The organism is Cognatiyoonia sp. (assembly GCF_965661665.1).
Taxonomy (GTDB): Bacteria; Pseudomonadota; Alphaproteobacteria; order Rhodobacterales; family Rhodobacteraceae; genus Cognatiyoonia.
In genome coordinates this window covers 92,818-145,191 of the sequence record NZ_CBFIEO010000005.1, presented here as the reverse complement: position 1 = coordinate 145,191, position 52,374 = coordinate 92,818, and the positions used below count along the sequence as shown (strand labels likewise).

Annotated in this window: 56 protein-coding genes, 1 tRNA gene and 3 pseudogenes; 28 read left to right on the top strand and 32 right to left on the bottom strand. The window is 56.8% G+C overall.

Annotation, left to right across the window (positions count from 1 at the left end):
* Positions 1-380, bottom strand: a pseudogene (locus ACTF5F_RS05050) (MBL fold metallo-hydrolase); the annotation flags it as partial.
* Between the two features lie 60 nt (positions 381-440).
* A complete protein-coding gene (locus ACTF5F_RS05045; RefSeq protein WP_438955789.1) occupies positions 441-686 on the bottom strand; it encodes a hypothetical protein in 246 nt (81 codons plus the stop codon).
* A gap of 325 nt (positions 687-1,011) precedes the next feature.
* Between ACTF5F_RS05045 and ACTF5F_RS05040 the strand changes: the two genes are divergently transcribed.
* From ACTF5F_RS05040 to ACTF5F_RS05025, 4 genes are all read left to right on the top strand, one after another.
* On the top strand, positions 1,012-2,349 hold the full coding sequence (locus tag ACTF5F_RS05040) for an MFS transporter (protein ID WP_438955788.1): 1,338 nt from the start codon (positions 1,012-1,014) through the stop codon (positions 2,347-2,349).
* Positions 2,342-3,199 carry an alpha/beta hydrolase gene (locus ACTF5F_RS05035; RefSeq protein WP_438955787.1) on the top strand — a complete coding sequence of 286 codons (858 nt, stop codon included), beginning with the start codon at positions 2,342-2,344 and terminating at the stop codon, positions 3,197-3,199. Before ACTF5F_RS05040 ends, ACTF5F_RS05035 begins: the two co-directional genes overlap by 8 nt.
* Before the next feature lie 101 nt (positions 3,200-3,300).
* Complete coding sequence (locus ACTF5F_RS05030; RefSeq protein WP_438955786.1) at positions 3,301-3,981, top strand: alpha/beta fold hydrolase; 681 nt, start codon at positions 3,301-3,303, stop codon at positions 3,979-3,981.
* A 157-nt stretch (positions 3,982-4,138) separates the two neighbouring features.
* Positions 4,139-4,693, top strand: coding sequence for a glyoxalase superfamily protein (locus ACTF5F_RS05025; RefSeq protein WP_438955785.1), 555 nt, complete (start codon positions 4,139-4,141; stop codon positions 4,691-4,693).
* 159 nt (positions 4,694-4,852) lie between these two features.
* Here the strand turns inward: ACTF5F_RS05025 and phaZ are convergent, their stop codons facing one another.
* Positions 4,853-6,127 (bottom strand): polyhydroxyalkanoate depolymerase, encoded by a 1,275-nt coding sequence (gene phaZ / locus ACTF5F_RS05020; RefSeq protein WP_438955784.1) that lies wholly within the window; start codon positions 6,125-6,127, stop codon positions 4,853-4,855.
* An 80-nt stretch (positions 6,128-6,207) separates the two neighbouring features.
* On the opposite strand from phaZ, the gene ACTF5F_RS05015 reads away from it, so the two are divergent.
* On the top strand, positions 6,208-8,004 hold the full coding sequence (locus tag ACTF5F_RS05015; protein WP_438955783.1) for a PHA/PHB synthase family protein: 1,797 nt from the start codon (positions 6,208-6,210) through the stop codon (positions 8,002-8,004).
* 159 nt (positions 8,005-8,163) lie between these two features.
* Positions 8,164-8,613: a Phasin gene (locus ACTF5F_RS05010; protein ID WP_438955782.1), complete on the top strand. Its 450-nt coding sequence runs from the start codon at positions 8,164-8,166 to the stop codon at positions 8,611-8,613.
* 85 nt (positions 8,614-8,698) lie between these two features.
* Here ACTF5F_RS05010 and ACTF5F_RS05005 read toward each other — a convergent pair whose 3' ends face one another.
* Complete coding sequence (locus ACTF5F_RS05005) at positions 8,699-9,304, bottom strand: M20/M25/M40 family metallo-hydrolase (RefSeq protein WP_438955781.1); 606 nt, start codon at positions 9,302-9,304, stop codon at positions 8,699-8,701.
* A 362-nt stretch (positions 9,305-9,666) separates the two neighbouring features.
* A complete protein-coding gene (locus ACTF5F_RS05000; RefSeq protein ID WP_438955780.1) occupies positions 9,667-9,957 on the bottom strand; it encodes a M20/M25/M40 family metallo-hydrolase in 291 nt (96 codons plus the stop codon).
* A gap of 372 nt (positions 9,958-10,329) precedes the next feature.
* Between ACTF5F_RS05000 and ACTF5F_RS04995 the strand changes: the two genes are divergently transcribed.
* Both ACTF5F_RS04995 and phaR read left to right on the top strand, forming a co-directional pair.
* Positions 10,330-11,205: an alpha/beta fold hydrolase gene (locus tag ACTF5F_RS04995; RefSeq protein WP_438955779.1), complete on the top strand. Its 876-nt coding sequence runs from the start codon at positions 10,330-10,332 to the stop codon at positions 11,203-11,205.
* An 81-nt stretch (positions 11,206-11,286) separates the two neighbouring features.
* On the top strand, positions 11,287-11,832 hold the full coding sequence (gene phaR / locus ACTF5F_RS04990; RefSeq protein WP_438955778.1) for a polyhydroxyalkanoate synthesis repressor PhaR: 546 nt from the start codon (positions 11,287-11,289) through the stop codon (positions 11,830-11,832).
* A gap of 331 nt (positions 11,833-12,163) precedes the next feature.
* Here phaR and ACTF5F_RS04985 read toward each other — a convergent pair whose 3' ends face one another.
* Together ACTF5F_RS04985 and ACTF5F_RS04980 are read right to left on the bottom strand one after the other, a co-directional pair.
* The gene (locus ACTF5F_RS04985; protein ID WP_438955777.1) at positions 12,164-12,664 is read right to left on the bottom strand and encodes a LysE family translocator; all 501 of its coding nucleotides are present in this window, start codon (positions 12,662-12,664) and stop codon (positions 12,164-12,166) included.
* A gap of 38 nt (positions 12,665-12,702) precedes the next feature.
* Positions 12,703-14,070: an aminotransferase gene (locus ACTF5F_RS04980; RefSeq protein ID WP_438955776.1), complete on the bottom strand. Its 1,368-nt coding sequence runs from the start codon at positions 14,068-14,070 to the stop codon at positions 12,703-12,705.
* A gap of 103 nt (positions 14,071-14,173) precedes the next feature.
* Between ACTF5F_RS04980 and ACTF5F_RS04975 the strand changes: the two genes are divergently transcribed.
* A complete protein-coding gene (locus ACTF5F_RS04975; protein ID WP_438955775.1) occupies positions 14,174-15,133 on the top strand; it encodes a LysR family transcriptional regulator in 960 nt (319 codons plus the stop codon).
* An 82-nt stretch (positions 15,134-15,215) separates the two neighbouring features.
* Here the strand turns inward: ACTF5F_RS04975 and ACTF5F_RS04970 are convergent, their stop codons facing one another.
* Positions 15,216-15,596, bottom strand: coding sequence for a hypothetical protein (locus ACTF5F_RS04970; protein WP_438955774.1), 381 nt, complete (start codon positions 15,594-15,596; stop codon positions 15,216-15,218).
* 149 nt (positions 15,597-15,745) lie between these two features.
* Here ACTF5F_RS04970 and ACTF5F_RS04965 point away from each other — a divergent pair, with 149 nt between their 5' ends.
* Positions 15,746-16,159: a MarR family winged helix-turn-helix transcriptional regulator gene (locus tag ACTF5F_RS04965; RefSeq protein ID WP_438955773.1), complete on the top strand. Its 414-nt coding sequence runs from the start codon at positions 15,746-15,748 to the stop codon at positions 16,157-16,159.
* A gap of 24 nt (positions 16,160-16,183) precedes the next feature.
* Here ACTF5F_RS04965 and ACTF5F_RS04960 read toward each other — a convergent pair whose 3' ends face one another.
* Genes ACTF5F_RS04960 through ACTF5F_RS04935 form a run of 6 tightly spaced genes read right to left on the bottom strand, consistent with a single transcriptional unit; the run spans position 16,184 to position 22,538 of the window.
* Positions 16,184-17,488, bottom strand: coding sequence for an NAD(P)/FAD-dependent oxidoreductase (locus tag ACTF5F_RS04960; protein WP_438955772.1), 1,305 nt, complete (start codon positions 17,486-17,488; stop codon positions 16,184-16,186).
* Entirely contained in the window at positions 17,485-18,837 is a 1,353-nt protein-coding gene (locus tag ACTF5F_RS04955; protein ID WP_438955771.1) for a glutamine synthetase family protein, read from the bottom strand. The genes ACTF5F_RS04960 and ACTF5F_RS04955 overlap by 4 nt, the downstream gene beginning before the upstream one ends.
* Positions 18,834-19,517: a type 1 glutamine amidotransferase gene (locus ACTF5F_RS04950; protein WP_438955770.1), complete on the bottom strand. Its 684-nt coding sequence runs from the start codon at positions 19,515-19,517 to the stop codon at positions 18,834-18,836. The genes ACTF5F_RS04955 and ACTF5F_RS04950 overlap by 4 nt, the downstream gene beginning before the upstream one ends.
* Positions 19,518-19,561: 44 nt before the next feature.
* Entirely contained in the window at positions 19,562-20,854 is a 1,293-nt protein-coding gene (locus ACTF5F_RS04945) for a glutamine synthetase family protein (RefSeq protein ID WP_438955769.1), read from the bottom strand.
* Complete coding sequence (locus ACTF5F_RS04940; protein WP_438955768.1) at positions 20,851-21,657, bottom strand: ABC transporter permease; 807 nt, start codon at positions 21,655-21,657, stop codon at positions 20,851-20,853. Before ACTF5F_RS04940 ends, ACTF5F_RS04945 begins: the two co-directional genes overlap by 4 nt.
* Positions 21,654-22,538 (bottom strand): ABC transporter permease, encoded by an 885-nt coding sequence (locus ACTF5F_RS04935; protein ID WP_438955767.1) that lies wholly within the window; start codon positions 22,536-22,538, stop codon positions 21,654-21,656. Before ACTF5F_RS04935 ends, ACTF5F_RS04940 begins: the two co-directional genes overlap by 4 nt.
* A 92-nt stretch (positions 22,539-22,630) precedes the next feature.
* On the opposite strand from ACTF5F_RS04935, the gene ACTF5F_RS04930 reads away from it, so the two are divergent.
* Positions 22,631-23,698 carry an NAD(P)/FAD-dependent oxidoreductase gene (locus ACTF5F_RS04930; RefSeq protein ID WP_438955766.1) on the top strand — a complete coding sequence of 356 codons (1,068 nt, stop codon included), beginning with the start codon at positions 22,631-22,633 and terminating at the stop codon, positions 23,696-23,698.
* Positions 23,699-23,750: 52 nt separating this feature from the next.
* Here the strand turns inward: ACTF5F_RS04930 and ACTF5F_RS04925 are convergent, their stop codons facing one another.
* The 7 genes and pseudogenes from ACTF5F_RS04925 to ACTF5F_RS04895 all read right to left on the bottom strand — a co-directional run bounded on the left by ACTF5F_RS04925 (position 23,751) and on the right by ACTF5F_RS04895 (position 29,291).
* Positions 23,751-24,476, bottom strand: coding sequence for a transporter substrate-binding domain-containing protein (locus ACTF5F_RS04925; protein ID WP_438955765.1), 726 nt, complete (start codon positions 24,474-24,476; stop codon positions 23,751-23,753).
* A 26-nt stretch (positions 24,477-24,502) separates the two neighbouring features.
* Positions 24,503-25,273 carry an ABC transporter ATP-binding protein gene (locus ACTF5F_RS04920; RefSeq protein WP_438955764.1) on the bottom strand — a complete coding sequence of 257 codons (771 nt, stop codon included), beginning with the start codon at positions 25,271-25,273 and terminating at the stop codon, positions 24,503-24,505.
* An 80-nt stretch (positions 25,274-25,353) separates the two neighbouring features.
* On the bottom strand, positions 25,354-26,094 hold the full coding sequence (locus ACTF5F_RS04915) for a phosphate/phosphite/phosphonate ABC transporter substrate-binding protein (protein WP_438955763.1): 741 nt from the start codon (positions 26,092-26,094) through the stop codon (positions 25,354-25,356).
* Positions 26,094-26,525, bottom strand: a complete 432-nt coding sequence (locus tag ACTF5F_RS04910; RefSeq protein ID WP_438955762.1) for a TerB family tellurite resistance protein — start codon at positions 26,523-26,525, stop codon at positions 26,094-26,096. Before ACTF5F_RS04910 ends, ACTF5F_RS04915 begins: the two co-directional genes overlap by 1 nt.
* Before the next feature lie 101 nt (positions 26,526-26,626).
* The gene (locus ACTF5F_RS04905; RefSeq protein ID WP_438955761.1) at positions 26,627-28,270 is read right to left on the bottom strand and encodes a CTP synthase; all 1,644 of its coding nucleotides are present in this window, start codon (positions 28,268-28,270) and stop codon (positions 26,627-26,629) included.
* A 168-nt stretch (positions 28,271-28,438) separates the two neighbouring features.
* On the bottom strand, positions 28,439-28,795 hold the full coding sequence (gene secG, locus ACTF5F_RS04900; protein WP_438955760.1) for a preprotein translocase subunit SecG: 357 nt from the start codon (positions 28,793-28,795) through the stop codon (positions 28,439-28,441).
* Positions 28,796-28,940: 145 nt separating this feature from the next.
* Positions 28,941-29,291, bottom strand: a pseudogene (locus ACTF5F_RS04895) (DUF6524 family protein).
* Between the two features lie 143 nt (positions 29,292-29,434).
* Between ACTF5F_RS04895 and ACTF5F_RS04890 the strand changes: the two are divergent.
* Both ACTF5F_RS04890 and ACTF5F_RS04885 read left to right on the top strand, forming a co-directional pair.
* Entirely contained in the window at positions 29,435-30,727 is a 1,293-nt protein-coding gene (locus ACTF5F_RS04890) for an adenylosuccinate synthase (RefSeq protein ID WP_438955759.1), read from the top strand.
* Between the two features lie 2 nt (positions 30,728-30,729).
* On the top strand, positions 30,730-30,945 hold the full coding sequence (locus ACTF5F_RS04885) for a DUF2842 domain-containing protein (protein WP_438955758.1): 216 nt from the start codon (positions 30,730-30,732) through the stop codon (positions 30,943-30,945).
* 48 nt (positions 30,946-30,993) lie between these two features.
* Here the strand turns inward: ACTF5F_RS04885 and ACTF5F_RS04880 are convergent, their stop codons facing one another.
* From ACTF5F_RS04880 to ACTF5F_RS04870, 3 genes are all read right to left on the bottom strand, one after another.
* Entirely contained in the window at positions 30,994-31,233 is a 240-nt protein-coding gene (locus ACTF5F_RS04880) for a hypothetical protein (protein WP_438955757.1), read from the bottom strand.
* Positions 31,234-31,257: 24 nt separating this feature from the next.
* Positions 31,258-31,620, bottom strand: a complete 363-nt coding sequence (locus tag ACTF5F_RS04875) for a hypothetical protein (RefSeq protein ID WP_438955756.1) — start codon at positions 31,618-31,620, stop codon at positions 31,258-31,260.
* A gap of 141 nt (positions 31,621-31,761) precedes the next feature.
* Positions 31,762-32,394 carry a hypothetical protein gene (locus tag ACTF5F_RS04870; protein WP_438955755.1) on the bottom strand — a complete coding sequence of 211 codons (633 nt, stop codon included), beginning with the start codon at positions 32,392-32,394 and terminating at the stop codon, positions 31,762-31,764.
* A gap of 132 nt (positions 32,395-32,526) precedes the next feature.
* Between ACTF5F_RS04870 and ACTF5F_RS04865 the strand changes: the two genes are divergently transcribed.
* On the top strand, positions 32,527-32,907 hold the full coding sequence (locus ACTF5F_RS04865; protein WP_438955754.1) for a hypothetical protein: 381 nt from the start codon (positions 32,527-32,529) through the stop codon (positions 32,905-32,907).
* On the opposite strand, the gene ACTF5F_RS04860 is transcribed toward ACTF5F_RS04865, so the two are convergent.
* A complete protein-coding gene (locus ACTF5F_RS04860) occupies positions 32,878-33,225 on the bottom strand; it encodes a hypothetical protein (protein ID WP_438955753.1) in 348 nt (115 codons plus the stop codon). The two genes, ACTF5F_RS04865 and ACTF5F_RS04860, sit on opposite strands and share 30 nt — an antisense overlap.
* Positions 33,226-33,375: 150 nt before the next feature.
* On the opposite strand from ACTF5F_RS04860, the gene ACTF5F_RS04855 reads away from it, so the two are divergent.
* Positions 33,376-34,029, top strand: coding sequence for a thiamine diphosphokinase (locus ACTF5F_RS04855; protein ID WP_438955752.1), 654 nt, complete (start codon positions 33,376-33,378; stop codon positions 34,027-34,029).
* Here the strand turns inward: ACTF5F_RS04855 and ACTF5F_RS04850 are convergent.
* Positions 33,974-34,885, bottom strand: a complete 912-nt coding sequence (locus ACTF5F_RS04850) for a DMT family transporter (protein ID WP_438955751.1) — start codon at positions 34,883-34,885, stop codon at positions 33,974-33,976. The genes ACTF5F_RS04855 and ACTF5F_RS04850 overlap by 56 nt on opposite strands.
* Positions 34,885-36,258 (bottom strand): L-serine ammonia-lyase, encoded by a 1,374-nt coding sequence (locus tag ACTF5F_RS04845; protein ID WP_438955750.1) that lies wholly within the window; start codon positions 36,256-36,258, stop codon positions 34,885-34,887. Before ACTF5F_RS04845 ends, ACTF5F_RS04850 begins: the two co-directional genes overlap by 1 nt.
* A 198-nt stretch (positions 36,259-36,456) precedes the next feature.
* On the opposite strand from ACTF5F_RS04845, the gene ACTF5F_RS04840 reads away from it, so the two are divergent.
* The 6 genes from ACTF5F_RS04840 (at position 36,457) to ACTF5F_RS04815 (ending at position 41,914) form a co-directional block, all read left to right on the top strand.
* Positions 36,457-36,600, top strand: a complete 144-nt coding sequence (locus ACTF5F_RS04840) for a hypothetical protein (protein WP_438955793.1) — start codon at positions 36,457-36,459, stop codon at positions 36,598-36,600.
* Complete coding sequence (gor, locus tag ACTF5F_RS04835) at positions 36,587-37,945, top strand: glutathione-disulfide reductase (RefSeq protein ID WP_438955749.1); 1,359 nt, start codon at positions 36,587-36,589, stop codon at positions 37,943-37,945. The genes ACTF5F_RS04840 and gor overlap by 14 nt, the downstream gene beginning before the upstream one ends.
* A gap of 73 nt (positions 37,946-38,018) precedes the next feature.
* Positions 38,019-39,176, top strand: a complete 1,158-nt coding sequence (hflK, locus tag ACTF5F_RS04830) for an FtsH protease activity modulator HflK (RefSeq protein ID WP_438955748.1) — start codon at positions 38,019-38,021, stop codon at positions 39,174-39,176.
* Positions 39,176-40,054, top strand: coding sequence for a protease modulator HflC (hflC, locus tag ACTF5F_RS04825; protein ID WP_438955747.1), 879 nt, complete (start codon positions 39,176-39,178; stop codon positions 40,052-40,054). The genes hflK and hflC overlap by 1 nt, the downstream gene beginning before the upstream one ends.
* Positions 40,051-40,248 (top strand): DUF2065 family protein, encoded by a 198-nt coding sequence (locus tag ACTF5F_RS04820; protein ID WP_438955746.1) that lies wholly within the window; start codon positions 40,051-40,053, stop codon positions 40,246-40,248. The genes hflC and ACTF5F_RS04820 overlap by 4 nt, the downstream gene beginning before the upstream one ends.
* Positions 40,249-40,492: 244 nt before the next feature.
* A complete protein-coding gene (locus tag ACTF5F_RS04815) occupies positions 40,493-41,914 on the top strand; it encodes a Do family serine endopeptidase (protein WP_438955792.1) in 1,422 nt (473 codons plus the stop codon).
* 45 nt (positions 41,915-41,959) lie between these two features.
* On the opposite strand, the gene ACTF5F_RS04810 is transcribed toward ACTF5F_RS04815, so the two are convergent.
* On the bottom strand, positions 41,960-42,283 hold the full coding sequence (locus tag ACTF5F_RS04810) for a peptidoglycan-binding domain-containing protein (protein ID WP_438955745.1): 324 nt from the start codon (positions 42,281-42,283) through the stop codon (positions 41,960-41,962).
* A gap of 351 nt (positions 42,284-42,634) precedes the next feature.
* Between ACTF5F_RS04810 and ACTF5F_RS04805 the strand changes: the two genes are divergently transcribed.
* Entirely contained in the window at positions 42,635-42,958 is a 324-nt protein-coding gene (locus ACTF5F_RS04805; protein WP_438955744.1) for a 2Fe-2S iron-sulfur cluster-binding protein, read from the top strand.
* A 248-nt stretch (positions 42,959-43,206) separates the two neighbouring features.
* Positions 43,207-43,653 (top strand): hypothetical protein, encoded by a 447-nt coding sequence (locus ACTF5F_RS04800; RefSeq protein WP_438955743.1) that lies wholly within the window; start codon positions 43,207-43,209, stop codon positions 43,651-43,653.
* Here ACTF5F_RS04800 and cobS read toward each other — a convergent pair.
* Entirely contained in the window at positions 43,650-44,450 is an 801-nt protein-coding gene (gene cobS / locus ACTF5F_RS04795) for an adenosylcobinamide-GDP ribazoletransferase (protein WP_438955742.1), read from the bottom strand. The genes ACTF5F_RS04800 and cobS overlap by 4 nt on opposite strands.
* A gap of 50 nt (positions 44,451-44,500) precedes the next feature.
* Here cobS and cobT point away from each other — a divergent pair, with 50 nt between their 5' ends.
* Entirely contained in the window at positions 44,501-45,517 is a 1,017-nt protein-coding gene (gene cobT, locus ACTF5F_RS04790; protein WP_438955741.1) for a nicotinate-nucleotide--dimethylbenzimidazole phosphoribosyltransferase, read from the top strand.
* Here the strand turns inward: cobT and ACTF5F_RS04785 are convergent, their stop codons facing one another.
* Complete coding sequence (locus tag ACTF5F_RS04785; protein ID WP_438955740.1) at positions 45,518-48,361, bottom strand: hypothetical protein; 2,844 nt, start codon at positions 48,359-48,361, stop codon at positions 45,518-45,520. It abuts the gene before it with no gap.
* Between the two features lie 172 nt (positions 48,362-48,533).
* Here ACTF5F_RS04785 and ACTF5F_RS04780 point away from each other — a divergent pair, with 172 nt between their 5' ends.
* Together ACTF5F_RS04780 and ACTF5F_RS04775 are read left to right on the top strand one after the other, a co-directional pair.
* The gene (locus tag ACTF5F_RS04780; RefSeq protein ID WP_438955739.1) at positions 48,534-48,665 is read left to right on the top strand and encodes a hypothetical protein; all 132 of its coding nucleotides are present in this window, start codon (positions 48,534-48,536) and stop codon (positions 48,663-48,665) included.
* A gap of 45 nt (positions 48,666-48,710) precedes the next feature.
* Positions 48,711-49,231, top strand: a pseudogene (locus ACTF5F_RS04775) (SIMPL domain-containing protein).
* Here the strand turns inward: ACTF5F_RS04775 and ACTF5F_RS04770 are convergent.
* Entirely contained in the window at positions 49,228-50,520 is a 1,293-nt protein-coding gene (locus ACTF5F_RS04770; protein WP_438955738.1) for an O-acetylhomoserine aminocarboxypropyltransferase/cysteine synthase family protein, read from the bottom strand. The pseudogene ACTF5F_RS04775 and the gene ACTF5F_RS04770 overlap by 4 nt on opposite strands.
* 84 nt (positions 50,521-50,604) lie before the next feature.
* On the opposite strand from ACTF5F_RS04770, the gene ACTF5F_RS04765 reads away from it, so the two are divergent.
* Complete coding sequence (locus ACTF5F_RS04765; protein WP_438955737.1) at positions 50,605-51,018, top strand: VOC family protein; 414 nt, start codon at positions 50,605-50,607, stop codon at positions 51,016-51,018.
* A 389-nt stretch (positions 51,019-51,407) separates the two neighbouring features.
* On the opposite strand, the gene ACTF5F_RS04760 is transcribed toward ACTF5F_RS04765, so the two are convergent.
* Positions 51,408-51,491, bottom strand: a tRNA-Tyr gene (locus ACTF5F_RS04760).
* Positions 51,492-51,598: 107 nt separating this feature from the next.
* Between ACTF5F_RS04760 and rlmB the strand changes: the two genes are divergently transcribed.
* Positions 51,599-52,374, top strand: a 776-nt coding sequence (gene rlmB, locus ACTF5F_RS04755) for a 23S rRNA (guanosine(2251)-2'-O)-methyltransferase RlmB (protein WP_438955736.1), incomplete at its 3' end; no start/stop codon positions are given.

Genomic DNA, 52,374 nt, shown 5'->3' with positions numbered 1-52,374 from the left:
GGCATGTTAGAGCCCACCATAGGCACCTTATCCGTGGCTAGCATGCCCACTCCGCGACGGCGGGTCTGGGCTGCGGCGGACTTGTCCATGTCAAAGCGTACTTCCCAATCAGGATAGGCGAGCGACCAGACATAGTGGTTGGTCATATCCGCAGCGAGCACGAGCTGTTCGCCGCCGCTCTCGAGCATGTAGACCATGTGACCGAAGGCTGCCATGGACGTGACACCAGCACCGTCGCCGATGAACGTCATCTTCTCCACCAGTGGTTTGACCTTTTGATCGAAGCGGTCATTATCTGCCTGCGCCCAGTGATCATATTCGATCTGACCTGTCACATAGGCCGCGTTCTGGAACGTCGCCGCACCGGTGTCATCGGTCAAACCACCAATGTGGTCGCCATGCATGCGAGTAAGGACGACATGAGTGACATCATCAGCAGTCTAGCTCGTAGCCACCAAGGCCGAGGTTATCCCTCCAGAATTGAGACCCGTGTCAAAGAGGATGACCTCTGATCTGGCGTTCACCACGGTTGATGTGAAGTAAAATTGTGTCGCATCCGTCGGGATAAAGTTTTCGGTGCTGACGGCTTCAAAAGTGTCTTCATCCACGTTCAGGCCGAAGATGCATTGTGGTTCCTCGACTGCGCGTGATCCGGCGAGCAATGTCGTCACACGGAAGTCGAGCAAGTTGAAATCGCTGTGTACCGGTTTAGGGGCCGCAGATGCGTGTCCGTACGCTGAAACGCTGGATGCAAGAGTGGCTATGAGAGGAAGAGCGGCACCAGCAAGTAAAGCTTGTCGCCGAGAAACGGTCATGGGGAACTTATGTGTTTTCGTGAAGTTATGAATAGTGAAGTGCGATGCAGTAGGGCCAAGTCAAGAAATCTGCCTGTGCGAAAACACACACGCTTCCCTGAATATTTGTGATCTGAGCTGCTGCTACGTAACGTTTCGATTGGTTGCGTGGGTTGGTCCCATTAGGTTTCTGAGAATCGCGTTTTGGGAGGATCGCATGGCATTATCCGTTGGGCAGAAGGCTGGTTGGGGACTGGCCGATATGGGCATTGTTGTTTTTGTTATTGTAAAACAGCTGCTTATTCTAAATTTTTTGACAGCTTTCCTTGGGGTTCCGGTGGGAGTCGCAGGCCTTGTGACGACTGCCGTTTTGATCATCGATATGATCACGGACCCGCTGATCGGATACTTAAGCGACAGGACGAATGGACGGTGGGGGCGCCGCGCGCCTTGGATTTTCTGGGGCGCTTTGGTCATGGCGGCGGGCATGGTTGGCATGTTCGCGGTGCCGGAGGGCTTGGGCAGCACTGGCAATCTCACATGGGTCATCGCGTTCTTTATCGTGGCCACGATCGGGTTCACGATGGTGGCGATCCCATATAGCGCGCAAGCGGGGGAGATCACGACGGACCCGAAAGAGCGGTCTTCGATGACGGGCTTCCGCATGGCGTTCGCCAGCATCGGCATTTTGATCGGGGGTGCGTTGATCCCTGGTTTGGCCAGTGGCTTTGGCTATGCCACGGCGGCCTTGCTGGTTTGTCCGCTGGTGATCGGCGCAATTTGGCTGTCGATCTTCGCGACACGCAATGCCCCGCGTGGAGAAGCGCCTGAGGACATCAGCGTCGCCCGCGCCTTTGGCATGGTGATGAGCAACAAGCCCTTTATTGTGCTGGTGATGATTTATGGCATCATGACGCTCGCTGTCGCGTTGATTACGGCGGGGCTGCCGTTTGGGGCCTTGTATCTGATCCTTGATAATGGGGAGACGGCGCTGTCTGGAGCCGCGCAGGCGCTGACCGTGTTGAGCCTGATGTTTGCGGCCTTCGTGGTCGGGTCGATTTTGAGCCAAGCGGTTTGGGTGCTCTTGTCGCACCGGATGGGCAAGGTGATGGCTTTGGCGCTGGGCCTCGTCCTTTATATGGTGCTGCTCTACGTGCTGTATCGCGCTCTGCCTTCGGTCAACGTGACGGCGATTGCAGGACTCTTTGTCATCGCGGGGTTCACCAATGGGTCTTATCAGCAAATCCCTTGGGCGATTTATCCTGACCTGATGGACATCACCCGGCGCGAGAGCGGGATCGCGATTGAAGGAGCGTTTTCGGCAATCTGGCTCTTTGGTCAGAAGCTGGCCAATGCGGTGGCTCCTGCGGTGCTGGGCTTGATCCTTGCCAGTGCAGGTTGGCAAGAGACGACGGAAGGCGCTGTTGAGCAGACGCAAGGCGCGCTTGAGACGTTGCAGTTGTCGATCACGTTGATCCCTGCGGGCATCTTGGGCGTTGCGTGTTTAGCGCTGGTGTTTGTCTATCTGCCGATGCAGAGGCGCGCCCTTGGTTGAGCTGGTTGGCATAAGCGCGTGGCTGGCTCAGCGCGAAGCGACTGTGCCCGCCCTGCGCCCCGGATGCGAGAAGCGCATCCAGTGGGCCGCGAAGGAGGACCGGCAGACGCAGTGGTCTGTCGTGTTCATCCACGGCTTTTCGGCTTCACCTGGGGAGTTGTCGCCAATGCCGCAGATGATTGCATTGAACTTGCGCGCCAACCTGTTTCTGACGCGGTTGACGGGGCATGGGCAGGACGGCGCGGCCTTTGGTGCGTCGACCTATGAGGCGTGGCAGAAGGATGCCAACGAAGCATTTGAGATTGGGGCGGCGATTGGCGAGCGGGTCATCGTCATGGCCTGTTCCACCGGCTGCACTTTGGCCTCATTGGCGCTGGCATCGGGCTTGAAGGCCGCTGGGGTTGTCTATGTCTCCCCCAACTTTGGACTGCATAACAAGGTTGCCCAGTTCACTTTGGATCTGCCATTCATCAGGTACTGTGGGCATTTGCTGGCCGGGCGCGAACAGAGCTTTGAGGTGGAGAATGATCTGCACGCGCAGTATTGGACGACACGCTACCCCACCTCCGCCGTTTATCCGATGGGCGAAGCCGTGCGCCGCGCCCGCCGGATTGACTATGGAGCGCTCAAGATGCCCGCGTTTTTTGCGCTGAACGACAAGGATCAGGTGATCAACGCGTCTAAGGCCAAGAAGGTCATGGCGGCTTGGGGCGGGTCTGTGACGCATTTGCCGCTTGTCCAAGGGCCGGAGGACGACAAGATGGGGCATGTGATGGCAGGCGACGCCTTTAGCCCCAACCAGACGGAGACGCTGGCTGAGCTAATTTTGGACTGGGCACACTGTATCTGATCACATCGGCTTGTAGCCTGTCACCGGATTTGTCACATAAGCGACGGTATTGATTTAGGGTGGCTGTGATGGTTGCGGAGCCGATTTTATGCGTTCCTCCCATGATGTGTGATGTGCGGGTGTTTGGCCCGCAGCTTGGCGCGTTGTCTGCCGACCATGCGGTGATGTTTGCACCAACCACGCAAGGCGAACGGATGGAAGAAATCGCCAGCCAAATCCTAGGCTGGGCGCCATCGAAGTTTGCTTTGATCGGTGCGGGCATGGGCGGTGCTGTGGCTTTGGAGATCATGCGCCGTGCACCGGAACGTGTGACGCGGCTGGCGTTGATCTCAACCTCGCCTTTGGCAGAGACGCCGCAGCAAGCCTCTGCCCGCGAGCCGCATATCGTTGCGGCGCGGTCGGGGCGGTTTGCAGATGTGATTGGTAAGGAGATGCCATCGTCGTGGCTGGCGGATACGCCGCATCGGTTGGTGGTGTCCGATCTGGTACGCGATATGGCGTTGCATCTTGGGCCGGAGGCTTATGTCCGGCAAGCACGGGCGATGCAGAGGCGACGGGATCAACAATCCAACCTGCGCAAATTCAACATTCCATGTATGATCTTATGTGGGGATGAGGACGGACATGTTCCTTTTGGAAAACAAGAGCTTCTGGCCGAAATGATCCCCAACGCGCGGTGTGAGGTTGTGGTGGGCGCAGGGCATTTGCCAATGCTGGAACGGCCCGAAGCGGTGAACGAACATTTGGCATCATGGATGCGCATGGCGTTGGTGCTGCGGTAAGGTAAACTTGACAGATTGAGATGTCACTCCTGCATTTCGAGTGGGTTCGATGACACGCCGCGCGTGCCTTTGGGTATGGTGAATATAGCATTTTCTTTCTTCTGACTGGGATGAACCCGTCAGCAATACGCGCCCTGATGTCTTGCTGGTTCATCCTATGATGAAGGAGAACGGACATGCAGATTCGCGTGATCCAAAGACTATGGCCAAAACGCTGCGCAGCCTTTTGGTGGACGACAATGTCACCAAGAGCCATAGCGAGTGTTTGGAGATTGTTGCCAAACAACTTGGGTTTGCCGATTGGAACACGGCCAGCGCTGTCACCAACGGGCCAAAGACATCAACCGCGCTTGTTGTGCCTGAAGGCTGGCGGGTTGGCGGTGAGCAGGCGCAAGACTACCGCGTTGGGATTGATCCTGATGCCGCTGGTCCCCCAACCACTATCCGGAGTGTGCGGGACAGTGGTGAACAGAGCGGTTGGGCGACGTTGATGCAGAGCATTGATGGGGCGGCGTATCGCGGGAAGCGCGTGCAATTGACCGCTGATCTTAAGTGCGATGAGTGCTTGGGGGCTGCGACGCTTTGGCTGCGGGCTAACAGTGCGGATGGCCGTGTTCTGATGCTCAACAACATGGAAGCACAGACGGCGGATGGCTTCCTGACTGGCACCGTTGATTGGGCGCTGCGACAGATTGTGTTCGACGTACGCTAAGAAGCGGAGAGCTTGCACTACGGGTTCTATTTGCGGGCATTGGCAAATGCTAGGAGAAAGCGCTCAAGCTGAACGCAGTTTTAAGCGATCTGCCAGTGACGGTCGCGCCGGAGCGTTTGCAGGCAGAGCCTACAAACCTAAAGATGTTGTTGGCTGAACCTACTTGAGAGTGACAACTTTGGCGGACTTGCGGGGTTTCGCAGGTCCGCTGTTGGCTTCGATGAACTCTTTCACCAGTGGGCGGATATTGTTGCGCCAGCTTTTTCCCGCGAAGATGCCGTAGTGACCCGCACCTGGTTCGACGTGGGAGGCTTTTTTGCTGTCATCGAGGCCAGTAAGAAGGTCGAGCGCTGCGAGGCACTGACCAGGAGCGGAGATGTCGTCTTCTTCCCCTTCCACGATTTTGACAGCGACGTCGGTGATTTTACCAAAATCAACCTTGCGGCCAGCGACCACAAATTCGTTCTTCGCAATCTCGCGGTTCTTGAAGATACGCTCGACAGTAGAAAGGTAAAACTCCGCGGTCATGTCCATGACGGCCAGATATTCATCGTAGAAATTGTTGTGGCGGTCGTGATCGGCGGCTTCGCCTTTGGCGGCGCGGATGATTTGGTCGCGGAAGGCATTTGCGTGCATTTCGCCGTTCATGGAGATGAAGGACGCCAATTGTAGCAAGCCGGGGTACACCATGCGGCCGACACCATCGTATTTGAAACCGACGCGCTGGATCATGGTCTGCTCAAGCTGGCCCATGGTGACGGTGCGGCCAAAGTCAGTGACTTCGGTCGGATTCGCTTCTGGATCGACGGGACCGCCGACGAGGGTGAGGGAGCGCGGCTGAGATTTTGGATCTTCTTCCGCCAAATAAGCTGTAGCGGCGAGCGCAAGGGGCACGGGCTGACATACCGCCATCACGTGGGTGTCTGGCCCAAGCTCTTTCATGAAGTCGACGAGGTAGAGGGTGTAATCCTCAACATCGAATTTTCCGGCGCTGACAGGTATGTCGCGCGCGTTATGCCAATCTGTCATGTAGACTTCATAATCTGGGACCAGGCTGGTGACAGTTTTGCGCAGCAGCGTGGCGTAATGGCCAGACATCGGCGCAACGAGGAGGATGGTGGGTTTGATCTTTTCGCGGTTCTTCACACGGAAATGGATCAGATCGCCGAAGGGGCGCTCAATGATCTTATCGACGTGGACGCGGCGGTCTTTGCCCTGTTCGTTGGTGAAATCTGGGATGTTCCAATCAGGTTTGACAACCATGCGGGCAAATGTACGCTCCGTCACTTCGCCCCAAGCTTTGAGCCAATCCATTGCAGGGTTGGGCCTCATTGACATAAAAGGATAAGAAGCGAAGGCGTGTGCCGTGGCCCCAAGCCATTGGTTTGTATTGCGCGCCGACTCCATCAGGTCATACGTCATCATGTATTTCATATTCTTATCTTTCCTGATTGAGACACAGGCTCATTACACACGCAGATGCTGCAGCTGCAAACTAGGGCGGGGTTGGCCGTATGACAACTGAAGATATCAGTGAAACCGCAACATCTGGTAAAAATATCGACCGTTTAGAGGCAAATCTTGCGCGGGCGGAAGAGCTGACCCAACGGCTTTTGAGCGTTATGGGCAAGGGTCGTGCTGTGCCTGCAGCATTGCAAGGACCGGCGCCTGATTTTTATGCAAAAGCGATGGGTGCATATTGGGCGGAGATGGCTCAAAACCCTGCCAAGATACTAGAGCATCAGCTCGAATATTGGTCGAAATCGGTAAAACATTACGTCGAAGCGCAGCATTTGATGATGCAGGGCAAATTCGAAGCGCCCAGGGATGAAACGCCAAAGGATCGGCGGTTCGCCCACGAAATGTGGGAAACCAACCCCTATTTCAACTTCATTAAGCAGCAGTATCTGAGGAGTTCGCAGGCGATCCAACAGGCCGTGGATGACATTGACGACTTGGAAGAGGGCGAGAAGTCGCGGCTTGAATACTTCAGCCAGCAAATCATCGATATGCTGAGCCCGACGAATTTCCTACCTACCAACCCTGAGGCGCTGGAGCTTGCCGCTCAGACAGAGGGTGAGAGCCTTGTGAAAGGTCTTGAAAACCTCATCAAAGACTTAGAGGCGAATGACGGCGATCTTGTTGTGACGCTCGCAGATAAGGATGCGTTCCGGATTGGGGAGAATTTGGCGACGACTGAAGGCTCCGTCGTGTTCCGCAACCGGATGTTCGAGCTGATCCAGTACAAGCCGACGACAGATCAGGTGCATGAGACGCCTTTGGTGATCTTCCCGCCGTGGATCAACAAGTTCTACGTGATGGACCTGAAACCGCAGAACAGCTTGATCAAATGGATCGTGGATCAGGGCTTCACGCTGTTTGTGGTGTCTTGGGTCAACCCGGATGAGAGTTATGCCGATGTGGGCATGACGGATTATGTGGAAGAGGGGTATCTGACGGCAATCGATCAGGTAAAAACGATCTGTGACGTCAAAAAGGTCAATGCCGTGGGCTATTGCATCGCGGGCACCACGCTGTCGATCACTTTGGCGTTGATGAAGCAGCGCAAGGACACGTCGGTCAATTCTGCGACCTTCTTTACAACGCTGACGGATTTTTCCGACAGGGGGGAGGTCGGGGTCTTCCTTGACGATGATTTTGTCGACGGGATTGAGGTGGAAGTGAACGGGTCTGGCGTTCTTGATCATTTCTATATGTCGCGGACGTTCTCATTCTTGCGGTCAAATGACCTGATCTATGGCCCTGCGATCAAAAGTTACATGATGGGTAAAGCGCCGCCTGCGTTTGACCTGCTGTATTGGAATGGCGATGGGACGAACCTTCCTGCGAAGATGTCGGTCGAATATCTGCGGGGGCTTTGCCAAGCCGATAAGCTGGCGACCGACGGATTTGACTTGGCGGGTACGACCGTTCGGTTGAAAGATGTGACAATCCCTGTCTGTGCAATAGCCTGTGAGACCGATCATATTGCAGCGTGGAAGAGCAGCTATCGCGGCGTTCAAAAGATGGGATCGAAGGAAAAAACCTTTATCTTGTCTGAATCAGGCCATATCGCGGGGATCATCAATCCACCCAGCAAAAAGAAATATGGTCATTATACCAATCCGAAGATGGGTCTGACGCCTGAGGATTGGCAATCGTCAGCGGACAAACATGAGGGATCATGGTGGCCGCGGTGGGGCGCTTGGTTGGCGAAAAAGTCTGGCAAAAAAGTCGCGGCACGGATGCCAGGAGCAGGTGATCGGCCGATTTTGGCCGCAGCACCAGGAACCTATGTTATTGAAGAATAGATATTTATTTTTAATTCTGCAGTTGCATAAAATTTTTTGCTGCGATGCAGAAAATCTCTTGAAATGCTGCGATGCAGCAATTATCTCTGGGTCATCTAATTAAAGCGGGTCCTCCCAGGAACTCTCCAGCCCGCTCCGAATCACAAAGGTTAAAAGACAATGGCTAAGACACAAGACTTCACAGCTGCTTTCAAAGACATCATGGGTGCATTCCCAATTGACACGAAAGCAATGGAACAGTCCTTTAAATCTCAGGCGACATTGGCTGAGAAGATGTCCGCTGTGAACATCGAAGCCGCTCAGACATCAACAGAGCTTTCTGCAAAGTGGGCAAACGACACATTCACAAAGCTGTCCGCGCTGACAACTGCAAAGGCAGAGCCTGCTGACTATGCAAAGTCTGTCACAGACTTCGCATCTGCATCTGCTGAAGCTGCTGCGGAGCACATGGCTGCTTTTGCTGAAATCGCGAAGAAGGTTCAGACACAGACTGCAGAACTGCTGATGGCTGCTGGCAAAGAAGCTTCTGAGGAGGTTCAAGCTGCTACAAAGAAAGCAACTGCTGATGTGACAGCTGCTGCGAAGAAAGCAACTGCTTCCGTAAAGTAAGCAATTCTGCTGCACGGTAACGAGTGTTGATTAACGGGTTCGTGCAGCAATTGAATAGGTGACCGTCTCCTCCCTTTAGGTCACCTTATTTGGAAAACGGTCCGCACCTCCTCCCGCGGACCGTTTTTTTTCGGTTTTGGAGACCTTGGATGAGAAGTTCGTAATACTGCACGGCCTTGCCGAGGTTTTCGACCGAGATGCGCTCATCTTTGCCAAGCAGCAGCGCGATGTCTTCGTTCATGAAAACTAACGGCAGGAAGCGATAGTGGTCCTTGGCGTATTGGTGGTAGTGCGATGAATCCGTACCCGCGATTGTGGGGCCAGCAACAACGACGTCGCCAAAGACCTGTCGCGCTGTGGTGGCAAGATGTCCGAAGGCATCATTTTCGTGGGAGGCAACGGGACTTGCCGAACGCGCATTCAGCACATCCACGTCGATATGCGAGTCAGAGATTTTGCTATCGATATGCGCCAAGACGGTTGCTTTGTTGTCCTGCGGATGTAGGGGGAAATTGATGAAAAAGCTGGCCTCTTGTTGCAGAATATTCTCCGCCTCTGCGCCTTCCAACATGGTCGGGGCTTTAGTTGTCCGGAGCATCGCATCCGTTGTGTTGGCACTGGATAGGGTGCTTTCGATAAAAGGGGCAAAGAGCCGTGTGTTTGCAAACAGCACGCGTTCCGTGAGCCCCATATGTTGCCCAAGTTCGTCAAAAATTCCGCACTGACATCGGTAAGGCCCCCGGGCACCGGATCGGCCTGAAGCTCGGTTATGGCTGTTGCCAGTTTGGAGACGGCGGTTTGCCGATGCGGGAGCGGGCTGTGCCCGCCCAACCCTTGCGTCGTGATTTTGACGGTCATGTAGCCCTTGTCGGCCAAGTTAATGGAGGCGATATCCGTATGGATCGCGCTGATCACATCGGGGAGGACAAAGGAACCTTCATCAAGGCTCCAACCGATGTCGATGCCATTTTCCTCAAATTAAGCGACAACGGATTGTGCTCCACCAGCGCCGCCAATCTCTTCATCCTGTGTCGGCGCGATTTAGATAGAGTTTTATGGCTGGAAACCGTTGGCGGCCAGTCGATCCACTGCCTCCATCAAGCTGACAACGCCGCCTTTCATATCCAGCACGCCGCGTCCCCAGACGAACCCATCTGAAATTTCACCGGCCCAAGGATACCGTGACCAGTCGCCTTCGATCGGGACGACATCATAGTGACCGCTGATCAGGATCGCCTCCGCTGAGGGATCTTGGCCTTGCCAATGGTAGAGTGGGGTGTGGCCACCAACGAGGGTTTGATCGAGCGCAATCGTCGCATTTGGGAAGGTGGTTGCCAGCCACACGATAAAATTTTCATAGGCTTACTGCCTGTCTGGGGCGCCAAACGGGTGAGAAATTGTTTTGATCTGGATGGCTTGGCTCAGCTTTTCAGCCACGACATTGGCATCGACCATCGGGAGGTCTTCAAATGTTTGCGTGATTGTCGCGGGAGTGTAGCGTCATGTGTTGAATACCAAGATGCAAATCAGGACCAAAAGGCTAAATCCGCGCCATTTGAGAATGCGTTTTATCATGAAATCTTCCCTATTTCGGCAACGCTAGCGGCCCGTCATCGAGCGGAGAATGGCGACATATTGTTAAGGTGTGGACGTGTGTGGACGGCGCGAGGGTGTTTTTCGGTGGCGGGCGTGGCGTGTATTGGCCATGCTGCGCGTATGTTTGAAGGATTTACTGAGCAGACCATCACGGTCGATGGCGTCGACATCTTTGCCCGTATCGGAGGGGAGGGGCCACCGCTGTTGCTGTTACATGGCTATCCGCAAACGCATGTGATGTGGCACAAGGTTGTGCCTGAGCTGTCGAAACGGTTCACCTGTGTCTGTGCGGATTTGCGGGGCTATGGAGCTTCTGCGAAGCCGCCGACGGTTGAGGATCACGCGACCTATTCGAAACGCGCGATGGCGGCGGATATGCTCGGCGTCATGGAGCAGCTGGGGTTTCGGAGCTTTCGTATCTTGGCTCATGACCGCGGGGCGCGGGTGGCCCACCGGATGGCGATGGATTGGCCGGATCGGGTAGAGCGGATGGTTTTGCTCGATATTGCACCGACGCGGGAAATGTATGCCAACACGACAGATGCGTTCGCACGGACTTATTGGCATTGGTTCTTTCTCATCCAACCCAGTCCTTTGCCCGAAGAGGCGATCCTTGCTGATCCAGAAGCCTTTGTGCGCCGCAAGTGCGGCAGTTGGGGCAGCGGGGGTGAGGCGCTGAGCGAGGAAGCGCTGCAAGCCTACATCGATGGGTTTTCTGACCCAGAGACGATCCGCGCGGCGTGTGAAGACTACCGCGCGGCGGCCACGATCGACATCGCTCACGATGATGCGGACGGGGACCGAAAAGTGACCTGCCCCGTGCATGTCCTTTGGGGTGCCAAGGGCGCAATTGAGGCGCATTTTGAGTGTTTGGCTCTTTGGAAGCAACGGGTGGAGCGTGTCACCGGTGAGACGATTGACTGCGGGCATTACCTTGCGGAGGAGCGGCCTGATGATGTTTTGGCGCAGTCTATCCCGTTTTTATGCGCTGATTGAACATCAGAAGTTTAGCTTGGATTTTTCGCGGTCGCGGCATAGCATTCTCTGCACTGCAACATGTCTTGGGAGGGACGCCACGTGGCCGCAGCCGAAAAACCGCTTCTTATCAAACGCTACGCCAGCCGCCGTTTGTACAATACGGAGACTAGCGATTACGTCACTTTGGACGATATTGCGGCCTTTATTCGGGAGGGGCGGGAGGTTCAGATCGTGGACCTCAAGTCAGGCGATGACCTGACACGGCAGTATCTTTTGCAGATCATTGCAGAGCATGAGAGCCGCGGCGAAAGCGTGTTGCCTGTCGACGTGCTGACCGACCTCGTGCGCAGCTACACCAGCCAAGCCGCCTCCGTCGTGCCGGAGTTTTTGCAGGCGAGTTTTGAAATGCTGCGTGAAGGGCAATCCAAAGCGATGGAGAATATGACCAGCATGAACCCAATGACCTCCATGCCCGGGTTCGAGGCGATGCGGGCGCAGCAAGAGGCGTTCTTCAAGGCCATGACCGGCGGGATGATGGCGCCCACCAAATCCGAGGATAAACCTGCCGAGAAGGGCGATGATCTGAGCGACATCAAAGATCAATTGGCATCGCTACAGGAAAAGCTGTCGAAGATGGGGAAGTAGAGACGGGACCAATTGTCTGTATTGCTGGCGAGCCAACGTTTGGTTTGCGGACTTTACTGCCATTCGAGCAGTGTCTGCTTATAGCTCCTGCAGCGCTAGCCGAACGCCCAGAGCGCAGTAGATGCTACCAACAACCTTGCCCCGCTGCTTGAAAACCGTCGGATTGCGACGAAGGAAGTTGCCAAGGCCGCCCTGTACCACCGAGTAGACAATGGTGCTAAAAAAGCCAATCAGAGCGAATACGATTCCGAGAATGGTAAGTTGTGCGATGACGAAGCCTTCTTCTGGGGCAGGAACGCAAGGAAAAACAGAGCGGTCTAGGATTCAGCTCTTAGGCCAGGATCGCCTGTCTGAAGGCTTGGGGTGCGGTGATGGGAACACGACATTGCTCCAGATTAACCGAAGCCTTTTTGAGTGTCGCCCTCAAACCTAGATAGACCAGATAAGCGGCGCCAAGGTATTTCACGATAGTGAAGAGCGTGGCCGATGCCGCAATGATCGCCGAGATGCCAACGACTGCCATGATCGTCTGGAGTAAGTTGCCTGCTGTGATACCAGCGCCGGTCGCGATACCAACTTTAGCTCCAGAAGTTGTCGCCCGCCCAACGGTCAAGAGGGTCGCAGGTGCGGAAATGAAAATAAAACCAAGAACGATCAACGAATAGGTTATTAGCGCGGTAGGGTCGATCATAATGTTCTCTCGATGAATTATAGTACTTACAAAAATCCACATGCGGAAATGAATAGAAAGCTCCAGAACCGGGCGTTCATCGCACCCTGACGGATGAGTAATTTGGGCTCCAAAGCGGTCGTTCGCTGCACGTGCGCCCATCCTATGGATCTGCGGGTTTAGATCGAATTTGGTTGTCGCTAACCGACTTCCGCAAACACCCCGTCCAGTGCCTTCTCCAACTTTCCAAACATTTCATCCATCTGCGCAGGCGTCAGGATGAACGCGGGGCAGAGGACGATGGCTTGGCCCAAGGGGCGGCAGATCAGACCCTGATCGGTGCAGGCGTTGGCGATGCGTTCTGAGACGGAGAGGGCGCCGTCGAAGGGTGTCTTCGTCTCTTTGTCGGCCACGGCTTCCAGCGCGCCCATCAGGCCTTTGCCGCGCCATTCGCCGATGTTCTTGTGCTCCGCGATGCGAGCCATGCCATCTTCAAAGAGCGGGGTCAGCATGCGGACGTTGTCGATCAGGCCTTCGTTCATAATGACGTCGATGGCTTTCAAGGCAATCGCGCAGCCGACGGGGTGGCCGGAGGCGGTGAAGCCATGCGGGAATTCATCGAATTTCTCCGACGCAGCCTGCATCCGGTCGGTCATTTCTGGCCCAAGGATCACGGCGCCCATTGGGAAGTAGCCAGCAGTCAGGTTTTTGGAGCTGATGATCACGTCTGGCATGAAGTCATAGGTCTGACAGCCCCAAACCTCCCCCGTGCGACCGAAGCCTGTGATGACTTCGTCGGCCACGAGCGGGATGTTGTGTTTCTTCAAGACCTTCTGGATCGCTTGGAAGTACCCTTTTGACGGGGGGATGACGCCGCCCGCACCCATCACAGGTTCAGCGACGAAGCCTGCGATGGTGTCGGGGCCTTCGCGCTCGATCGTGTCTTCCAGCTCCTGCGCGAGACGGGCGGTAAATTCTGCTTCCGTCTCCCCCTCTTCGCCGAAGCGCCAGTAGTGTGGACAACTGACATGGATGAATTCAGGCAGGGGCAGGCCAAAGACGTGGTTGTAAGGCTTGCCGGTCATGGAAGCAGCCACGGCGGTGACGCCGTGATAGCCGTTGATCCGCGTGATGATCTTACGTTTCTGGGGTGTGCCTTCGGCCCAGCCGAGCATCCAGAGCATTTTTACGAGGGTGTCGTTCGCTTCTGACCCTGAGTTTGTATAGAAGACTTTGCCGCGCTCGAAAGGGGAGACTTCGATCAGTTTTTCGGACAACAGCACAGTTTGATCGGACATCCGGCCAAAGAAGGCATGGTATCCTGGGAAGCGGTCATATTGCGCTTTTGCGGCCTCAGCCATTCCTTTGTGGTCAAAGCCTGCGACCATATTCCATAGGCCGGAGTTGCCATCGAGATATTCGCGGCCATGCACGTCGTAGACGTAAGGCCCCTTGCCGTGGGTTAGAACTATGGCGCCGCGATCCTCGATCGTGGGCAGGTCGGTAAACCCATAGAACGAATGTTCATCGGCGCGGGCTTCCCACGAGTTTGGCGCATGTTTGTTCATAGCGTGTCTCCCTGAATCTGAGTTGAGTGTAGGGGGCGTTTTGCAGGCTTACAATCGTCTGTCGGACCGCTTAGTCTTTCGTTTGCGACAAGAAGAGGACGCAATGACGATTACGGCAGGAAAAATCACACTGTGGGGAGTGGAGGTTTTTGTAGCGACGGCTGAAGAAGGCTCAATCACTGCAGCGGCACGACGACTTGGGGCTTCGGCCGCGACAGTCAGTCAGCAGATTACCAATCTGGAAGGGGCGCTTGGGACCACGCTTTTGAACAGGGGCGCGCGGCCTGTGTCGCTGACCCCTGCGGGCGACATGTTTCTGCGGCGGGCGAACACTATCTTGAACGAAGCAGCACAGGCGCAAGCGGAATTGGCGATGGCTGATCCAACACGGCTGACGCGATTGCGGCTGGGCATGGTCGAAGATTTTGAGGCGGATGTGACGCCTGCATTGCTCACCAACATGGGGGGAGATCTTTTGAATTGTAATTTCACTTTGGAAACTGCCGCCTCCCATCAATTGGTCGATCAGTTGGAGGCGCGGGCGCTGGACGTGATCGTGGCCGCTGACATCGGCCAGCACAATGAGGACAATGAAGTCCACCCGTTGATGGAAGAGCCGTTTTTGGTCGTCGCCCCCAAAGGCAAGGTCACCTCTGACATCGAAAAGTCACTGCGCCGGATGCCGATGATCCGCTACGCCAGCAATCATTACATTGGTCGGTTGCTGACCGACCATCTGGGCAATCAGAACATCAATCTGCGGCACCGGTTCGAGCTCGACAGTTATTACGCGATCATGTCTATGGTGGCGCAAGGGTCGGGCTGGGCGATTGTGACGCCGCTTGTCTGGAAACGCGCGGCGCGGTTTCAGGATCAGGTGGAAATCCTGCGGATGCCTTTCGGTGAGCTCTCCCGCACCATCTCCCTCACTGCGCGGCGGGGGGTGTTGAGCGAATTCCCGACGGATATCGCAGGGCGCTTAAAGCCCCTGATCGAAGAACACTTCATCGCACCGACGATTGCGGATGCACCGTGGTTGGAGGGGAAGCTGCGGTTGTTGTAGTCTTTTCGGATTGCTTGCTTTGCCGACGAAGCGGGCGTTACTTAAATGACCTAGACCATTAACTTCAATTTACGCATATGCTCTAGGACGTGACCCTTCTGGCGGAAAGCCAGACCCAAAAGCTCAGAGCTACCGCTGATGCAGAAATGAATGTCATAACGGTACCGGGTACAAAATTTACGTAGTCGGGAAAATCGACGAAGAGCAGATAGCCAATATCAGCAAGACCTCCGATCATCCCCGCCACCCAAATGGTGGTAATATTTTTGCGCCAGATAAGTATCGCCCCGATGACCGTGGCGATGCCGAACCAACCTAAGTTCCAACCGTGCTGACTCAGCACGCCGCCGACGGCCGTGTGATAGTCAGTTTGAAGTGAGGCTAGATCGACCGCGTCGGCGATGGCTTGAAAGCCGCCTGTGGCATCACTTGATAGCACCATCAAACCCTCAAGCGTTTGCACCAAACCCCATATGATCTAAAGCATTGTAGCCACTTTGAGCGCACGTGTTTGTGAGTTTGTCATGCCCTATTCCCTTTTGTTGCAGCCGAGATGGCGTCGTATTAAGTTGATTATAACTACTAAGTAAATAAGTAGACTTTATCAACAAAATGCAAGATACCGAACTTGCCCTCCTTGTCGATCGTTTCATGCGCAGGATTCACTCCGGTCTGCAGGAACGTGCGCCAGACTTTGATAGGGAAGCGGTTGGCCCTGGCGGAGCCATCCTGATGATGACGCTTGCGGATACTGGGCGGATTAGTCTGAATGAACTCACAAAGCGCGTTGCGCGTGACAAATCGCAAATGACTCGGATGATACGATCTTTGGAGACAAAGGGGCTCGTGCATCGTGAAATGTCACCAGACGATGGCCGCGTCAGCTTGATCTTCCTAACGTCCAAGGGGTCAGAGGTTGTTGGCGAATTGAAGCAAACAGTTGCAGAGGTGATCGGTGAAATCCTTGGGCCGATTTCTGAGAGGGAACAGAAGACCCTTCAATCGCTGCTCGCACGGGTCGTCTAGGAGCACGTCTTGTAGACTTCCGTCCTAAACCCCCAGCCGGTCTCTGAGCGCGTACCACGTCATTGCCAACGTCAACAAAGGCATGCGGAATGTGCTGCCGCCTGGGAAAGGTGGAACAGGGAGTTTGGACAGGGCGTCGAACTTCTCTTCCTGACCGGCGATGGCTTCGGCGATGACGCGGCCGGTGAAGCCTGAAAGCGCGACGCCGTGGCCGGAGAAGCCTGCGCCGGACCAGATGTTCGGTTCGATGCGTTGGACGCAGGGCAGGCGGGTCATAGTGATGCCAAGCGTGCCGCCCCAGACATAATCGATGCCGACGCCCTTGAGTTGCGGGAAAAGGTTTTTCATCCGTTCGATCAGTTTGGTGGAGATGTCTTTGGGAAAGCCGATGCCATAATTTTCGCGGCCCCCGAAGAGGAAGCGTTTGTCTTCGGAGATGCGGTAGTAATTCACGACGAATTTGTCGTCCGCGACGGCGATGTCGCGGGATAACACCTCTGCCGCACGGTCGCCCAAGGGTTCGGTCGCGCAGATGAAGCTGTTGATCGGCATGACGCGGGCGGCGATTTTGTCTTCGATGTTGGGCAGGTAGCCGTTGCCAGCGAAGATTACGTGTTTTGCCATCACGTATCCCTTGTCCGTCTGGACTTTGGCAGGGTCGCCTTTGGTCACATTGTGAACGGGGGAGCCTTCGTAGATGGTGATGCCTGCAGCCTCTGCCGCGCAAGCGAGGCCAAGCGCATAGCGTAGGGGATGGATGTGCCCCGCGCCCATGTCGAGCGCGCCGCCACGGTATTTGTCGGTTTTCACCAGATCGTTGAACGCGGCTTGGTCGAGGGGTTCGTTTAGCGTGTAGCCATATGTTTTGGCTTGGTATTCGCAGTCTTCATGGATTTCGCGGATTTCCTTTTGCGAATAGGCCCCATGCGCCACGCCGGGGGTCAGCCGGGCCTCTGGAGCGTATTTAGTCGCCAATTCTGCAATGTCCGCTTTCGCCATTTCGGCAAGGTCCCAGACGGCGCGAGCGGGGCCCTCTCCCATCTTTTTGGCAAGTGAGGCTTGATCCCAGTTGTACCCCGTGCCCACTTGCCCGCCGTTGCGTCCAGAGGCGCCGAAGCCCGCGCGGTGGGCGTCGATGACGGTGACGTCAAAACCTTTTTCGGCCAGTCGCAACGCGGCGGTCAGCCCCGTGAAGCCCGCGCCGATGATGCAGACGTCCGCCTGATGCTGGCCTTTGAGAACCGCGCGCTTGTCAGGGATGTCGGCGCTAGCAGCGTACCAACTGTTGGGAAATTCGCCCGCGCGGTCGTTACGAAAGAGCGGATTCATACGTTGAGCAGGAGATGCTCCCGCTCCCACGGTGAGATAACTTGCAGGAACTCGTCGTATTCGGCGCGTTTCACGATGGAGTAGACGCGGGCGAAGTCTTCGCTGAGGATCTTGTGCAGGTCTTTGGCCTCGTCAAAAAGCTCCAATGCGGCGTATAGGCCGACGGGAATGTCATCCTCCCCATCATAGGCGTCGCCTTTGAAGCGTTTGTCGGGCCGGATTTCCTTACGAATGCCGAGCAGTCCGCAGGCGAGCGAGGCCGCGATGCAAAGGTATGGGTTGCAGTCCATACCGGCGAGGCGGTTTTCGATCCGCCGCGCCTCGGGAGGTGAAACAGGAATGCGGATGCCTGTGGTGCGGTTGTCGCGGCCCCATTCGAGGTTGATCGGCGCCGCATGGTCGCGGACGTAGCGGCGGTAACTGTTCACGTAGGGGGCTAGCATCGCGATGGCGCTTGGCAGGTATTCCTGCAAACCACCGATAAAATAGAAGAACGCATCGGTTTCGCCGCCTTGCGGTCCGGTGAAGATGTTCTGGCCATCCGCGTCGAGCACGGAATGATGTACATGCATCGCGCTGCCCGGTTCATCCTCGATCGGTTTGGCCATGAAAGTAGCAAAGCAATCATGTTTGAGCGCGGCCTCTTTGATGAGGCGTTTGAAATAGAAGACCTGGTCGGCAAGGTCTACTGGGTCACCGTGGAGGAGGTTGATCTCCAACTGGCCCGCGCCGCCTTCTTGCGTGATGCCGTCGATTTCGAAGCCTTGGATTTCAGCAAATTCGTAGATGTCGTCGATGACGGGGCCATAATCGTCAACGGCGGTCATCGAATAGGCTTGGCGCCCTGCGGCGGGCCGGCCCGTGCGACCCAGCATGGGTTCGATGCGCTTGGCGGGGTCGGTGTTGCGGGCGACGAGGAAAAACTCCATCTCTGGCGCCACTACGGGCGTAAGGCCAGCCCGTTTATAGGCTGCGACAACGCGCTTGAGGACGTTGCGCGGCGCAAATCCAACCGGTTTGCCGTCCGCGGTGCATGCGTCATGGATGACCTGAAGCGTGCCGTCGTCCGCCCACGGCGCTGCGGTCGCTGTGTTCAGATCCGGTTTCAGAATCATGTCAGGTTCGACAAATCCTTCCGGACCAGCCGCTTCGCCCCATCCGCCCGTAATCGTTTGAAAAAAGATCGAGTTTGGCAGGTGGAAATGGCTTTGCTTTTCCCATTTGGCCGCAGGTACAGCCTTGCCACGTGCAATGCCGGGGAGGTCAGCGATGACACATTCCACCTCATCGAGGCGGTTTTTCTCAAGATAGGCTTGCGCCGCTTGTGGGATCTTTTTGCGCCAACTCATGCGACCTCGCGGGTTTTGAAGAAATTAGCGATCATCTCGGCCATTTTCTCATCATCGTTTGCAGCGTCCATGCCTTGCGTGGCCAATGCGATTTGCTGGTTCGGGATCAGCCCCTTAGAGCGATAATCGATCAGTGCGTCCATCATTGGTTTGCGGAATTCAGGATGCGGCTGCATCGTAAATGCGCGGTCGCCGTAGACAAGGATTGCGTTCTCACAGAATTGGTTGCCGGCGTGGTCGGTCGCCTTTGCGGGACGTTCGACAACTTGGTCTTGGTGCCATGCGTTTAGCGCCCAAGGGATGCCACCCCAGTCGTATGTTTGGGGGCCGATGGTCCAGCCGCCTGCGAACTTCTCTACCTTGCCGCCCAGGGCTTGCGCAATGATCTGGTGACCAAAACAGACACCTACGGTGGGGACTGCGGCGTCATAGGCGGCGCGGATGAAATCTTCGAGCGGTGGTATGAACTGGTGATCTTCATACGCGCCGTGTTTGGAGCCGCTGACGAGCCAGCCGTCGGCCTGATGCACGTCGCTTGGGAAATCCATGTCGACTACGTCCCATGTTTGATAAATGAAACCCTTGCCGTCCAAGAGTTTGATAAACATGGCGTCATAATCGCCCAGTTCGCCCAGAACTTCGTCCGGAGCGTGACCGGTGTGGAGAATGCCGATTTTCATAAATCACCGTGTGGGTTGTTTTGAAGTGTATTTCGACGGGAAGCCTAGACCCTGTCAAGGTAGCTCAGCAATTGATTGTCGGGGGAGAGGGTCGGGAATCGCTTCAATTCTTGGCGCTTGGTGGCCGTGAAGTAGCTGATGAGTTTGGGGTCGAAGATTTTGGCGACGATGCCCGACTGTTCGAAAGCGCCGATCGCCTTGGCCCATGTCCCGTGCACCTGCGGATGGCTTTGATCGTAGGCGTTGCCGGTGACGGGCTCTGGCGGTGTGAGCGCGTTTTCGATACCGTAGAGCATGGACCCAAGGATCGCGGCCAAGCTGAGGTAGGGGTTCACATCGCCACCGGCAAGCCTGTGTTCGACGCGCTTGGCTTTAGGATCACCGCGGGGGATGCGCACGGCAACGGTGCGGTTGTCGTGGCCCCAGCAGATGCTGGTGGGCGCGTGGGCCCCGGGTACCATGCGCGCATAGCTGTTGGCGTGCGGCGCGAAGATGAGCGTCAGGTCTTGCAGGGCTGCAAGGCATCCGGCGACAGCATTTTCCAACAAAGGCGTGCCGTCTTCGGTGCCGTCTGCAAAGACATTCTGCCCCTCGGCATTCAGTAGCGAAACATGGGTGTGCATCCCGTTTCCGGCGTCTTCCGCCATCGGTTTGGCCATAAAGCTGCCCGCCATGCCGTGTTTCGCGGCGAGGCCCTGAACCAAGAGTTTGAAGAACCACGCATCATCGGCGGCTTTGAGGGCGTCGTTGGTGTGTTGAATGGTGATTTCGAACTGGCCGGTGCCGCTTTCCGATGTGGCGGCTTCAGCTGCGATGCCCATCGCAGCGCAGCTTTGGTAGAGATCGACAAAGAACGGGTCCAAGCGGTCGAGCGCGCGCAGCGACATGATCTGGCCGCCGGGTTCTTCGGCGATTGGGGTGACTTCGCCGTCGCTGGGATCGGCGAGGTAAAACTCCATCTCAGACGCGGCGACGGGGGTGAGGCTATGTGCAGCGAACCGATCCACGATGGATTTGAGGGCTTGGCGTGGGCAACCGGCGAAGGCGGTGCCGTCTTCATTGAAGCCCCAGAGCGGGATGAAGGTTGTTTCCTCCGCCAGCCAAGGCAGGGGGATCGATCCGCGTTCGGTGGGCAGGATGGCGCCATCGGCGTCGCCTGTTTCAAAGACCAGCGGGCTGTCTTCTATGTCTTCGCCCCAGATATCGAGGTTGAAAACAGACAAGGGGAAGCGGATGCCGGATTTTGCGACTTTGTCCAGCATATCATACGGCAGGCGTTTGCCGCGAAGCTGTCCATTGAGGTCAGCCGCCCCGCATTGGATGGTTTGAGCGTTCATCGGATCAATTGCGGCCTGTAGCGGATTTTGCGTTTGGCGTCTTGTGGCAGGTGGCGGTTCAGCCGCGTGTTGATGATACCAAAGATGCCGATGATGATCAGTGTGAGCAGGATGAAGTAGCCTGCCAAGATCGGGTAGGGGATAAACGGGTTGAACGTCTTATCCGCGAAATAGTTGGCGTAATAGAGCGCGTCACCACGTTGTTGTTTGGCGGGGAAGCCCGCGAAAAAGACCAGCGTTGTGGCGTGGAACAGAAAGATCGCTTCGTTCGTATAAGCAGGCCAGCCAAGCCGCAGCATGGTAGGCCAGATCACGCGGCGAAAACGGCCCCACCCCGACAGGCCATAGGCGTCTGCGGCTTCGGCATCGCCCTTTGGGATGGATTGTAACGCGCCATAAAAAATCTCACCCGAGTAGGCGGCGGTATTGAAGAAGAGCACGATCAGCGCGCCCAAGGTGGCCGAAGTCAGTGGGCGGAAGATTGGGAAGACGCCTTTGAGCGACAGGAACAGGAAGTAAGCAAAGAAGAACTGGATGAAGAGCGGCGAGCCACGGAATATGAAGATGAACCATTCGGAGCATTTCCGCAGGATCCTGTTCGACGACCCTTTGCCAACGGCCACGGCAGTGGCGAGGATGAAGCCGGAGAGCAGTGCCAGAACCCCGAAATAGATGTTCCAGATCATGCCGGAGCCGATCAGTGTGAATTGCTGGCACAGCGTGAAGTCACTGCGGGGGAGTAGCCGTTCGCCGTATCCGATGCTGCGGAAGGCATAGTCAGCGATAGTTTGAGCGCAATTCATGCCGCAGCCTTTCGCTGTGCTTCGCCAGCCGCCGTCGCTTGCCCGTGCGTGAGGCGCGCCATTATACGGTCGAGCACGACCTCAGACACTTTGGTGAACAGCAGGTAAAATATTAGAAGGGCTGCGAAGTACCATATGCGCCAGTCCCCGTGCGGGTAGTCGGTGAATTGTGGGGTCTTTGTGCCACCCAATTCCCGCGCCCAATAGACGATGTCTTCCACGCCCAAGAGGAACAGCAGAGGCGTGGCTTTAATCAGCACCATCCAGAGGTTCGACAGGCCTGGCAGGGCATAGACCCACATTTGCGGGATCAATACCCGTCGATTGATTTGGCGTTGGGTCATGCCGTAGGCGGCCGCGGTTTCAAGCTGCGCTTTTGGAACGGCACGCATCGCGCCGAAGAGCACGTTGGCAGCAAAAGCCCCAAATACGATGGCGAAGGTCAGAACAGCCAGTATGAAGCCATAGGTTTCGTGCTGCCACTGTGGGGCATTGCCCAAAGGTAGTTTCGCTTGGGCACAGACGACGAAGTCGTTGCCTTGGTAAATCGCCTCTTCCCAGTCGGGGCATTTCCAGCGGTGGCGAATGTATTCGAAGACCTGATCGAGTGCGATGACGAAGAACAGGAAGAATGCGATGTCAGGAACGCCGCGCACGATGGAGATATAAGCTTTTCCAATCCATCGCAGGGTGGCGACGCCGCTGCGGGCGGCGGACGCGCCACCAAAGCCGAACGCCAATGCCGTGGGCGCGGTGATCGCCAGAAGCAACAGGACCGTGCCGACCGAATAGTAAAGGTTCATATGCTTCCCGGTCGTCAAATAGCATGACAACCAGTTGAAGCCTGACAAGGCCGCGGGATCCGTGCAATAGCTAAACATATTCACGTCGTTGGGTGGCGTTGATCATTCCTCACGTATGGAGGTGAGGGTGTCAATGATCTTGGCGTTCATGGGGAGTTGGAAAGGTCAGTATGGCGCAAAAAGTAATGGTCATCGGTGCGGGCATTTTGGGTGCTGCAACGGCCTATGAACTGCAAAAGGCCGGCTCGGATGTGACGGTGATCGACAGCGGGCAGGGCGGGGCGACGCAAGCCTCTTTTGGCTGGATCAACGCGAGCTTCTATCTGGATGCGGATCATTTCCGGCTGCGGCAGCAGTCTTTAGCGGCATATCGGGGATTGGCAGAGGAATTGTCACTGCCGATCGATTGGTGCGGCGCGCTTTGTTTCGAGAGCGATGGTGCGGAGTTTGATACGCAGGCCGCGGCTTTGTCAGAGCTTGGCTATGCATTCGACGTAATGGATCGGGAGGCGTTTACTGCGCTTGTGCCCGACCTTCACACCCCGCCAGAGCGGTGTTTGAGATTTGCGCAAGAAGCGGCGGCGGACTCAGGCAAGTTGACGCAAGCCTTGCTTTGTGCAGCAGTGGAAAAGGGCGCGCAGGTGGTGCGAGGCGTGACCGCCACTGGATTTGTAGCGGATGGTAATCAGATCACCGGAGTAGAAACGACGGCGGGTAAATTTATGGCCGATGACGTCGTGTGTGCGGTGGGCGTTGCGTCGGAGCACCTACTGTCGACCGTCGAAGTGGCGCTACCGATGTTGAAGCGGCCAGGGGCCATGATCCGCACGCAACCTGTGCCGCCCGTGGCAAACGAAATCCTTGTCAGTCCGATTGGTGAAATTCGCCAACTAGCGGACGGGTCGTTGATGATGCCAACGGCGGTGTCGCATCAGTCGGACACGTCCGAAGAAATCGCCTCTCTCTCTCAAGACGCTGACGCCGCGTTGGCGCGGTTGCGGGGGATGTTCCCAAACCTCGACCTTCAATTGGCGGAGGTGACTTTAGCCCAACGCCCCGTTCCCAGGGACAATTACCCCGTGGTCGGACACGCAAAGGACGGGCTTTATGCCCTCTGCGCCCACTCGGGCGTCACATTGGCAGCTATTTTGGGCCAACTTGTTGCGAAAGAGGTGCGCGACGGGCCGAGCAATGAGACGGCGACGACGCTCGCCCCTTACAGGCTAGACAGTTTCTGAAACGAAAAAGGGCCGCGCAATCACACGGCCCTTCAATTCGGTTGGCTGAACCTTAGAAAGGTTCGCCGACACCCCACTCTGTGATCAGAGCGTTAAGGGATCCATCGTCCTTCATGGACTGGATCGCAGCGGAAAGCTTGTCGCGCAGCTCTGTATCGGACTGGCGCACGCCGAGACCAACACCACCACCGATCAGCTCCTGCTGCTCAAGCATCACAAGCTCTGCTTCTGCGTCCGCGATGGGCTGCAAGAAGGATTTGTCGGCCAGAACGGCATCAGCTTCGCCATTGCGGACGGCTGCAACTGTTTCTTCTGGTGTCGCAAACTCAAGCAATGTTGCAGCTCCCATGCCAGCAATGAATGAGGCTTGAATTGTGTTGGACTGTGCTGCGATCACGCCGCCTTCGATGTCTGCGTCAGCAGACAGGGCGAGGTAGCCAGATGGATCAGGCTGTGTGTAGGCGTCAGAAAAGTCGATGACTTCTTTACGCTCGTCCGTGATGGACATACCCGCAATGATGACATCATAGTTGCCAGACACGAGGTTCGGAATAATGCTGTCCCAATCGTTCGTGACCCACTCGCATGTCAGTTCTGCGCGTGCGCAAAGCTCATCACCCACTTTGCGCTCAAAGCCGTCGACTTCGCCCGCATCGTTGATGAAGTTGTATGGAGGGTAAGCGCCCTCTGTGCCGAGGCGCACAACACCGTGGCCGTCTGCTGCGGCAGCGCCCGCTGTCAAAGCTGCAACTGCAGCTGTCAAAATAAGGTTTTTCATCAAGGTTCTCCCGTTTGATGTCAGATTTATGCAGCCACCGTGGCAGAGAGGAAACCCCTCAACCGGTCGGTCTGCGGATTTTTGAATACGGCTTCTGGCGTGCCTTCTTCTTCGATCTTGCCTTGATGCAGGAACACCACGTGGTCACTGACATCGGCGGCAAGCCTCATATCGTGGGTCACTATGATCATGGTGCGGCCTTCGGCGGCCAAGTCTTTGATCACTTTGACAACTTCTTGTTCAAGCTCGGGGTCGAGCGCGCTGGTCGGTTCATCGAACAGCAGGGCTTTTGGCTCCATACACAGCGCGCGCGCGATGGCGGCGCGTTGTTGCTGACCACCGGAGAGCATCGCAGGATAGACATCGCATTTGTCGCCAATGCCGACCTTGTCGAGGTATTTACGAGCGGAGACTTCAACCTCCTCCTTGTCGCGGCCCAACACTGTGACGGGTGCTTCCATGACGTTTTGCAGGATCGACATATGTGCCCACAGATTAAACTGCTGGAACACCATCGACAGGTTTGTGCGGATGCGGATCATTTGGGATTTGTCGGCGGGGCGGCGGTTGAGGCCGCTGCCGGTCCATTTCACCGGTTCGCCATCAAAAATCACGTCACCCTTTTGACTGTCTTCCAGAAGGTTGGCGCAGCGCAAAAGTGTGGATTTGCCAGACCCAGAGGAGCCGATGAGGGAGACAACGTCGCCGGTGCCGGCAGATATGTCGACACCCTTCAAAACCTCCAAAGCCCCATAGGACTTATGCAGCTCGTGAATTTCGATAACTGGTTGGGCCATATGGCAGTTTACCCCATTGCAGCGGGATCACTACGCCCGATTCCGGCGCTGAATGCAATTTATTTTGTGGCGGGCACTGGTTAACGCAAGGGAACCGCAGTGTCGTAGGCGTCGCGGGGCAGGTCGATGATCCCACGCAACCTGAGGATGGTTTGGTCTTTGGCGGAAAGTCCGGCGATCGCGTCTGATAATGCTGTGAAGAACGGCGCTGGGTCGCGGTCTTTGGTGGTGATGAAACTTTGACCGGGGGCGGATTTTGTTTCTGCTACGACCTTAACCAAACGTGCTTCCGCCATATCGCGATGTTGTAGATCGAATGTATGCGCGTCAATCGCGGCGAAGTCAGCGTCGCCACTAACCACCGCCCGCAGGCTATTGTCATGCGAGCCGGTGATGATCGGGTCAGTCACCTGAAGGCCATTTTCAGCAAAAAGCTCCATCGGCGCGTAATAGCCCGTAAAGGAATGCTTGGCGTTGCAGGCAAATTGGCCGCCAGCAAAAGCTTCAAGGGCTGAGCGCCCATCATCCGACCGACAGATCATGAGCGATTTAAAGAAACCCGGAGCACAGCCATCGATGGCGTAGTCCGCGGCACCAATCACGGTGATGGCGTTTCGAAACTCTTGCTGAAGGGGCATGACGCAGATTTGGCCCAGCAATAGATCATCGCGTGCCCATGTGTCGCGATAGCGGATCGATCGCTTCAAAGTATCCGGCGCAGGGATGTCCCGCGCGATCAGCCCATCTCGGATTCCTGCCCAAAGCCTGTCATACGCCTCCGCCGTGGAGGGGCGGTCATACATCGGCAGGCTGGCAATCATCAGCGGGCTTCGACCCGTTTTCGGGCGGCGTTGCTTTCCTGATCGGTGACGCCGACCATCGGTGGCACAAGCCGCATCAGTTGGTTTTCGTATTTGTCGCGCACACCATCGGCCAGAACGATGGTCCACATATCCTCAACGACGCCGATGCGGTCCTCATAAGCAACCGCGTCTTTGATCGCGCGGGTGAAGCGCACGGTGTCGGGCGCTTCGGCTTCCAAGGTTTCGCATTTACCAAGAAGGGCGGTGGCGTCCGCAAGGCCGTAACGCGCGGACAAGACGGATTTGATCTGATCTTGCTCCACCGTGGCGTAGTCGCCATCTGACCGTGCAATCCGCACCAAAAGCGCCCCCAAGGCGAGCCGGGCATCATCATCGCTGACCGTTTCGTTTTCAGGGATCAGCAGCCTGTTAAGTAAATCGCCAAACATCGCTCAGACATAGGGCTGGGGCACAATGATCTCAATGCACATCGCGTCTCTTGCTCGAAATATTTTGAGGGAGGGCCTCTTGGCCTGGGGGCAACGCCCTCCTAGACCAGTCTGGAATTTTCGACCGCGGCTTGAACGAAGCCTTCAAACAGCGGATGCGGGGCGAAGGGTTTCGATTTCAGTTCGGGATGAAACTGAACGCCGATGAACCACGGGTGATCCTCCCATTCCACAATCTCCGGCAGGCGCCCATCGGGCGACATGCCTGTGAACTTGAGACCCGCGGCTTCCAGTTTCTTGCGATACTTGATGTCGACCTCATAGCGGTGGCGATGGCGTTCTTCGATGGCGGTGCAGCCATAAACCTTTGCCACTTTGGAGCCTTCGGTGAGCGTCGCGTCATAGGCCCCAAGACGCATCGTGCCGCCTTTGTCATCGTCGGCTTTGCGTTCAACCTTGTGGTTGCCCTGTACCCATTCCTTGAGGTGGTAGACCACGGGTTCAAACCGTTTCTTGCCCGCCTCATGGTCAAATTCTTCGGATCCTGCCTTTTTCACGCCCGCCACATTGCGCGCAGCTTCGATCACGGCCATCTGCATGCCAAGGCAGATGCCCAAGTAGGGGATTTTGCGTTCGCGGGCGAATTGCGCCGCTTTGATTTTGCCTTCTGTGCCACGTTCGCCAAAGCCACCGGGCACAAGGATTGCGTGGAATCCTTCGAGATGGGGGGTGGCGTCACCTTTGTCGAAAAGCTCCGCATCCACCCATTCTACCTGAACCTTCACGCGGTTGGCCATGCCGCCGTGGGTCAGCGCCTCTTTGATCGACTTATAGGCGTCTTCAAGCTGGATGTATTTGCCTACAATCGCGACTTTCACTTCGCCGTCGTAGTTGTGGATGCGGTCATAGACATCATCCCAGATGTCGAGCTTGGGCGCCGGCGCAGGCGCGATGCCAAAGGCGTCCAAAACCGCCTGATCGAGGCCTTGTTCGTGATAGGCGAGCGGCGCTTCGTAGATCGACGACAGGTCGTAGGCGGCGACAACCGCTTCTTTACGGACATTGCAGAAGAGTGCGATCTTTTCCCGTTCTTTGTCAGGGATCGGCTGCTCGGAGCGGCAGACAAGGATGTCTGGCGCGATGCCGATGGACTGCAATTCTTTGACGGAGTGTTGCGTTGGCTTCGTCTTCAACTCGCCAGAAGCGGCGAGGTAAGGCAGCAGCGTCAGGTGCATAAAGATGCATTGGCCGCGTGGTTTGTCGTGGGTGAACTGGCGGATGGCCTCGAAGAAGGGCAGGCCTTCAATGTCGCCAACGGTGCCGCCGATTTCGCAGAGCATGAAGTCAACTTCGTCTTCACCGATGGAAATAAACTCTTTGATCTCGTTGGTGACGTGGGGGACGACTTGGATGGTTTTGCCCAGGTAGTCGCCGCGGCGCTCCTTCTCCAGAACATCAGAATAGATGCGACCGGAGGAGACCGAGTCTGTTTTGCGGGCGGGCACGCCGGTGAAGCGCTCGTAGTGGCCGAGGTCAAGGTCGGTTTCCGCCCCGTCGTCGGTCACAAAAACTTCGCCGTGTTCAAAAGGCGACATCGTTCCGGGGTCGACGTTGAGGTAGGGATCAAGTTTGCGCAGGCGCACGGAATAGCCCCGCGCTTGCAACAATGACCCAAGAGCGGCCGACGCAAGACCTTTCCCCAGTGAGGATACAACACCGCCAGTAATAAAGATAAAACGCGCCACTGCCGGCACCCCCGTGAAGTTTTGTTTTTGGCGGAATCCCGAACGTAGCCATTCGCATCATCACGGGGTTTAAGGATAGGTGGATTCGGGTCGCCTAATCAACCCGCAACGCTAGATGATGTGGCAAAAAATTTTCTATATCCCAGAAGTTGTAGGAATTAGAGGTGCTTAGTTGCCTGACGGTATCAGCGGTTCATCGTCCCCGCTTGGCGGTAACAGGCTGTCGCCCAGATCAGGCGTTGTGGCGCCTTCACCCTCTGGCGGCAGTAGGTCAATGCCGTCCACAACGGATGTACTGGAGGCGTTCTGCGCACCGATGATCGTCAAAGAGACAGACGTACAGATGAACCCGATCGCCAGAAGCCATGTGAACTTACCCAAAGCTGTTGCTGCTGCGCGGCTGCTTGCGGGTCCGCCGCCACCGCCGCCCAGTCCAAGACCGCCCCCTTCGGAACGCTGCATCAAGACAGCACCAATCAGGCTCAACGCCAAGATCAGGTGGATGATAAGAACAACGTTTTCCATCGGAGACTCTTTTACCTCAGTTCAGATTGTGTCTATCTATGTGGATGGGGATTTTCTCGCAAGAGCAAAGACGGCATTCTGTTTAAGGACGCTGATGCCTCCGATTTAGTTACTATTCATCCACATCATCTACATCCGCCTGACCTCAAATCGCCCGGCGCACGATGGGCCAGCTGAGGCCGGTGGCCAGCACGGTTGAAAGGGCACCAACGCCGATCCATGTTAGCAAGGTTGGGTTGTCGAGGGCGAGCCAGCCGTTGTCGAATGCGACCCAGAGGATCGTGCCGATGATTGCAAGGAGCAGAAGCATCCCGAAGAGGCCGATAGAGCGGAACGTGGCGCGCGGATAAACAATGGAGTCCACCAGTAAGATGAGGCCGAGGAGCACGGTGACGGGCAGGTTCGTTTCATAATTTGTCAGGCCCCAGCTAAAATTTCAGTCTGTGGGGTTGTAGGTGGCGGCCACCAGCACAAAAGCCAAAACCAATCGGATCAAAAAGGATATCTCGAAAACCTTTTATTTTGCCTGAGATGACCAAAGACGCCTCAACTTGTCTAGGGGAAGTGGGAATTAGCGGTTTCACTGCTGGGATCAGGACGATATAGGGGCGCGGGGTTCCGCACAGAAAGGGCTTTAGGATGGCAAATGTTGTGGTTGTGGGCGCGCAGTGGGGCGACGAAGGCAAAGGCAAAATCGTGGACTGGCTGTCAGAACGCGCTGATGTGGTAGCGCGGTTTCAGGGTGGTCACAACGCGGGGCATACGCTGGTCATTGGTGAGGATGTCTACAAGCTGCATGCGCTGCCGTCTGGCGTTGTGCGCGGGGGCAAGCTGAGTGTCATCGGCAATGGCGTTGTTCTGGACCCTTGGAACCTTCTGAAAGAGATTGCGGGCATTCGCGAACAAGGCGTCGACATCAATCCTGAGAACTTGATGGTGGCGGAAAACACGCCGCTCATCCTGCCGTTTCACGGAGAGTTGGACCGCGCGCGGGAGAACCAGAACTCTATCGCCAAAATAGGGACAACGGGGCGCGGGATTGGTCCGGCTTATGAGGACAAGGTGGGGCGCCGCGCGATACGTGTTGCTGATTTGGCGGATGCTGCGACATTGGAAAAGCGCATCGATCGCGCGTTGCTGCATCACAATGCGCTGCGCCGTGGTTTGGGCTTGGAAGAGATTGATCGGGATGCCTTGCTCGACCAGTTGGCGGAGATTGCGCCGGAACTGCTGAAGTACGCGGCACCAGTGTGGAAGGTGCTGAATGAAAAACGCAAGGCTGGTAAGCGCATCCTGTTTGAAGGAGCGCAGGGCGCGTTGCTCGACATTGATTTCGGAACCTACCCCTTCGTGACATCGTCAAACGTCATTGCAGGCCAAGCGGCGACTGGGACAGGTATCGGTCCAGGTGCCATTGATTTCGTACTGGGGATTGTGAAGGCCTACACCACCCGCGTGGGTGAGGGGCCGTTCCCGACAGAGTTGGACGATGACGACGGTCAGCGTCTGGGCGAACGCGGTCATGAGTTTGGCACGACCACGGGCCGCAAGCGGCGCTGTGGATGGTTTGATGCGGTTCTCGTGCGTCAGACCTGTGCGACCTCTGGGGTCAATGGCATCTCGCTGACAAAGCTGGATGTTTTGGATGGTTTTGAGACGCTGAAGATTTGCGTTGGGTACGAGTTGGACGGCGAAACGCTCGACTATTTGCCGATTGCGGCAGACCAGCAAGCGCGTTGCACGCCGGTCTATGAAGAGATGCCGGGTTGGAACGAATCCACAGAAGGTGCGCGGTCTTGGGCCGATCTGCCTGCGCAAGCAATCAAGTACGTGCGACGGATTGAAGAGTTGATCGACTGCCCGGTCGCGCTAGTATCCACCTCACCCGAGAGAGAAGACACAGTCCTTGTTACCGACCCATTTGCAGACTGATTATGACCTATAAGGGCCGCAAACGCCTGTCGCTGCTGATCCTTGTGGTCGGCGTGCCAGCCTACGTGATGTTGGCGGTGACGGTGATGAGCACGGCACCGCGGTTCCAGCTGGTGGTTGAATTCTTCCTCTATGTTGCGCTTGGCATCGGATGGGTTTTCCCGCTGAAATGGGTGTTTAAGGGCATCGGACAGCCGGACCCGGACGAGGGCGCATAGAAAAAGGCGGTCAAAGCAGACCGCCTTTTCTTTTTTCTGTGATTGCAGTTAGCCCACTTTTTGTTTGGGGCGGAAGCGTGTCTGCTCTGTAATTTGGAAGCGGCCGTTGCGGAACTTGCTGATGCAGCCCTCGCGGAGCAGCGTGCCGAAGGAGCGCAGGCTATCTTCGCGGCTGAACTCTTCTTTGGAGGACACCTGATCCTTCTTCATGATCTGAGGGCGGGAAAAGTCTTCCTGCCCTTCAACATCTGCGCAGTAGGCCGCTGCAGCTTCGAGCAGGTCTGACAACTCAGTTGCGCCAACCTCATCGGCTTAGGCTGCAATGCTTTCTGCATTTGCAGCTTCATCGGCTGAGGATGTTGCGACGCGACGTGAGGCAACGGCCTCACCTGCAGCGCTATCTTCGTCGATGCGCTGGGATGCGACGAGTTTCAAAGGCGCTGGGCGCGGACGCTCTGTCCGGATTTCGGCGCGTGGCAGACGGTCAGCGCGGCGTGGACGCACCACGTCGTCAAAGTTCTTACGATTTTCTTCCTGCTCCTCAGCGTTGGATTTGGCAGTGTCGCCCAACTGACGCGCAGCTTCTGTTGCCACGACTGTGGCTTTTAATTGCGCGATGGCTTGGCGATGACGTCTGCCTTCAGGCTCATCCATCTGCTCATCTGCTAGCTGCATAATGCGATCCATCGCGGCGTGGTCGTTTTCAGGCAGACGATGCGTGCCAGGTTCAGCATGTCGTGCAGGGGCGGACGCCTCGCCAGTTTCCGCTTCTTCTTTTACTTCGGTTGCGTCGGCGTCGTCCGCGACAACGGCAACTTATTGCTCAAGGATCAGAACATAGTCCGCCTTGGCAACGACTTCGATCTCCTCAGCCGTTTCATCCAAGTCAGCAGACATTTCAGCGGTGAATTCTTCGGAGTCCGCTGCGAACTCGTCTTCAACAGTAGCGAGGTCAGCCATCAGTTTCGCTTCATCCTCTGGATCGAGTGCGGCAGCTGCGACGTCTTCGTAGTCTGTCAGATCGTCAGCACCATCCATATCGGCAAGGCTGAAGCCTTCGTCGTCGGACGCGGTGCCACCTTCTTCCGCCTCGCCTTCAATCGCTGAGATCACGTCGTCGAGCTTGATGTCGTCTTTTGGCTCTTCAACAGGTTCTTCAACTACAGGCGCTTTTTTGCGACCAAAGCGCAGGATGCGGGCCGTCAGCGACGGTTTCTTTTCTTCGACTTCTTCAGCTTCAGCAGTCTCTTCGGTCTGCTCGCTTTCAGTGGCAATGGAAGCAATCAGATCCGTGTCAATGTCAGAGAAGGTCTTGTTGTCGGCATCGTCTTCTGCCGCGTCTTCAGCAACCTCTACTACAGTGGTATCGGCGAAAAACTCTTCCGCGTCGGACATGTCACCCGCATCAGCTTCGACCGTTTGGTCATCTGATTTGGCTGTTGTCGCCATGATAGAGGCGAGCGCGTCAGCTGCGTTCAGGTCGTCTGCATCGTCTTCTTTCGAAGCTTCCGCGACGTCCGCTTCTGCTTCGAATTCTTCCTAGGCTTCGTCTTCCTCCGTCATGTCGGCGAAGAATTCTTCTTGGGTCGCCTCGTCTTCAGCGACTTCTTCTTCGGAGGCCTCTTCTTCGACGGCCTCGTCGTTGACCACCTCTTCTTCGACAGTTTCTTCCTCTTCAGCTACGAATTCTTCTTCGGCCTCAGGTTCCGCTTCGTCTTCGAACTCTGCGGATTTGCCAGCGTCGAAGGTGAACGCCTCGGGTGCATTCTCTTCCTCAGACGGGTTGCTGAAGAACGCAGCGCTGTCGTTGCCGCCAACGACTGCGCGAATGCGCTGGAGCTTTGCAGCGACGCTGGAGGGGTCGGTATGTGTTGTCTGACGCTCCAGCTGTTCTGGCGCAATATCCTCGAGGGTGGTACTGGACGGTGCGTCTTAGGCAGCTTCTTCTTCGACGTCATCTGACTGGACGTCATCCTCGGCCGTCTGATCGTCAGACTTCATGTCGAGCGCGTCACTTGCCGCGGCTTCTGCGGCGCGCAGGACGATACCATTTTCATTAGAGCGCGCTTCAACGCGGCGCTCGATCTCACGTTTGGCAATACGAGTGATCATCTCAGCGTCTGGTGTTGGAGGCTCCGCACCGAAATAAAGGTCCCGCTCTGCAAGGTCGAGGAAGTATTCCGCAATCGCTTTCATCGTGGAGTGGGAATCCTCAAACCCTTCAAGGGTGCAAGAAAACGTCCCGTAGGACACTGTGAAGATCTTGCTCGACTCAACCATTGTATTCGCTCGCTTTCCACCGCCGTGCAGTTGGACGGTTTATTATTATTTGGTTCGTAATCGGAGGAAGAATGGCTTATCCTAAAGTATTATTTCATGACCCAATTGAGGAATGTTTGTGAAACTGACCCAAATAAAGGCGTCTAGACGGTGATTGTTAACAGTTCCGAACCAGTCACATTGGTGGGAGGTGCTGACCTGAACAGCGATGATCTTACCATTGCGATGGGGTTAGCGCCAAAGGTTGTGGCCGCAGACAGCGGGGCAAACAAGCTGTTGTCTGCTGGAGTGGCACCAGACGCGATATATGGGGATATGGACAGCATTTCGGACGCCGCGCGGGCGGCATTTGCCGACCGAATCCATCAAATCGACCGCCAAGATACCACCGATTTGGAGAAGGTTTTAGACCGCGTGGCCGCGCCCGCCTTCGTTGCGATAGGATTTTTGGGCCAGCGGCTTGATCACACATTTGCTGCATTGCGGGCGGCGGCGGTGCGCCCTGGCTGCCACGTTGTTTTCTTGGGCAGCGATGATGCGGTCTGTGTGATCCGCGACCGATCTTTGCGGATTGAAATGCCGGTTGGTGCGGGGGTTGGCGTCTTGCCTTTAGGCGCAGCAGAGGTGCAATCGAAAGGGCTAAAGTGGGAGTTGGAGGGCGCTGAATTGGCGCTGGACGGTTTGATCAGTTCGTCGAACGCAGCGGTGGCTGGCAGCGTATCGTTTGATGTGACAGGCGCGGTCGCCGTCACCGTGCCGCGGGCATTGCTGCCAAACGTGCTTGCTGGCGTTCTCGAAAAATAACGTAGAGGCCGGAGCTGACGATCACGCCAATGCCGGTCCATGTGAGCCAGTTCGGGAAGTCGCCAAAGATCAAGTATCCAAAGGCCACGGCGGTGACGATTTCCAGATAGTGTAGCGGGGCGAGTGTGCTCGCCGGTGCCATGGAGAGCGCATAGGTCATCATCAGGTGTGACCCAGCTGCGGCCAGGCCGACGCCCAAGAGCCAAATCCAGAAGATGCCTTGTGGCATGACGGGATCAATGTCCAAGACGCTAGTACCGTTCCCGAAATAGAGGATTGGCAGACAAATGGCAGAAGCGATGATCGCGGTTTGCGCTTGCATCGGCAAAGGGCCGATTTTGGGTGCGAGGCCGCGGGTCAGGATCATATAGGCGGCGAAGGTGACAGCGGTCCCGAGCGGGTAGAACGCCACGGGTCCAAAGACGGCGAGGCTGGGCTGGATCACCAATAGCGCGCCGGTGAAGCCAACCGCACAGGCCATGATGCGACGCGGGCCAATGGCGTCGCGGAAGACGAGATAACCCATCAGCAGGATGATGAACGGCTCCACAAAGGCGATGGCAAGCGCGTCGGCGATGGGCATGATGCGAATGGCGGCGATAAAGCAGTAGGTCGCGGCGAGCAGGCAAAGCGCGCGGGCAATCATCAAGCTGAGGGTATTAGGTGGCAAACGTAAGGACTGGCCCGCAATCCACACCATTGGGATCATCAGCGCCGCTTGCACCAAGAACCGCGCGGCGGTGATTTGGCCCACGGGGATCTCTGTCGCCGCTAATTTCGCGCAGACGTCCAAGATCGGGGCAGTGATGCAAAACCCGATCATCAGGGCCATCGCTATGCCGACGCGGTCCGCCATCAGCAGTTGGGTACGTTCACGGCGAGGCCACCGAGAGCGGTTTCTTTGTACTTCTCGCTCATGTCCTGACCGGTTTGGCGCATCGTCTCGATCGCCACGTCGAGGTGGACGAGATGCTTGCCATCCCCACGAATGGCGAGCGACGCGGCGGAGACGGCTTTGATCGCGCCAAGGCCGTTGCGTTCGATGCAGGGCACTTGAACGAGACCTTTGACCGGATCGCAGGTCATGCCGAGGTGGTGTTCAAGCGCGATTTCAGCGGCGTTTTCGATCTGCTCTGGCGTGCCACCCATCACAGCGCAGAGGCCGGATGCCGCCATTGCCGCCGCGCTGCCCACTTCCGCTTGGCACCCGCATTCCGCGCCGGAGATTGAGGCGTTGTATTTGATGAGCCCGCCGATAGCGGCGGCGGTGAGCAGGAATTCGGGGACTTTGCTGACCGTCGCGCCAGGGACGTGGTCCAACCAATATCGGATGGTGGCGGGGACGACGCCCGCCGCGCCATTGGTGGGCGCGGTGACGATTTGGCCGCCAGCGGCGTTTTCTTCGTTCACTGCCATCGCATAGGTCGACATCCAGTCGTTGATCGTGTGCGGCGCGGTGAGGTTCATGCCGCGTTCGGCCATAAGCGCGTCATAGATGCCTTTGGCGCGGCGGCGCACGCTGAGACCACCGGGCAGGATGCCTTCACTGCTGATCCCGCGATCAATACAGGCGTTCATCACTTCCCAAATTCGGGTGAGGCCAGCGTCGAGGTCGCTGTGCTTCATCCGTGAGAGCTCATTCGTGCGCTTCATATCCGCGATGGATTTCCCGGAGGTTTTCGCCAGCTCCAGCATCTCTGCCGCCGACTGGAACGGGAATGGGACGGGCGCGCCGGTGTCGGTGGCTTTCCCATCGGCCAGTTCTTTCGCTGTTAGCACGAACCCACCACCGATAGAGTAGTATGTTTCCTCGATAATCACGTCGCCTTGCGCGTCTTTGGCGTAAAGTTTCATACCGTTGGAGTGCCCAGTCAGGATGTCGTCGTAATTGAAGATGACATCAGCCTTGGGGTCAAAGCTCAGCTCGCCCAATCCGTCTGGGTGGACCGTCTTGTCTGCCGCGATGCGGGCCAATTCAGCGTCGGCCTTTGCTGCGTCGTAGTTGTCCGACTGCATGCCGGCCAACCCCAGGATAACAGCGCGGTCCGTGGCGTGGCCGACACCCGTGAACGCAAGCGACCCGTGGAGCGATGCGCGAAGGCCCTTAACCTCAAATGGTTGGTTGCGCAGATGATCCAAAAACCGGTTGGTGGCCACCATTGGGCCGATGGTGTGGGAGGAGGAGGGCCCGACGCCCACCTTGAACATATCAAACACCGACAGGAACATCAGGGCATGCTTTCTTATCTTGATCGTGGCGGCAAAAGCCTCGCTTTCAATCCTATAGAGTGCGTTGCTGACCACAAGCCGCGCTAATGCGACCGATGGGGGTGCTTTTGCGCGACTGAAACGCTGCGAATCGGCGATTGGCCCCTCGCATGGGAGGTGGCATTCCTCTATAATGCGTCCAAACCTGAGGAGAGTACCATGTCATCAGAGCTGTCACCGATTGATCGCGCGAAGTTTGTAGCGGCGAAACGGGCTGCGAGCTTTGTTGAAACCTTACGCGGAGCCTCAAAGGTTCCGCCAAACGATTTTGAAGTGATGGGACAAGCCGATGGCGACGTTTGATTATGAATTGTTTGTGATCGGCGGTGGGTCCGGTGGTGTGCGCGCGGCGCGGGTGGCGGCACAGACCGGCGCAAAAGTTGGATTGGCCGAAGAGTCCCGCATGGGCGGGACATGCGTGATCCGCGGCTGTGTTCCCAAAAAGCTGATGGTGTTCGCCAGTGAGTTCAGCGACATGTTCGAAGATGCGCAATCCTATGGCTGGGATTTGGACGTGGGCACGTTTAACTGGTCGAAATTTCGCCCGAAATTGCACGCCGAATTAGATCGGCTGGAGGGGATTTATCGTAGTATCTTGTCCAACAATGATGTTGCGATCCACGATGCGCGGGCAACGCTCAAAAATCCGCACACGGTGTCCTTGTCTGATGGCACCGAAGTCACCGCAAAGCATATTTTGATTGCGACGGGTTGCTATCCGGTTGTGCCGGGGACGCCTGGGGCGGAGCATGGGATTTCCTCAAATGAGCTGTTCCTGCTCGATGAGTTCCCAAAGAAGATGCTGATTGTCGGAGGCGGTTATATCGCGTCGGAGTTTGCAGGAATCATGAACGGGCTTGGCGTCGAGGTGGATCAATTCTACCGCGGCGAACAGATCTTGCGTGGGTTCGACGACGAAGCGCGTACAATTGTGGCTGAGGATATGGTCAAGCGTGGCGTAAACCTACGCCTTGGTGTCAACGTCGAAGAACTGCAAAAGCGGGACGGCGGTGTTTGGGTGAAAGATACTGAGGGTGGTGAGCAACTGTATGACCAAGTGCTGTTTGCCACAGGTCGCCGCGCCAACACGGACGGGCTGGGCCTCGAACAGGTGGGTGTTGAGATTGGGAGTAAGGGCGAGGTCGTCGTTGACGAGTATAGCCAGACCAGCGTGCCCTCAATCTATGCCATCGGGGATGTGACGAACCGTGTGCAACTGACGCCGGTGGCGATCCGCGAAGGTATGGCCTTTGTCGAAACGGTGTTTCACGGCAATCCGACCCCTGTCGATCATGAGTTGATCCCGTCAGCCGTTTTCACGCAGCCTGAATTTGGCACGATTGGCCTGACGGAGGAGCAGGCGGCGGCGCAAGAACCGATCGAGGTCTATTCCACCAGCTTCAAGCCGATGCACCATGCATTTGCAGGCCGTGAAGATCGCGTTTTGATGAAGCTCATCGTCAGCAAAGCGACCCGTGTTGTTTTGGGATGTCACATCGTCGCAGACCATGCAGGCGAGATGATCCAGCTTGCTGGTATCGTGGTGAAACTGGGCGCGACGAAAGAACAATTCGACCAAACTTGCGCGGTTCACCCGACGATGGCGGAAGAGCTGGTCACGATGAAAGAACCAACGCGGACAACTTGAAAATCCGACAAAAAAGATCATTTTAGTTCCAAGGCCCAAAGCCAGGGCGATTAGCAAGGAAGCAAACCAGAACATGGCAGGAAACAACGGCGGCCCGTGGGGCGGTGGTGGAAACAACGGCGGTGGCAACAATGGTGGCGGCGATGATCGCAACCGTCCGCCGCGCAGACCCGGTCAGGACAATAACCCGCAAATTCCAGAGATTGACGATCTGGTGAACAAGGGCCGTGAGCAACTCCGCGTTCTCATGGGCGGCGGTGGCGGCGGCCAGAACGGTTCTGGCGGCAGTGGCAAAGGTGGTCCAGCGATCACGCGCGGCACGCTGGGTCTCGGGGCGATTGCAGCCGTTGTGCTGTGGGGCATGGCGTCATTCTATACCGTGGCCCCGGAAGAGCAGTCAGTTGAACTGTTCCTTGGTGAGTACATGTCCACCAACGGTCCCGGTTTGAATTTTGCCCCTTGGCCGCTGGTCACGCGCGAAGTTTTGGCAGTGACGACCGAACGCAACATAGAGATTGGCACAAGCCGTGCAGGCAGTGATGCGGGTTTGATGCTAACCGGTGACGAGAACATCGTCGACATCGACTTCCAAGTTGTTTGGAACATCACCGATCCGCGGGAATACCTGTTCAACCTCGCTGATCCGCCCCTGACGATTGAGGCGGTGGCTGAATCCGCGATGCGCGAGATTATCGCGCAGTCTGAATTGGCGCCAATCCTGAACAGAGACCGTGGTGCGATTGCAGATCGCCTTCAGCTTGACATTCAAAACACCCTCGACAGCTACCAGTCCGGCGTGAACATCGTGCGTGTGAACTTTGACAAAGCCGACCCGCCGGAGCCGGTTATCGCTGCCTTCCGTGAGGTACAGGACGCCGAACAGGAACGCGACCGGTTGCAGAACCGTGCGGACGCTTACGCCAACGAACAGCTTGCGCTGGCCCGTGGTGAAGCGGCGCAGTTGCTGGAGCAGGCCGAAGGGTATCGTGCGCGCGTGGTGAACGAAGCGCTGGGTGAGGCGAGCCGCTTTAGCTCTGTTTTGGAAGAATACCAAAGCGCTCCAGAAGTGACCCGCAAGCGGATCTATCTTGAGACGATGGAGAATGTCCTTGGCGGCATCGACATCATCCTTCTGGATGACACGAACGGATCAGGCGGTCAGGGCGTTGTCCCATACCTACCACTGAACGAACTTCGCTCGAACACCAATAACAGCGGAAGGTCGAACTAATGAACCGCTCAATCGCATTGCTTATCGTTGCTTTCCTTGTTGTGGTGGGCATCGCATCATCGCTCTTCATCGTGGATGAACGGCAGAAAGCCCTCGTGCTGCAGTTTGGTCAAATCGTGAAGGTTCAGGAAGAGCCTGGTCTTGGGTTCAAGATCCCGTTTATTCAGGATGTGGTGCGCTATGACGATCGTATTCTGTCGCGCGACCTCGACCCGATCGAAGTCACGCCTTCTGACGATCGTCGTTTGATCGTTGACGCCTTTGCTCGGTACCGGATCGCTGATATCACTCGCTTCCGTGAGGCTGTCGGTGGTGGTGGTGAAGAGACCGCTGCGCGTCGTCTGGATTCGATCCTGCGTGCGGAAACACGGGAAGTTCTGGGTTCTGTAAGCTCCAATGACATCCTGTCGATCGACCGTGCCGCACTGATGCTGCGCATCAGAAACGGCGCAATTGCAGAAGCGCAGGGGCTGGGCCTTCAGGTCATCGACGTGCGTTTGAAGCGCACCGACCTGCCGCCGGCCAACTTGAACGCGACTTATGAGCGGATGAAGGCAGAACGGAACCGTGAAGCGGTGGACGAGATTGCCCGCGGTAACGAAGCCGCGCAGCGTATCCGTGCGCAAGCGGACCGGACTGTGGTCGAACTGACCTCAGAAGCGCGTCGCGAAAGCCAGATTATTCAGGGTGAGGCGGATGCCGAACGCAACCGTATTTTCGCAGAAGCCTTTGGTGCGGATCCAGAATTTTTCGAATTCTACCGCTCCATGACCGCCTATGCACGCTCCTTGCGGCCGGGTAATTCGACGATGGTTCTGAGCCCAGACAACGAGTTCTTCAACTACTTGAAGTCTGATACGGGCGCGGCCTCCGAATGATCGCATACATCTTACTGGGCCTCGGTTTGGTCCTGTTGATTGAGGGGCTGGTGTACGCATTGGCCCCTTCGCTTATCGAAGACCTGTTGACGGCGTTGAAATCACTGCCCGTGGAACAGCGCCGTCTGATGGGGTTTCTGGCGATGGTGATCGGGGCGATGTTGCTTTGGGGTGCACGCGCGGCCGGACTCTAGGTGCGGTCCCGTGTCGGAGCCCTAATCATTGTGCAGACTTTCCTAAGAAATTACGCAGTTCTTCACATCACGTCTGTTTGAAGCAGCGCGATAGACGTTTGCGTTGAACTCTTGGCGCCCTACATTATTCATCAGACACTCAGAAAAAGCCGTCAGGCAAGACCACATTCGAACTAAGGAGAGAGCCGTGAGATCAGAGGCCTTGTTCGTTCAAAAAAAAGCTGTATCCCCGCGCCGCACGTTAATGGCGTTGATTACGGGAACCGCGCTCGTCCTTGCTATGATGCTGGCGCAAGCAACGCCCGCATTTTCGCAAGACCGTCCGGGGACATTCGCCGATCTGGCAGAGCAGGTGAGCCCGAGCGTTGTAAACATCACCACCTCAACCGTCGTTGCAGGCCGCAATGGGCCGCAAGGCGTTGTACCTGAAGGTAGCCCGTTTGAGGATTTCTTTAATGACCTTCAGCCCGAAGGCGACAACGACCGCCAGCGACGTTCTTCGGCTTTGGGATCAGGTTTCGTCATTTCGGAAGATGGCTACATCGTCACCAACAACCATGTGATCGAAGGGGCGGATGAGATTCTGATCGAATTCTTTCCAGGTGGTGAACCTGGTGTGCCTGCCGAACTGGTTGGCACTGATCCAAACACAGACATTGCCGTGCTGAAAGTCGACCTTGAAGGTCTGCCTTTTGTCGAGTTCGGCGACAGCAACGCCGAAGGCGCCCGCGTGGGTGATTGGGTGATGGCGATGGGCAATCCGTTGGGGCAGGGATTCTCCGTCTCTGCTGGTATCGTCTCAGCCCGTGATCGTGCGTTGTCCGGAACTTATGATGACTACATTCAAACCGATGCGGCAATCAACCGTGGTAATTCTGGTGGCCCGCTCTTCAACATGGATGGTGAGGTCATCGGTGTGAACACGGCGATCTTGTCACCAACAGGTGGTTCGATTGGCATTGGGTTCGCGATGTCCTCTGCCGTAGTAACGAACGTGGTCGATCAGCTACGTGAGTTTGGCGAAACCCGTCGCGGTTGGTTGGGCGTGCGTATTCAAGACGTCACACCCGACATGATCGATGCGATCGAAGGTTTGCTGTCTGCCAATGGCGCACTGGTGACAGAAGTTCCACCGGGACCAGCGGAAGATGCTGGCATGGAATCTGGCGATGTCATCACTGTCTTTGACGGTGTGGAGATCGAAGACACCCGCGAGCTTGTCCGTATCGTCGGCAACTCACCCGTGGGCAAGGAAGTGGCTGTGACCGTTCTGCGCAATGGGGAATCTCAGGATCTGACCGTTGTGCTGGGACGCCGCGAGACAGCTGAAGCTGTCGCCTTTCCAGCGCCGGAAGAGGTTGAGCCGGAGCCATCGCAATTCCTCGGTCTGACTTTGTCGACAGTGACCGATGATCTGAAAGATCAGTACAACCTGAATTCTGACGACGGTTTGGTCATCACTGCTATTGATCCAGACTCAGTGGCAGCCTCCAAAGGACTTGTCGAAGGGGACGTGATCACAGAAGCCGGTCAGCAGAAGGTGATCAGCATCGAGGATTTCGAAACCCGCATCATGGAGGCGTCAGACGCTGGGCGCACATCGCTGTTGCTGCTGGTGCGTCGCGGCGGTGATCCGCGGTTTGTGGCACTAAGCCTCGTAGAGTAAGCACCGCAAATTGAAGATTTTAAGGGCGTACTGGCGGGTGCGCCCTTATTCGTTGGCAACGCCGATCAATCCGAGTATTTGCGCCGTCTGGAGTGCAAGGATTGAGCTGTTGAGGCCGCGCCGCTCCTGATAAAGCTGGATCGCAGTGCTGGTTGGCTCATCCATCAGCCCTGTGATCGCGCCCGTGAATTCACCGCGCGCCAGCAATGTCCTTTGCAGTGATGCGACAAAGTTGAGCGTGTAGGTCGGCGGGCACACCGTTTCAAACTGTTGAATATCGTCGCTGGTGATGCGGACGCGCTGGGCTTCGTTGTTGAAGATGGCAGGATTCAGGACTCGTCCGTCGGCTGCCCGTGTCTCTGGGATCACCTCAATCTGTCTGATCCCGTTTCAAACCAATCTGGTCCTCTGACGGTGGCGAAACAGCGGCCGTCTGCCCGCGTCTCAATATCACCGAATGCAAAAAGGATCGGCTCTGGCGCAGGATCTTCAGGCGGCGCAATCTAACTGCACGCGCACAAGAGGCCAAGCAATATGGGGTCAACTTCTTAATAGCGCTAGGGATACGCCAGTTTGGCGCCAATCAAATTAGATTTGATCGGATTTCAGCGGTGAATGTCGCATCCGTTGCAGATGGCGCGCTTTTTGCCACTGGCAGATCGGGAGTGACAGCCCTAAATTACGCAGAACGCAGGCGAAATCTTAAGAGGAACACGCGGTATGGCAAAAATCACCTATGTCGAATTCGGCGGTAAAGAACATGTTGTTGACGTCGCAAACGGCCTGACCGTCATGGAAGGCGCGCGTGATAACGGCATTCCGGGGATCGAAGCGGATTGTGGTGGAGCCTGTGCCTGTTCGACATGCCACGTTTACGTGGATGAGGCTTGGTTGGAGAAGCTGCCTGCAAAAGACGGTATGGAAGAAGACATGCTCGACTTTGCGTTTGAGCCCAACGAGACTACGTCTCGTCTGACATGCCAGATCAAGGTGACAGATCAATTGGACGGCTTGCGCGTCCAAATGCCAGAGCGTCAGATTTGATCAAAACGGTTGGTCTGGCGGCAGCGCTTTTTGCAGGTGCTGCGCAGGCCGAGATCGTATCGGCGACTTTTCAATATCCAACCTCCTAATATGGTCACAACGTTGTTCCGGGCGGTGAATATGCACGTTTACAATTAGAATTAAGCGACGGGACCACCCTTGCAACCGATGCAGTTGGTGGCGTTTATGAGCACATACCGCCATGGCTCATTGACCTTGATGGGGACGGGTCGAATGAGGTTTTGACTTTGTTTTCTTATTTCGACGCAGGCGCCGCGATCCGCATTTGGGATGAGATCGAAGACGGCGGAGCGATTAAGCTGATTGTAGAGGGCACGCCGATTGGGCAGCAGTTCCGCTGGCTGGCGATCATGGGCGCGGCTGATCCGGATGGTGATGGCGTGGTTGAGATTGCCTATGTCGATCGCGCATATTTGGCGAAGACCATTCGCGTCGTGCGGGTCGAAGGTGATGGCTTGGAGTTGGTTGATTCCATTGCTGGCGTTACGAACCACCGCATTGGGGAACCGGACATCGCAGGCGGCATCTGCTTCTGCGGGCAGGGGCCTGAGATGATCGTTGCGAGTGCTGACTGGTCGGAGTTGTTGGCCGTGACCTATGACGGGGATTTCTCGACCCGAGTGATCAGGACTGATACCGGCCGCACGGCCTTTGCTGCTGTGATGGCCTGCTAGGCCAAAACCGCCAAGGCTGTCGCGAGAAGGGCGATCTCGGACACTTGTTGCGACGCGCCGAGGATATCCCCCGTTTGCCCGCCGATCTTCCGTTTCGCGATGGCAGCACAGGTCAGGCTTGCAATCGCTGCGACAAGCGCGAAGTTCAGCACATACCAACCACCGATGATGCCGATACAGGCCGTGCCTAACGCAACGCCTGAAATCATTGTTGCCGTCGCAGGACGCCCAACGGAACGGCTGAGGCCATCTTTTCGCGCGTTCTCCAACGATCCCATGAGCGTAAGCATGACGGCGCGGCTGCCGATGGCTGCGATCAGGATGCCTTGCCAAAGGACGCCCGCATGGATCAATCCAAGAGTCGCCGCGTAGCGCAGGAGTAGGGACAGACCCAAAGCCAGCACTCCATAGGTGCCGATCCGGCTGTCTTTCATGATCTCCAGCCGACGCTCGACCGTCCAACCGCCCCAGAGCCCGTCGGCACTGTCGGCCAAGCCGTCTTCGTGCATCGCACCTGTGATCACGATGGACACGAGAAGGCAGAGTCCCGCCGCGATGGACGCATCCAATCCGATCCACAAGGCTGCAGATGCGGTCAGCAACACGATCAAAGCGACCACCAATCCCACCAATGGATAGGCCCAAGCAGAGCCGGAACCGCGTGCCATCGCGCGGTCTCTGTCGACCGGAATACGCAGGCGCGTCAGCAACCCGAGGGCTGCCGCATAATCATGCCAAATGACGTTGGGCTTTATGTCGTGATTTTGCAAAAACCCGCCTCGTAATGCGCTTTTCATTCCACCAAAGATCGTTAGACAACTCACATTGATAACGCAATGAGGTCACGATGTGCGCACCGTTTTCCACTTTGGCAGAGTTTAGGAACATCTTGGCCAAAGCCCCTAACCACAACACAGCGGCCAAGGCCGCTGCGGAGGAGCGGAATGGGCAATTGACCAAGCCGCCAGGCGCGCTGGGTCGGCTTGAGGATTTGGCAATCTGGTATGCGGGATGGCGTGGCAGTGCGACACCATCGGTAGAGCGGCCTCAGGTCATTGTTTTTGCGGGCAACCACGGGGTTTGCGCGCAGGGCGTATCCGCGTTCCCGCCAGAAGTGACCGTTCAGATGGTGGCGAATTTTGAGCATGGCGGTGCGGCAATCAACCAGCTGTCAAAAGCGTTTGGCGCGAAAATGGATGTCCACGCGCTCGACCTTGACACGCCGACCGCTGATTTCACGCAAACGCCGGCAATGACCGAAGATGAGGTTGTGGCTGCTCTGGCGACAGGGTGGAACGCCGTTGATCCTGACGCGGATGTGCTGGTGGCGGGCGAGATGGGCATCGGCAACACAACTGTAGCTGCGGCTGTTGCTGCGGCAGTTTTGGGTGGCGACGCTGCTGACTGGACGGGTCGTGGGACGGGAGTGGATGATGCTGGTTTGGCGCGAAAGACCGAGGTTGTAAACAAGGGCTTGGCGCTTCATGCGGATGCGATCAAAGACCCGCTCGAAGCGCTGCGGTGCCTTGGCGGGCGCGAGTTGGCGGCAATGGCCGGTGCGATTGCGTCGGCACGGGCCAAGGGCATTCCTGTCATCCTCGATGGCTTCATTTGTTCGGCGGCTGCGGCTGCGCTGCAGGTCGCAGAAGCTGGCGCGCTCGATCACGTTGTCGCGGGTCACTTGAGCGCCGAAGGTTCGCATGAGCGGTTGCTCAAGAGCCTTGGGAAAGAGCCTTTGTTGAGCCTTGGTTTGCGGTTGGGCGAAGGGTCAGGCGCGGCCTTGGCATTGGGTGTGCTGAAGGGCGCAGTCGCCTGTCATTCGGGTATGGCGACATTCGCCGAGGCGGGTGTTGCGGACGGCTGATCAGTCTGACGGGATTTCCAACGTATAGGTGCGGCCGCGTTTGACGTAGTTCAACGCGGATTCGCCGATCGCGGTGACGCTGCCACCATCCAACGGGTCGCCGGGGCTGACCCGCAGATAACGCCCGTTCGACAAACGTACGAGGGCATACCGGTTGGACGCGCGCCCATAAACACCAATTAGGTTGATGTCTCGCAAGCGGATTGCGTTGTCGATGGTCGCGGCGCGAGCCACGCCGCCGGGTGTTGGCCCCCTGATGACCGCTGGTGCAGCCGCTGATGCGCGTGTTGCTTGCGGTGCTGTTCTATCCGCCCGCGCGACAATTTGAGCGAAGTTGCGGGGGCGTGTGTTGGGGCGTTCGGAATTGACTACAGCGAGCGATGTGGGTGTTACGAAGGGCGACGATGGTGCGGCATCGGAGATGGCGGCAAGGACTGATGTGATGTCATTGTCGGCGGGCGTCGGAACGTTGACGAGGCCAGCGGGCCGGACGTTGGGGCGGAAGCCAGCAAGCTCAGGATCAGCGATTGCCAAGAGGCTGAGCGGTTGTGCGGGGCGCAGGGCAGGGCGGTAGCCAGCGAGTGTAGGGTTCGCGAGATCGAGCAAGCCACCGCTTTGCGGTGCCAAGACCGCAGGGCGCACGCTGGGCCGGAAGTTGGCAAGTGCTGCGCCCGATGAGCTGATGCGATCAGTTGGATTGACAACGACAGCGGCAAGCTCAAGTGCAGCCGTCTCAGCTAGATCGCCTGTTTGCGCGAGGTCGGTCGGCAGATCAGGCTCGTTTGGAAGGTCCGGCTCTGTGGGGAACGTTGGCGTCTCGTCAGCGATAACGACTTCGGGGACTTCCACTACTTCTGGTTCTGGCTCCGGCAGTCGCGACGCGAAATCATCCGGCCGCAGCGGCGGTTTACGCAGGGGGGCACCGGCCAGAACAAAAAGGTCGTCTGTACTGGTCAGAACCGAATTGTTGTCGCCTGCCGCATCTGCGAGCGCTTCCGGCAGTGGGGCCAGCCCAGCAGGGCGGAGCGGTGGCAGTTTGGGCGGCGGACCCGCAACCAGAACCAAGGGTGCGTTGCCGCCCGTTAATGGGCGTTCAATCACGACATCCGGCACCTCTGTCCCTGGGCGGAAGGGGGGTATTTTGTCAGGTGCGCCGGCAAAAACGATGGCGCCGTCGGGTGTAACCGTCCCCTCTGGCGTTGCCAAAATGAAGCCGCGCAGGTCACGTGCGAATGTAACGCCTGCAGGTGGCGGGTTGCGCGGCGTGGCGAAGAGCGGATCGGGCAGAAGCGCCTCTGACGGCGGTATCAAAACCTGATCCAGACGACCTTGCGAAATCACAGACTTGGCTGGAATGAACCCATCAAGCGACCCACCTTCTGGCAACAGTGGGAGGCGAGGTGCGCGTTGATAAACGCCGGTAGCGGCATAGATGCGATCTGCTTCTGCTGGTGACAGAACGCGGCCGATGGTCTGGCGGAGGACAGGCAGGGCAGGCGTTTCTGGCGCTAATTCTGGCGTCGGCGTTGTGAACGCTGCCGTTTCTACCTCCGTCGTTTCGACATCGGCGGGTGCGGTTTCTACAACGACCTCGGCTGCGGGTTCTGGCGTGGCTTCAGGCTGTGGGTCGGTCAGGACCACGTCGGTTTCCAACGGGGTGATTGTTTCGGGTTCGATAATCATAGGAGGGGCGAACCATCCAGCGATGCCATCTTCACCCAATGTGTTGGCCCAGATCGCGACGAGGAACAGGAACACGACCAGCGCACCCATCAGCATCAGGCCGAGGAAGCGTGGCTTGCCGCCTACTTTATCGCGGCCGCGCGCGCCATAAACGGTGAGCTGTTCGGCTTCTTTCTTACTGCGTTTGCCCTGTCTCTGATCCGCTGTTGAGACGCTAGCGTCTGACTCGATTAGCTCTGGCTGCAAGACGATGGGTTTTGATGGCGGGGCGCTTGTCGCCATAGCGGCGCCAACTGCGGGTGCAGCACTGGGCGGCGTGATGCTAGGTTCACGGCGGGTGCCGAAGACGGGGGGAGGCGTGTCATTCTCGTCCGGGGCAAGCTCATCGTCGTCAACTGGCTCTGCTTCATCCGCGGCTTCGATCGCTTCCGCCTCATCTTCGACGATATTGTCTTCGATGGATGCGTCATCCTCGGCGACTGCATCGAGCGCTTCACTGTCCTCGGTTTCGGCGATGGTGTCTGGTGCTGGTTTCCGATGGGCGGAGGCAAAGACAAATGGGGCGAGGGGTTCATCTTCTGCGATAACAGGTGCGTCGTCCTCGACGACGTCCGGCTCCGGCAGGGTTGCGCTGCCCACAATCGCCATGAGTTCATTTTCGCGGCCGATCTTTTCCGCCAGCCCGTTCTTTGTGGCTGTGTCGGTTGAGCCAAAGAAAATTTCTCGTCGGAAGGTGAGGGGTTCCGGCTCCGCGATAAACGCCACTGGCTCAAACTTATGCTCAATCGCGAAGGCTTCAGCCTCTTCAAGCGTCTCTTTCGCGACGGCGGCGATGTAGGTGCGCCCGCCGGTGCGGTCAAAATCAATCTCCAACTCATCGACCGCATAGGGCGTCGCGCCATCTAGCGCGGCGGTTATATCTTCTTCCAAGGTTTGCGCGGTGTCGATGGTGATGAATCTGATCTGATCGGCTGGAATGATCAGTTTGGTGTGGACTGGACCTGGTTCCAACGCCATTGCCTTTTGGCGCAAATCCGTAAGACCGCCGGCCAAATCGTCCGCATCTGGTGCCACTTCGCCGATCACATGCCAGCCGCCCGGAACCCGGTGCAGCAGGCGTATGCCTTCAAACGACAGCGACAGTGCGAAATTCGGCGTCATGCCATGCCCTTAGCATCTTCGACAGAACAGCAATACATGTAATTACATCGACCAAAAGTTTATAGCGTTTTCTCGCCAAATCCAAGGTTTTGCACGATTTCTTGCAAGGAATTCGCAATGATCTGAGCCGTAGTGGAAAGAAACCAAGACTTCGAAGCAAGGAGATTTGTTCATGGTTTTCATTCGCTCAATTTTAGGGGCTGCGTTTTTGGTGGCCGCGCAAATAGCTGTCGCAGTCGATGGCAGCGGCCAGATCACCGTTTCAGGACAGGGGCAGGTGTCTGCGGTGCCTAAAATGGCGTAGATTGTGGTGGGCGTGCTTGTGATTCAGCCAACGACGAATGAAGCTATGGAGGAGCTTACGAGCAGTCTTAATGGCGTGTTTGAACAACTGGATAAGATTGATATTGATCCCGCTGACATCCAGACCAGCGGTTTGAGCCTGTCGGCTGAGCGTGAGTACCGCTCAACGAGTCTGTGCCAAAAATCACCGGTTATAGTGCGCGTTCGACCGTGTCATTGCGCGTGCGCAAATTGGATCGGCTGGGTGTGATTTTGGATCGCGTGCTGGGTGCGGGAGCCAATGAGATGCAAAGGCTTCGCTTTGAAATTGAGGACAGGGCGGCGCTGAAGACGGCAGCGCAGCAGGCCGCCGTTGCGGATGCTGCGCAAAAGGCGCAGACCCTTGCAGCGGCTGCTGGTGTGGAATTGGGGGCGCTGATGCTGCTCAACGAGTGTGGCAGTTGTGGCCCAAGTTTGCAGTTTGAAATGTCGGCTACAACGGAAGATGCCGCCGTCTCGATAGCGAGCGGCAACATCACGATTTCTGCAAGCGTTACAATGACCTACGCCATTGGATCGCCTGATTAGGCAGTAGCCTTAGACAGCGCTTGATCGAGGTCTGCAATGATGTCATCGGCATCTTCGATGCCGATGGACAGACGCACGATGTTCGGACCCGCGCCTGCGGCTTCTTGCTGTTCGGTTGTCAGCTGGCGGTGGGTTGTGCTGGCGGAGTGAATGATCAAGCTGCGCGTGTCGCCCAAATTCGCTACGTGCGAGAAGATCTCGAGGTTGTCGACCAGTTTCATACAAGCGTCGTAGCCGCCTTTGACCGCGACAGTGAACAGCGCCCCCGCACCGCGTGGGCAGATTTTTTCGATGAGCCCGTAGTAGGGAGAGCTTTCGAGGCCCGCGTAGGTCACGTAGTCAATGCGCGGATCGTCTTCGAGCCATTTGGCGACCTTACGCGCGTTCTCCACATGCTTTTCCATCCGCAAAGACAGGGTTTCGATCCCCATCAGCGTGTAATGTGCCGCTTGCGGGTTCATCGTCATACCGAGGTCGCGCAGACCGATGGCAATACCGTGAAAGGTAAAGGCGAGGGGGCCGAAGGTTTCGGCGAATTTCAGGCCGTGGTAGGCGGGCTCTGGCTGGCTGAGGGACGGGAACTTGTCATTCGCGGACCAGTCAAACTTGCCGCTGTCGATGACGCAGCCGCCTGTGACGGTGCCGTTGCCAGTGAGGTATTTCGTGGTCGAGTGCACAACCAATGTCGCGCCGTGTTCAATCGGGCGGCAGAGGTATGGAGTGCCCGATGTGTTATCAACGATGAGCGGGATGCCAGCATCATCTGAGATCGCAGAGATAGCATCGAGGTCAGATATATGACCGCCGGGGTTGGCAATCGCCTCACAGAATACAGCGCGAGTGTTGTCGTCGATCGCGGCCTTCACAGCGTCATGATCGTCAAAGTCCACGAACTTGGCGGACCAGCCGAAGCGTTTGATGGTCTGGCTGAACTGCGTGACAGTGCCGCCATAGAGACGGGAGGAGGCCACGATGTTGAGGCCCGGACCCATCAGCGGAAAAAGCGCCATGATCTGTGCCGCGTGGCCGGACGAGCAGCACACGGCGCCAACGCCGCCTTCCAAAGTTGCCAAACGCTCTTGCAGCGCAGCAACCGTGGGGTTGGTCAGGCGAGAGTAGATATAGCCCACCTCTTGCAAGTTGAACAAAGCGGCGGCGTGGTCCGCATCACGGAACACATAGGCCGTTGATTGGTAGATCGGCACTTGCCGCGCGCCGGTTGCCGGATCAGGCCGCGCGCCTGCATGAATCTGTAGCGTGTCAAAGCCGTAGTCAGTATCGTTGGACATCGGAATTCCCCTCATCTGTCGTTGAGGACTTTCTAGGCACAATTTTCGGTGCCCTCAACGTCGTGAAACAAAAAGGACTAAAAAATGCGCTATCCCTTCCATTTGGCCTTCCACGTCACGGATTTGCGCGCTGCGCGAGAATTTTATTCCGGTGCTCTGGGGGCAGAAGAGGGGCGGTCGACGGAAACATGGGTCGATTTTGATGTGTTTGGGCATCAATTGAGCCTCCACCTCGGGACGCCATTTGTGACAGCGGCGACGGGGCAGGTTGGCGACACGATGGTGCCGATGCCGCATCTGGGGTTTGTGCTGCCTTTGGATGATTGGAAAGCCTTGGCGCAGCGCTTGGAGAACTACGGTGTCGCGTTCGTCATCCCCCCATTGGTCCGATTTGAGGGGGAGCCGGGGGAGCAGTGGACGATGTTCTTCAACGATCCCTCTGGCAATCCCATTGAGGTGAAGGGTTTTGCGGAGATGGAAGGGGTTTTTGCCAGCTAGGCCTTTGGTTCGTTCACGACGTCTCTACCGGACCCAAAACCCTGCGGCTTTGATCTTGTTGCGCAGTTTCCGCTCAGGCTTGGGAAGGTTATCGCGATCAAAGAGCGCACGCACTTTCTCCCCCCGGTCGTGATAGACCATGACCTTGAATGCGTCATAGCGTTTGAGGAGCTTCTTGATGTTGTTGGGTGCGAACGCATATTTAAGGAAGTTGCATCCGGGGCGAAATCTAACCTTCCCGTTTTAGCTGAAGCTTTGGACTATTGTCGTCCTGGAGACACTCTCGTTTGCCTCAACCATGTGTCGAAAACCCTCTAAATTGTGTCGAAAAAGCCGACCATAGAGACATGTATAGCCTTAAAAAAAAGAAAAAAAATGCAGTAGGAGAGTGGTGGGCGACCCTGGAATCGAACCAGGCGTGCGTCTCCGCGAGGGAGTTACAGTCCCCTGCCACACCTTGCGGCCTGTCGCCCACTGACGGGCTGATTATCCTTGGGGCTGACAGGCGTCAACCTTAAAAGCGGTGCTTCACAGATGTGGTTTGCTTCGTTATCAGCACGGGGTTCAGACCGAGGGTGATATGAAAAAACCAAAGTGGGTTGTGGCCAAGGAACAGGCCAAGCGGGCAGCAGCGGCGGAGACGGTGTGGCTCTTTGGATTGCATGCGGTCCGCGATGCGCTTTTGAACCCGAAGCGGCAGAAGCTGCGGCTTGTTCTGACCAAAAACGCGCTCGACAAATTGGAAGAAGCGGTCGCTGCATCTGGCATGGAGCCAGAGATGTCGGACCCGCGCAAATTTGCAGCGCCGATTGATGCCCAATCTGTGCATCAGGGTGCGGCATTGGAAGTTAAACCGCTCGATTGGGGGCGGCTGGAGGATGTGGCGCTGGGCGATGGCGCGATGCCGCCGCGGATTGTGCTGCTGGACCGTGTGACTGACCCGCACAATGTCGGGGCGATCCTACGCTCGGCTGAGGTGTTTGGGGCGCGGGCAGTTGTCTCCATGAGTCGGCACGCGGCGCCAGAAACGGGCGCCTTGGCCAAAACCGCCAGTGGAGCTTTGGAGCGTCAGCCTTATGTGCGCGTCAGAAACCTCGCGGATGCGATCACAGACCTGCAGAGGGTGGGCTATCTGGTGCTGGGGTTGGACGGCGAGGCGGAAGAGACCATTGGGACAGCCGTCGCAGGGAAAACCGACCGTGCCATTGCTTTGGTCATGGGGGCCGAGGGCCCTGGATTGCGCGACAAGACGAAAGAGACCTGCGACCAATTGGTGAAAATCGACTATTTGGGGGGATTTGGATCGCTCAACGTCTCAAATGCTGCGGCGGTTGCCCTATATGCTACCAAGGGCTG

Bases quoted from the DNA above. Each gene is read 5' to 3' on its own strand.
- cobS (WP_438955742.1), bottom strand. From the start codon at position 44,450: ATGAAAAGCGCATTACGAGGCGGGTTTTTGCAAAATCACGACATAAAG.
- ACTF5F_RS05010 (WP_438955782.1), top strand. From the start codon at position 8,164: ATGGCTAAGACACAAGACTTCACAGCTGCTTTCAAAGACATCATGGGT.
- ACTF5F_RS04805 (WP_438955744.1), top strand. From the start codon at position 42,635: ATGGCAAAAATCACCTATGTCGAATTCGGCGGTAAAGAACATGTTGTT.
- ACTF5F_RS04860 (WP_438955753.1), bottom strand. From the start codon at position 33,225: ATGGTTGAGTCGAGCAAGATCTTCACAGTGTCCTACGGGACGTTTTCT.
- ACTF5F_RS04940 (WP_438955768.1), bottom strand. From the start codon at position 21,657: ATGAATTGCGCTCAAACTATCGCTGACTATGCCTTCCGCAGCATCGGA.
- ACTF5F_RS04920 (WP_438955764.1), bottom strand. From the start codon at position 25,273: ATGGCCCAACCAGTTATCGAAATTCACGAGCTGCATAAGTCCTATGGG.
- ACTF5F_RS04995 (WP_438955779.1), top strand. From the start codon at position 10,330: ATGTTTGAAGGATTTACTGAGCAGACCATCACGGTCGATGGCGTCGAC.
- ACTF5F_RS04985 (WP_438955777.1), bottom strand. From the start codon at position 12,664: ATGGGCGCACGTGCAGCGAACGACCGCTTTGGAGCCCAAATTACTCAT.
- ACTF5F_RS04965 (WP_438955773.1), top strand. From the start codon at position 15,746: ATGCAAGATACCGAACTTGCCCTCCTTGTCGATCGTTTCATGCGCAGG.
- ACTF5F_RS04815 (WP_438955792.1), top strand. From the start codon at position 40,493: ATGGCGTTGATTACGGGAACCGCGCTCGTCCTTGCTATGATGCTGGCG.
- gor (WP_438955749.1), top strand. From the start codon at position 36,587: ATGGCGACGTTTGATTATGAATTGTTTGTGATCGGCGGTGGGTCCGGT.
- ACTF5F_RS05015 (WP_438955783.1), top strand. From the start codon at position 6,208: ATGACAACTGAAGATATCAGTGAAACCGCAACATCTGGTAAAAATATC.
- hflC (WP_438955747.1), top strand. From the start codon at position 39,176: ATGAACCGCTCAATCGCATTGCTTATCGTTGCTTTCCTTGTTGTGGTG.
- ACTF5F_RS05005 (WP_438955781.1), bottom strand. From the start codon at position 9,304: ATGGGGCTCACGGAACGCGTGCTGTTTGCAAACACACGGCTCTTTGCC.
- ACTF5F_RS04945 (WP_438955769.1), bottom strand. From the start codon at position 20,854: ATGAACGCTCAAACCATCCAATGCGGGGCGGCTGACCTCAATGGACAG.
- ACTF5F_RS04950 (WP_438955770.1), bottom strand. From the start codon at position 19,517: ATGAAAATCGGCATTCTCCACACCGGTCACGCTCCGGACGAAGTTCTG.
- ACTF5F_RS04980 (WP_438955776.1), bottom strand. From the start codon at position 14,070: ATGAACAAACATGCGCCAAACTCGTGGGAAGCCCGCGCCGATGAACAT.
- hflK (WP_438955748.1), top strand. From the start codon at position 38,019: ATGGCAGGAAACAACGGCGGCCCGTGGGGCGGTGGTGGAAACAACGGC.
- ACTF5F_RS04870 (WP_438955755.1), bottom strand. From the start codon at position 32,394: ATGGCGACAACAGCCAAATCAGATGACCAAACGGTCGAAGCTGATGCG.
- ACTF5F_RS04910 (WP_438955762.1), bottom strand. From the start codon at position 26,525: ATGTTTGGCGATTTACTTAACAGGCTGCTGATCCCTGAAAACGAAACG.
- ACTF5F_RS04840 (WP_438955793.1), top strand. From the start codon at position 36,457: ATGTCATCAGAGCTGTCACCGATTGATCGCGCGAAGTTTGTAGCGGCG.
- ACTF5F_RS04780 (WP_438955739.1), top strand. From the start codon at position 48,534: ATGGTTTTCATTCGCTCAATTTTAGGGGCTGCGTTTTTGGTGGCCGCG.
- ACTF5F_RS04850 (WP_438955751.1), bottom strand. From the start codon at position 34,885: ATGGCGGACCGCGTCGGCATAGCGATGGCCCTGATGATCGGGTTTTGC.
- ACTF5F_RS04770 (WP_438955738.1), bottom strand. From the start codon at position 50,520: ATGTCCAACGATACTGACTACGGCTTTGACACGCTACAGATTCATGCA.
- ACTF5F_RS04885 (WP_438955758.1), top strand. From the start codon at position 30,730: ATGACCTATAAGGGCCGCAAACGCCTGTCGCTGCTGATCCTTGTGGTC.
- secG (WP_438955760.1), bottom strand. From the start codon at position 28,795: ATGGAAAACGTTGTTCTTATCATCCACCTGATCTTGGCGTTGAGCCTG.
- ACTF5F_RS04925 (WP_438955765.1), bottom strand. From the start codon at position 24,476: ATGAAAAACCTTATTTTGACAGCTGCAGTTGCAGCTTTGACAGCGGGC.
- ACTF5F_RS05040 (WP_438955788.1), top strand. From the start codon at position 1,012: ATGGCATTATCCGTTGGGCAGAAGGCTGGTTGGGGACTGGCCGATATG.
- ACTF5F_RS04975 (WP_438955775.1), top strand. From the start codon at position 14,174: ATGACGATTACGGCAGGAAAAATCACACTGTGGGGAGTGGAGGTTTTT.
- ACTF5F_RS04845 (WP_438955750.1), bottom strand. From the start codon at position 36,258: ATGTTCCTGTCGGTGTTTGATATGTTCAAGGTGGGCGTCGGGCCCTCC.
- ACTF5F_RS04930 (WP_438955766.1), top strand. From the start codon at position 22,631: ATGGCGCAAAAAGTAATGGTCATCGGTGCGGGCATTTTGGGTGCTGCA.
- ACTF5F_RS04875 (WP_438955756.1), bottom strand. From the start codon at position 31,620: ATGCAGCTAGCAGATGAGCAGATGGATGAGCCTGAAGGCAGACGTCAT.
- ACTF5F_RS04915 (WP_438955763.1), bottom strand. From the start codon at position 26,094: ATGATTGCCAGCCTGCCGATGTATGACCGCCCCTCCACGGCGGAGGCG.
- phaZ (WP_438955784.1), bottom strand. From the start codon at position 6,127: ATGAAATACATGATGACGTATGACCTGATGGAGTCGGCGCGCAATACA.
- ACTF5F_RS04955 (WP_438955771.1), bottom strand. From the start codon at position 18,837: ATGAGTTGGCGCAAAAAGATCCCACAAGCGGCGCAAGCCTATCTTGAG.
- ACTF5F_RS05025 (WP_438955785.1), top strand. From the start codon at position 4,139: ATGATGAAGGAGAACGGACATGCAGATTCGCGTGATCCAAAGACTATG.
- ACTF5F_RS05030 (WP_438955786.1), top strand. From the start codon at position 3,301: ATGATGTGTGATGTGCGGGTGTTTGGCCCGCAGCTTGGCGCGTTGTCT.
- ACTF5F_RS04785 (WP_438955740.1), bottom strand. From the start codon at position 48,361: ATGACGCCGAATTTCGCACTGTCGCTGTCGTTTGAAGGCATACGCCTG.
- ACTF5F_RS04935 (WP_438955767.1), bottom strand. From the start codon at position 22,538: ATGTTTAGCTATTGCACGGATCCCGCGGCCTTGTCAGGCTTCAACTGG.
- ACTF5F_RS04960 (WP_438955772.1), bottom strand. From the start codon at position 17,488: ATGAATCCGCTCTTTCGTAACGACCGCGCGGGCGAATTTCCCAACAGT.
- ACTF5F_RS04820 (WP_438955746.1), top strand. From the start codon at position 40,051: ATGATCGCATACATCTTACTGGGCCTCGGTTTGGTCCTGTTGATTGAG.
- cobT (WP_438955741.1), top strand. From the start codon at position 44,501: ATGTGCGCACCGTTTTCCACTTTGGCAGAGTTTAGGAACATCTTGGCC.
- ACTF5F_RS04890 (WP_438955759.1), top strand. From the start codon at position 29,435: ATGGCAAATGTTGTGGTTGTGGGCGCGCAGTGGGGCGACGAAGGCAAA.
- ACTF5F_RS04765 (WP_438955737.1), top strand. From the start codon at position 50,605: ATGCGCTATCCCTTCCATTTGGCCTTCCACGTCACGGATTTGCGCGCT.